Consider the following 54,676-nt stretch of genomic DNA (forward strand, 5'->3'; position numbering starts at 1 on the left):
GGGCGGTTCTCCTTCAACGTGACGGGCGGCCGCTGCGAGACCTGCCAGGGCGAGGGCTTCGTCTCCGTGGAGCTGCTGTTCCTGCCCAGCACGTACGCGCCGTGCCCGGACTGCGCGGGCGCGCGCTATCTGCCCGAGACTCTGGAGGTCACCTACCGGGGGCGTGACATCGCCCAGGTACTCGGCCTGACCGTGGAGGCCGCGGCGGAGTTCTTCGCGGACACCCCGGCCGCGGCCCGCAGCCTGCGGGCGCTGCTCGACGTGGGCCTCGGCTATCTGCGGCTCGGGCAGCCCGCCACCGAGCTGTCGGGCGGCGAGGCGCAGCGCATCAAGCTGGCCGGCGAGCTGCAACGGGTGCGCCGCGACCACACCCTGTACCTCCTGGACGAGCCGACGACGGGGCTGCACCCAGCCGATGTCGAGGTGCTGATGCGGCAGTTGCACGGCCTGGTGGACGCGGGCCACTCGGTGGTGGTCGTCGAGCACGACATGGACGTCGTGGCGGCGGCCGACTGGGTGATCGACCTCGGCCCCGGAGGCGGCGACGAGGGCGGCCGCGTCGTCGCCTGCGGTCCGCCGCCCGACGTGGCCCGGACGGCGGGCAGCCGCACCGCCCCGTATCTGGCGCGCGCCCTGCGCACAGCGGACTCGTAGGACGGCCGGGCCCCGCCGCTCGGCGGGCGGGCCGGGTCAGCTCACCGCGTCCACCAGGGCCAGGGTGTGCAGCCGGTCCGGCGGGCCCGGCCTGGCGTAGTACCAGCCCTGGGCCGTGTCGCAGCCGAGGCGGCGCAGCTGGTCCGCCTGCGCTCCGGTCTCCACGCCCTCCACCGTCACCGACAGGTCCAGGCTGTGCGCCAGGGACACGATCCCCTCGACGATCTTCAGGTCGACCTGGTCCGCGGGACAGTGCTGCATGCCCTGGGTGAACGAGCGGTCGAGCTTGAGCTGGCTGACCGGGAGCCGACGCAGGTTGGCCAGGTTCGAGTAGCCGGTCCCGAAGTCGTCGAGGGCGATGTTGACGCCCATCTCGGACAGCAGGCGCAGGGGCTTGAGCAGATCGTCGTCCGCGCCGATCAGGGCCGACTCGGTCACTTCGAGGCAGAGCGCGCCGGGCTCCAGGCCGACCCGCTCCAGGATCTCCACCGTGTCGGCCACCAGGCCGGGGTGGTGGAGCTGACAGGGCGACAGGTTGACGTTGATCCGCACCGGGCCGTCGGGCAGGTGCCGCTGGTGCCAGTCGTGGGCCTGGCGTACCGACTCGTCGAGCACCCAGCGCCCGAGCGGCACGATGAGCCCGGTGTCCTCGGCCAGCGGGATGAACCGGTCGGGACCCAGCACGCCGTGCTGGGGGTGCAGCCAGCGCACCAGGGCCTCGGCGCCGCGGACGTTCCCGTCGGCGAGGTGCACCAGCGGCTGGTACTCGATGAAGAACTCGCCCCGCTCCAGCGCGGCGGGCAGCGCCGTGGTGAGCGCGTGCCGGGTGATGGTGCGGGCGTCGACCTTGGGGTCGGCGACCTCGAAGCGGTTGCCGCCGGCCGACTTGGCGCGGTACATCGTGATGTCGGCGCTGCGCAGCACCTCGGCGGGGGTGCGTTCGCCCGCGGGTCCCTCGACGATGCCGATGGAGCCGCGGACGGTCAGTTCCCGGCCCTCGATGCGGACCGGGGTCGCCAGCACGCTGAGGATGCGCCCGGCGAGTTCGCCGGCCTCGCGCGCGGTGTCGGGTCCGGTGGTGAGGGCGACGAACTCGTCGCCGCCGAGCCGGGCCACCATCTCGCCCGGCGCGGTGGCGCAGGTCTGCAGCCGGTCGGCGACCTCCACCAGGAGCCGGTCGCCGGCCGCGTGGCCAAGGCTGTCGTTGATGGTCTTGAAGCCGTCCAGGTCCAGGTAGCACAGGCCGAAGCGCTGGCCGTCGGCCCCGGCGAGCGCCTTCTCCAGGCGCTCGAAGAACAGGGTGCGGTTGGGCAGTCCGGTGAGCGCGTCGTGCGTCGCCTCGTAACGCAGCCGCAGATTGAGCAGGCGGCGCTCGGTGGTGTCCTCCATCAGCGCCAGTTGGTACCGCGGCCTGCCGTCGGCGTCCCGCAGCAGCGAAACGGTCAGATTGGTCCACAGTACGGTGCCGTCCTGGCGGTAGTACGGCTTCTCCACCCGGTAGGAGTCGCGCTCGCCCCGCACCAGCTCCTCGTACAGGCGCCACACCTGCGGGGCGTCGTCCGGGTGCGTCCACTCGCTGACCTTGCGGCCGCGGAAGTACTTGTCCACACCGCCGCCGAACATCCGCAGCATGGCGTCATTGACCTGCAGAACCGTTCCGTCCAGATCGGCGATGCCGATGCCGATGGCGGCGCCTTCGAAGACCGCGCGGAAGCGTGCCTCGCTGGCGTGCAGCGCCTCGGCGACGGCGTGCCGGGCGTCCTGCGCGGCGCGGGAGATCGCCTCCTGCTCGGCCAGCGTACGCTCGCGCAGCGCCTGGGCGAAACCGGCGGCGACCGCGTGCTGCAGCCGGGAGCAGCGGGCCCGCAGCTCGTGCGGGGCGCCGTCGCCGCCGCAGTACAGCACCAGATAGGCGTCGACGACCTCAAGGGTGCGGCTCAGGGCCTCGGGGTCGGTGCAGTGCGTGTCGACCAGCGCGGCGCCCACCGCGTGCCCGGTGGCCGCGTCGAAGGCGCGGGCCGTCAGGGCGTCACGCAGCACACGGGCGTGCGGCAGGAGCTGCTCCTCGCACTCCTGCCGGGTCAGCGACGTCGCCGTGACGGGGAAGATCGCCCGGCTCCAGATCGTGGCGAACCGGCGCAGTCTCCCCTCCGCCCCGTCCTGCTCCTCGTTCACGCGGTGCGCCCCACACCGGCATAGCCGGAGAAGGCGAAGGGGTCCTCCTGATCGAGCGGTGCCTCCGGCCGCCAGCGCGCGATCGACACCAGTCCCGGTTCCACCATCTGGTACCCCTCGAAGAATCTCGCGATCGCGTCGCGCGAGCGCATGATCAGCGGATTGCGGATGTCCTTGTATACACCGACCGCCCCGGAGGCCTGTTCCTCGGGGAGCGGGATTCCGTCGAACGAGGCGTGGGTGAGGATCAGCAGGCTGCCGGGCGCCAGCGCGTCGCGCAGTGCGGTGACCGCCGCGTACGGGTCGTCCGCCTCCTCGACGAAGTGGAGCACGGCGACCAGCAGCAGCGCCACCGGCCGGTCCAGATCGAGCAGTTCGGTCACCGGCACGCTGCTCAGGATCTCCTGGGGCTTTCTGAGGTCACCGACGACGACCGAGGCGTCGGGGTTGCCGTCGAGGACCGCGCGGCTGTGGGCCACCGCGACCGGGTCGTGGTCGGCGTAGACGACGCGGGCGCCGGGGTGCGCGCCCTGGGCGACCTCGTGGACGTTTCCGAAGGTGGGGATGCCGGAGCCGATGTCCAGGAACTGGGTGACGCCCTCGCCTACCGCGTAGCGCACGGCCCGCCGCATGAAGGCGCGGTTCGCCTGCATGATCTTGGGGAGCCCCGGCATGAATTCCATGGCCTTGCGGGCCGCCTCGCGGTCCGCCTCGAAGTTGTGCGAACCGCCCAGGTAGTAGTCGTATACGCGGGCCACACTGGGTATCGATATGTCGATGCCCTGGGGGGCCCAGGCGGGTCGCTCCATGGTGTCTCCAACGAATAGGCGTGCCGGTGTTCGAGCCGAGGCTACTGATCGCTCGCCAACGGGTCGAGTAGAACCGGAAATTGGTCGTCCGTTCTCGGTCACGGCCTGCGCGAATGCATCTGCAGCTGCACGTGCACGCCTTCGACTCTCCGGGAATACCCAGAGGTAAGCCCCTCTTCCCCGTGGGCGGAAGAGGGGCTTACCTGGGATCACGCCTTTCTGAGCGAGATCACTCCTTTCTGTGCGGAGATCAGTTCCAGGGGTCGGTTCCAGGGGTCGGTTCCAGGGGTCAGTTCTCCGGGGCGCCGACCAGCTTTCCCTCGGGTGAGACGGCGTACCAGGCGCCGCCCGCCCCCTGGCCGTTGGTGTCGCCGGGCTTCTCGTCCCCGGCGAAGGTGTAGAGCGGCCAGCAGTCGACGGTCTGCTGCTTGACGCCGTCCGGACGGTCGAAGACGACGTAGCCGCGGCCGGCGCCGCTGCCTTCGAGGTCGATGCCCGCGGTGTCGTCGGCGTCGACGGGCGCGACGACCGGCCACTTGTCCAGGCACGCGCCGGTGCAGGCGGTCTTCATCGGCCAGGCGGAGTCCTCGGTGAAGCGGTAGACCGTCATACCGTTCCCGTCGACGACGATCTCGCCGAGCTTCGGGTCCTTACGGGTCGACAGGCCGGGCAGGTCGGCCGCGCCGCTTCCGGCCTCATCGCCTCCCGTGCCACTTCCGGATTCCTCGCTTCCGGATTCGCCGCTTCCAGTACCGCCGCTTCCGGATTCACCGCTTCCGGCTTTGTCGCCTCCAGTACCGTCGCTTCCGGTTTCGGGTGCGGCCTTCTCACCGTCGGGCGCCGCGGCGTACCAGCTGCCGCCCACCCCCTGGCCCTTGACGTCCCCCGCCTTCGCGTCCTTGGCGTAGCGGTACATGGGCCACCCGGCGATGGTCAGCTGCTCGGCCCCGTCGGCGCGTTTGACGGAGCCGAGCAGGGCGGCGTCCACGCCGGGCGGCGCCTTGGCGTCGTCCGCGGTCACGACCGGCCAGGCCTCGGCGCAGTCGCCCTCGCAGGCCGACCTGGGCGGCTTGGCCGTGTCCTCGTCGAAGCGGTAGAGGGTGAAGCCCGCGCTGTCCGTGACCACCTCGCCGAGCCGCTCGCTGTCCCACACCGCGAGCTGGCCCGCGGGCCCGGCGGCGGCCCGGCCGTCCGACTCGCCGCCCGCCTCGCCGCCCGCCCCGTCGCCGTATCCGCCGCCCGAGCCGTACCCGCCGCCCCGCGCGGGGGCGGCGTCGCCCACGGACCGCCCCCTGGGGGAGTCCGGTTCCTGGTCCTGACCGCACGCCGCCGTCAACGTCAACACGGCCGCGGCCGCCACCGCCATCGAGGCGCTGCGCCAGGTCTTCATCGTCCGTCAACTCCTGCCGTTGTCCGGGATGTCGCGGAGCTCGGATGCGCCGCGCACGGCCCTGGATACGGGAGCCGGGTGCGGATGCGTTCAACACCGGCGGCCGTCGTTTCGTCGGCGGCGCACCGCCGGGGTCCACCGACCGGAGGACGCCGATGCCCCATTCGCCCTACTGCGATCGCGGCCAACCGGGGTGTTCTCTAGCGTTTCGGTCATCGAGGTGCATTGACGGCATTTACGTGGAAGAGGTCCGCGGCTGCTCCTCGGGGACCTGGAGGACTCACCATGCGCACGATACGGACGGCGTCCGTCGCACTGCTCTCGGCCGGCGCCCTGGCGCTCGGCTCCCCCACCGCGAGTGCGGCCATAACCGGCGACACCAGCAACATCACGTCGTTCGGCTTCAGCGTCACGCCGTCGACCGTCGCGCCCGGTGGTCATGTCAGGCTCCAGGCGGACGGTTGCGACAAGCCGGTGATCGTCACGTCCGGGGTCTTCGACACCGTCAAGATCCCCAAGGGCGACACGGTCTCGGCCAAGGTCGACTGGGACGCCAAGCCCGGCGCGACGTACGAGGTCACCTTCAACTGCAAGGGCGAGACGGGAACCACCGACCTCACCATCAGGGCCGGAGGCAACCAGCAGAACACCGGCGGCAATATCCACCGGGGCGTGAAGGCGGGCATCGGCGGCAGTTTCGGCAACCTGGACATCGGCGAGATCGCCCTGGGCGCCGCGCTGATCGTCGGTGCGCTGGGCTCCGCCGTGTACTGGGCCCGGCGCCGCCCCGGCGAGGACGAGGCCTGAGCCACCGCTCGCTCACCAGCACTTCGCCCCTGGGATTCGCGGAAATCCCAGGGGCGAAGTGCTGGTGACGCGCTATACGGTCAGGCCGGTCAGGCCCTGGACTCGCCGCGGCGGCGCAGCCAGAACACGCCGCCGCCGATCGCGGCGGCCGCCACCAGGCCGCCGCCGATCGCCATGTCCGTCGGGGTCGCGCCGGTGCTGCTGCTGCCGCCGACACCGCCGCGTACGCCGCCGTGGATGACGGTGAAGGCGGAGTTCTTGGTGACCGAGCTGTTGCCGCAGTGGACCGTCACGTTCTTCGCGCCGATGGAGGCGTTGGTGTTGACCGTGGCGTGGGCCTTGAACACATTGCCCTGGTGATGCCGCAGCCTCGCGGTGGGGAACGCGTCCGAGAACACCCGCCCGCCCGAGCAGGCGTGCTCGTCGACCGTGATGGTCACCTTTCCGCCGCGCGGGACGGCATGGGGCGACACGCTGACCGCACTGGCGTCCCAGGCGCTCGCAGACGGCGCTGCGAGCCCGAGGAACGTACCGGCGACGGCCGCGACCGCCAGGGCACGAGTAGTACGCATGTGGACCTCCGCGGCAGGCGCCCCGGGGAACCGTCCCCGGTCGATTGGCGAGAGCGCCTCCCAGACAGACCCTCAGCCGCCTTGCCGGGGCCCGCACTTCGAGGTTCCGCCGTACCGGTGAGCCGACACGCCGGGCGGTATCCCTACAAAATGACGTACGCGCAGGTCACAGACCGTCAGAAATCTCCTGTCGCACGCAACTCGGATGGCGCACCGGCCGCCGCGTCGGCCGCCGCGCGGCGCGGTGGCCCGCCACCCGTTCGCCCGCGCGCTGTCGCAGGTCGCGCGTCGCGCGCTTAGCGTGCTGCCATGTGCAACGGACGCGGCGGCCCCGCCGAGTCGAGAGGGGAGAGCGATGCCTTCGTCCCACCCGGTCGAAGAGGAGGAGCCGCGGCGGAAGCGCGCGCCCTGGGGCGTGATAGCGCTGGTTCTGCTGACCGGCCTCGCTCTGATACGGAACGGGTCCGGCGAGTTCGCCGTAGGGCCGCCGCAGCCCGTCAGCGCTGCCGCCGCCGACAGCCGGGTGCCCGCAGCGCCGAAGAGCCTGGGACCCGAGCCGCTGCCCTTCTCGCTGGCGGACCGGATCAGGATTCCGGCGATCCAGGTGGACGCGCCGATCCAGCCCGTGGGCCTGGACCCCGACGGCTGGGTGGACGCCCCGCCCGCCCAGGAGCCGAACCTCGCGGGCTGGTTCACCGGGGCCGTGTCGCCGGGTGAGAAGGGAACCGCCGTCATCGACGGCCATGTGGACAACGACCAGGGCCCGGCCGTGTTCTACGGGCTCGGCTCGCTGAAGAAGGGCAACCGCGTCGAGGTCCTGCGCAAGGACGGACGTACGGCCGTCTTCGAGATCTACGGCGTCGAGGTGTTCGACAAGCAGAACTTCCCCGGCACCAAGGTCTACGGAAGCACCGGCGCCGCGGAGCTGCGGGTGATCACCTGCGGCGGCGGCTTCACCAAGAGCGAGGGGTACGCGGGAAACGTCGTGGTGTTCGCCCGCCTGGCCAGCACGCGCTGACCCGGCGGGCCAGGCCCTGTCGTCAAACTCCCGTCGTCCGCCCGGAGGGCGGCCTCGCGCCCGCTGCGAAGCAGCTGACGTCACCGAGGTGCGTGCTCTCGGCGTGCCGGGTGCGGGCCCTCGTACTGGACGTACTCGGGTCCGCGCCCGGTGCGGCGAGGCCCGGCCAGAGCCCCCCCCCGTGCGGCGGATCAGACCGTCATCGTCCTGGGCGCGGTGAAGCGGTAGCCCGCGTCCAGCAGGCGCGGCAGATACGTCCCGAGCGCCTGGACGCTCTGCGAGCGGTCGCCGCCCGCGTCGTGCGACAGCACCACCACGCCGGGACCCGCGCCGTCCAGCACCCGCCGCACGATCGTGCCGGTGCCCGGCTCGCGCCAGTCGAGGGTGTCCACGGTCCAGGCGAGCGGCTCCATGCCGAGCTCGGCGCCCAGCCGGAACGTCGCCCGGTTCCAGGCTCCGTACGGGGCACGGAACCAGCGTGGCGGCTCGCCCGTCAGGGCGTCGACGATGTCGCTGGTGCGCTCGATCTGGCGGCGGATCGCGGAGGCGGCCAGCCGGGTGAGCTCCGGGTGCGACCAGGTGTGGTTGCCGACGATGTGCCCCTCGTCGGCCATCCGCCGCACCAGGTCGCCGTTGGCGTCGGCCATCTCACCGCAGACGAAGAACATCGCCCGTACGTCGTACCGGCGCAGGATCTTCAGGATGCCGGGGGTGTAGCGGGGGTCGGGCCCGTCGTCGAACGTCAGGACCATACGGCGCCGGGTGTCCGCCAGCTTCAGGATCGGCGCGCTGCGTACGGCGGGCCTGGCGGGCAGCTCGCGCGGCGGGCCGTAGCCGGTCATGGGGCGCAGCCGGTAGGCGGCGGGATTCCGGGGCCGGGCGGCGAGCGGCCCCGGCGCGGGCGACGGCGAGGAGGCGGGCGTGGGTGAGGACGCGGGCGAGGAGGCGGGCGTTCTGGTCGCCGTGCCCGGCCGGTTCGCGTGCGAGCATCCGGCCGCGGCGGTGAGGGCGACGAGCGCGGTGCCGCGCAGCAGCGCCCGCCGAGCCGGGACCCACTCCGGGAGCCCCGCGAGCAGTTCATCCTTTTTCATGACTACTAACTCGCACGGCCGTGTTCGGCCGGGCCTCACCAACACGGCGGCGGGTGCGAAAGCACCTGATGGGACCGGCTCGGGATGCGGAATGCTCAGCGGCGGCGTACGGGCGCGGGCGCGGACGAGCCGCGCGCCGCGGGCAGCACGATTCCCCGGTCCCGCGCGGCCGTTCCCGGCCGGAGCGTCCATGGCACCGGGGAGGTGTCCGTCAGCCACCCGTCCGCCAGCAGGCCCCCTACGACGAGGCCGCTCAGCGGCGAGGGCTTCAGCTTCCACCCCAGGCCCCGGCACAGCTGGCGGTACGAGGGGCCGTGTCCGTGCTCGGCGCGGAAGGCCACGGTGAACTCGGCGGCCAGCGGGCCGCGGTCGGGGTGCGCGTCCTTCCACGCGCCGTAGGCGGCCTCGATGTCCGGGGAGATGACCTTGGGGCGGCTGCGCGTCATGAACGCCTCGGCGACCCGCTGCGGGGAGAAGGCGCACACGGCGCAGTACTCGACGGACTCGGCGTGCCGCCGCAGCGCGGGCGTGGCGGCGTCCTTCCACCGCGCCCACTCCTCGGCGCTGTAGCTGTACCGGAATCCCGGATTCGATGGGTGTGCGGGCTGGTTGTCCGCCTCCGACGGGTCCGCCGGCTCCTCCGGGGTGGGCGGACGCCTGCCCGACAGGTGGCGTACGGCGGGGGCGAGGCGGCACCTCTCCCCGGACAGCTCGGCGAGGAAGCCCTTGCGCAGGAGGTCGGGCAGGGCGTCCCGGCAGGCTTCGGGAAGGTCGGGCGGGAGCTGGCCGTGGAGCAGGGACGTGCTGTGCGCGGCGAGGAACAGCCCGGCCAGCCGTGCGGCGGGCGGAAGCTTCTTGACCGGCTTGGCGGTCAGGGTCCGCGCGGTCCATCCGGACACCCGCGAGCGGAGGATCTTCCCGAAGGGCAGGGGATGGTCGGTCCGCCGGGTCAGATCGGGGACGGTGACGGGGACCGGTGTGGCGGGATCGCCGCCGAGGAGCGCGTCGTCCACCTGCCAGCCGAGGCCGCGCAGCGCGTCGACGGCGGCGCGCGCGTCGCCCAGCCGCAGGGCGGACAGGTCCGCCCCGGTGACGTTGCCGACGCCGCCGCGTGCGGCCCGGATGGCCACGACCACGGCGAGGAGCTGCGCGTCGGGTCCGGGCAGCGGCATGGCGGCCACGTAGCTCAGCAGCGTGCGCGCCGCTTCGCCTTGGCGACTCGTCAGGAGGTAGGGCAGCGGATCGGGGCTCGCGGCCGGGGCGGCGGCGCTGGGGGCGGTGCTGGCGGTGCTGGAGCTGGATGCGGTCTTCGGCATGACGTGTTCAACGCGCGCCGGAGCCCTCCGGTCACTGCCCGCCCGCGACCGCCCGCCCGCCGTGCCCCGCTACTCGCCCATCACCAGGCCTGACTTGGCCGCGCCACGGCTCAGGACGACGCGCTGGATGCGGTCGCGTACGGCGCGGTGGTCGGCGCCGTCGTCGATGGCGGTGTTGAGGTTGACGACCCGCCCGGCGTCGAGGTCGAACCACTGCGGGATGAACTCGGCCTTGGCGACCTTCCAGCGGCCGCCGGGCTTCGCCGGGGGCGTGAAGGTGAACCGGCCGATGGTGCCCTGGTTGCCGCGCGGGTCGAACGCGCCGGAGTGGTTGTACATGGCCCCGGCGATCTGGTCGCCCAGGCCGTACGCCACCCAGGTGCCGTTGACCTTCTCGTACGCCTGCGGGACATGCGCGTGAGTGCCGACGATCAGGTCGATGTCGGGGCGGCCGTCGGAGGTGGCCGCGGTGAGCGCCTTGGCCAGCCTGAGCTGCTGGTCGTTCGGCTCGTCCTGCCACTCCTGGCCCCAGTGCGGGCTGACCACCACGACGTCGGCGCCCGCTCGGCGGGCGGCGCGGGCGTCGGAGATGATCTTCTGCTCGCTGATCAGGTTGACCGCCCACGGGCGGCCGGTGGGCAGCGGGAAGCCGTTGGTGCCGTAGGTGTACGCGAGATGGGCGACCTTGGCCCCGCCCGCCCGCAGCAGGGTGACCTGCCGGGACTCGGCGGCCGAGCGGGCGGACCCGGCGTGTTTGACGCCCGCCTCGTCGAGCGCGTCCAGGGTGCGGCGCAGCCCGTCGGCGCCGTCGTCCAGGGTGTGGTTGGAGGCGGTGGAGCAGGAGTCGTAGCCGGTGGCGGCGAGGGCCGCGGCCACCTCGGGCGGTGACTTGAAGGTGGGGTAGCCGGTGTAGTGGCCGTCCGCGCCGTAGACCGTCTCCATGTGGCAGATCGCCAGATCCGCCTGGGAGATCACCGGTCTCACCCCGGCGAGCATCGGGCGGAAGTCGTAGCCTTCGCCGTCCGCGTCCGCGCGGGCCCGTTCGATGATCGAGGAGTGCGGCAGCACATCGCCGGTGGCGACCAGGGTGAACGCCCGCTGCCCGGCCCCCGCGCCGCCGGCCGCCGAGTGCCCGCCGGGCGCGGCGGCCTTGGGCGCCGGAGCCTCGGCCGCCGGGGCACGCGTGGGTTCCTGCGGGGCCGCGCATCCCGCGGCGGCGGTGAGCAGTACGGCGGCCAGGGCGGTCGCCGCCCCTCGCGCGGGCGGGGTGTGCGAGAGGGGCGAGGTGCGGTGGGTCATCGGCCGGGCTCCGTCGGTCAGTCAATCGGCTAGTCGGACATACACCCCCATGGGCCATATCAAGAGATAATGTGAGAAAAGGTGCGTCAAGGATCAAGGCCGCTCTGGTCCCTGAATCGGACTCACGCGCGGTGGGTCGCCCGTCCGGCGGCCCGCTCACCGCACCGCTCGTCGACGTCTTCGACCGCCCGTCGCACACCGCCGCACGCCGTATGTCCGTACGCGGCGCGCTGCGCTGCCATACCGCCATGACGACGGCGACCCGCACGGACGAACGCACCCTGGCCGAGCTCCAGCGCGAGCACGGACAGGCCCTGCTCTGCTTTCTGCACCGGCTCACCCTGGGGGACCGGCAGCGCGCCGAGGACCTCGCGCAGGAGACGCTGGTGCGCGCCTGGCAGCACCCCGAGGCGTTGCGCACCGAGCACGCGTCCGTCCGGCCCTGGCTGTTCACGGTGGCCCGCCGGCTGGCGATCGACGCGCGTCGACAGCGCCAGGCCAGGCCCCTGGAGGTGAGCGGCGCGGTCGTCGACCGCGCGCCGGTCTGCGCGGACCACGCGGAGCGCGCCACGGCGGTGCTCGACGTCCGGCGGGCCGTGGGAACACTCAGCCCCGAACACCGCGCGGTGCTCGATCAGGTGTACTTTCGCGGTGCGAGCATGGCGGAGGCGGCGCGCGAGCTCGGCATCCCTACCGGTACCGTGAAGTCCCGCGCGTACTACGCTCTGCGCGCGCTGCGGCGAGTTCTTCCGGGCTACTCGGGCGACCTGCGGTGAAACGAACGGCTGGGTCAAACCTCCGTAAAGCCCCTTGCCCGTCGGCCGATTGAGTAATCGGCTACTCCCATCTTCCGTGTTGCGGGTACGAGAGCCGGGGCCTCGCCGCGTTCACCGACACGGGCCGGAGACACCGGAGGAAGGCGGAAGAGGATGCCACACGGACACCGCGACGACAGTATCGGCGGCGGTGCCGAACTGTCCGTCCCCATGGCGTGGTTGTACGCCGAGTACATCGCGGACGAGTTGTTACGCACCGGCGACCTGATGCCCCCCACGTCCTTCGAGTACCGGGCGGGGCGGGACGCGCTGGCGCTGACGATCTTCCTGGCCGACTCCGGCGGCGAACTCTCCGGCATCCGCGTCATCACCCAGCTGGAGACCTGGCTCTCGCTGACCGCTTATGACCAGCCGTGGCAGGACTGGGTCCGGGAGCGGCTGGCCGCCGAGGCGTTCGGCCCCAGACGCGACGGGCCCGATCTGCACTTGGCGCGGCTGGCCTGGCAGTGGCTGGAGGAGACCGAGCTGCTCGCGCCCGACCTGGACGCGGTGGCGCCGGACGGCGGAGCGCCGTCCGGCGAGGAGGACGGTCCGCAGGTGTGGACGCCCGCCTGGCAGCTGGGACTGCCGCTCGGGCATCTGGCGATCCACCTGTTCTGACTCCGCTCAGTCCCCAGGGGGCTGAGCGGGCGAGGAGTGCACGCCCGCGCGGTACTTGGGGATCCGTACGGTGATCTTCATGCCCGCGCCCACCCCGGTCTCGATGACCAGGCCGTAGCCGTCGCCGAACACCTGCCGCAGCCGGTCGTCCACGTTCGACAGGCCGATCCCGGCCGACGGGTCGCACTCGCCGCGCAGAATCCGCCGCAGCCGCTCGGGGTCCATGCCGACCCCGTCGTCCTCGATGACGACCTCCGCGTCGGCGCCCGCGTCCCGCGCGCCGATGCTGATCCGGCTGCGGGCGACCGCGCCCTCCAGGCCGTGCTTGACGGCGTTCTCCACCAGCGGCTGCAGACACAGGAACGGCAGCGCCACCGGCAGCACTTCCGGCGCGATCTGCAGGGTCACCGCGAGCCGGTCGCCGAACCGGGCCCGGACCAGGGCCAGATACTGGTCGATGGAGTGCAGCTCGTCGGCGAGCGTGGTGAAGTCGCCGTGCCTGCGGAACGAATAGCGCGTGAAGTCCGCGAACTCCAGCAGGAGTTCACGGGCCCGCTCGGGGTCGGTCCGGACGAACGACGCGATCGCGGCGAGCGAGTTGAACACGAAGTGCGGGGAGATCTGGGCCCGCAGCGCCTTGATCTCCGCCTCGATCACCCGCGTGCGGGAGCGGTCCAGCTCGGCGAGCTCCAGCTGTACGGAGACCCAGCGGGCCACCTCGTCGGCGGCCCTGGCCAGTACCGCCGACTCCCGAGGCGCGTACGCCACCAGCGCGCCGAGCACCCGCTGGTCGACGACGATCGGGGCGGCCACCGCCCAGCGCTGCGGGCAGTCCGGGTCCCCGCAGGCGCAGTCGAAGGCGGCGCCGCGCCCGGAGTCCAGGAGCCCGCCGAGCGCCCCCATGACCTGCCCGCCGTGCTGCTCCCCCGCGCCGTCCCAGGCGAGCACCGCACTGCGGTTGGTGAGGCAGAGCGCGTCGGTGCCGAGCAGCGAGCGCAGCCGCCCGGCGGCCTTGCGCGCGGTGTCGGCGGTGAGCCCGGCGCGCAGCGGCGGCGCGGCCAGCGAGGCGGTGTGCAGGGTCTCGAAGGTGGCCCGCTCGACGGGGGTGCCGACATCGCTGCGGCCCAGCGGGTGGGCGGTGCGGCGGCCGAGCAGGAAGCCGCCCGCGAGCAGCAGCGGGCACAGCGCGAGCAGCACGGCGACGGTCACGGCCGCTCCCTGGGCGGCCTGGCCCGGCTGTGGTCTCGCGCCGGTCTGGCGCGGCTCCGCTCTCCTGCCGGTCTGGCGCGGCTCATCCGCGGTCTCCTTCCGCCGCGGCGGCGGTCTGCCGCACGGTCAGCGACTCCGGCAGATGCAGCCGGGTCATGGTGGCGCTGGTGTGCGGCGGCACACTGCCGGGCGTGGCCAGCGAGCCGATCACCATGGCCAGGAACCCGACCGGCACCGACCACACGGCGGGCCAGGCCAGCAGGGTGTGCGCCCAGCCCTGGCCGACCGCCCCGCCCACGGTGAGGCCCACCGCGACCGTCGCCGACCCCCCGCCGAGCAGCAGTCCGGCGACCACGCCCGGCGGGGTGAGCCGCCGCCACCAGATGCCGAGCACCAGCAGCGGGCAGAACGAGGACGCCGACACCGCGAAGGCCATCCCCACCGCGTCCGCCACCGGGACCCCGGTGACCAGCAGCGCACCGGCCAGCGGCACCAGGGTGGCCAGCACGGTGGCGAGCCGGAAGTGCCGTACCCCGCGCGCGGGCAGCACATCCTGGCTGAGCACTCCGGCGACGGCCATGGTCAGCCCGGACGCGGTGGACAGGAAGGCGGCGAACGCGCCGCCCGCGACCAGCGCGCCCAGCAGGTCGCCGCCGAGCCCGCCGAGCGCCCGTTCGGGCAGCAGCAGCACGGCGGCGTCGGCGTGCCCGCTGAGGGTGAGCTCGGGCGCGTACAGCCTGCCGAGTACCCCGTACAGCGGGGGCAGCAGATAGAAGGCGCCGACCAGGGCGAGCACCACGACGGTGCTGCGGCGGGCGGCGCGGCCGTTGGGGCTGGTGTAGAAGCGCACCACCACGTGCGGCAGCCCCATGGTGCCCAGGAAGGTGGCGACGATCAGACCGTAGGTGGCGTACAACGGGTGGTCCGCGCGGCTCGCGGCGAGCGGGCGGCTGGTGCTGGAGCCGGGCTCGGCGCCGGGGACGCGGGAGCCTTCCGGGAGCGTCAGGCGGGTGCCGCCGTCGATGCGGTGGGCGCCGTCGGTGAGCGTCACGCGCGCGTCGTCGTAGGCACGGCCGTCGACCGTGCCGTCGACGGTGACGGTGAGCGGGGCGCGCAGCCGGATGTCGACCCGCTCGGCGACGCGTACCGACTGCTGCTGGCGGAGCTGGGCGGGCTCGTCGAGCTCGGCCCGCGGACGGCCGTCGCCCTGCCAGGCCAGGACCAGGAACAGGGCGGGCACCAGCAGCGCGGTGAGCTTCAGCCAGTACTGGAAGGCCTGGACGAAGGTGATGCTGCGCATCCCGCCCGCCGCGACGGCGAGCACCACCACGGCCGCGACCAGGGTGCCGCCGAGCCAGCGGGGCGCGCCGGTGAGGACCTCCAGGGTCAGCCCGGCGCCCTGGAGCTGGGGCACCAGGTACAGCCAGCCAGCCCCGACCACGAAGACGCTGACCAGCCTGCGCACCTGCCGTGACTCCAGGCGTCCTTCGGCGAAGTCCGGCAGCGTGTACGCGCCCGAGCGGCGCAGCGGGGCCGCGACGAACAGCAGCAGCACCAGATACCCGGCCGTGTAGCCCACCGGGTACCAGAGCATGTCGGAGCCGTGCAGGAGCAGCAGTCCGGCGATGCCGAGGAAGGAGGCGGCCGACAGGTATTCGCCGCTGATCGCGGCGGCGTTCAGGGACGGGCCCACGGTGCGCGAGGCGACGTAGAAGTCCGATGTGGTGCGGGAGATGCGCAGGCCGAAGCCGCCGATCAGGACGGTGGCGAGGACGACCACGGCGACGGCGGGTATCGCGTACGACTGGTGCACGGCCTCGTCAGCGGCCTTCCGCGCCGTCGGCCGGCCGGGGGGCGTCGGGGCCGCCCTGGGCGGTGCCTTCGGCGCCGTGGACCAGGCGCGCGAAGTCGCGTTCGTTGCGCTCGGCGCGGCGTACGTACCACCAGGCGACGAGGACGAGCACGGGATAGCAGCCGAAGCCGAGCACGGCCCAGACCACGGCGGGCTCGCCGAGCGCGTTGAAGAACAGCGGCAGCGTGGCGGCGGCGAGGGCCAGTGCTCCGAAGGCGGACAGACCGGCCCGCAGCTGACCGCGCATCAGGGAGCGGACGTAGGCGGCGCCGAGTGTGGTCTGCTCGTCGATCTCCGACTGGGTGCGGTGCCGGGGCGGCGGGTGCGGCCGCCGGGGCTCCCCGGTCACGACTTCGCGGCGGGGTGCGGGCTCTGCGGACACGGCGTGGAGTGTACGGGGGCCCGCCGCCCTAGCGGAAGGCCCTGCTCAGCGGCGGTCGGGGCGCATCAGCAGCTCGCGCAGCCGACTGGCGTGCCGCCGTGAGACGGCCAGTTCGGCGCCGCCGACGCGTACGCTCATGCTGCCCGCGTCGAGCCGGAGTTCGTCGATGCGGTGCAGGGCGACCAGGTGGCGGCGGTGGATGCGCACGAACCCGTGCGGCTGCCAGCGCTCTTCGAGCGTGCTGAGCGGTATCCGGACCAGATGGCTCTCCGCGCCGGTGTACAGCCGTGCGTAGTCCCCGTGCGCCTCGGCGTAGACGATGTCGGCGACCGGCACCAGCCGGGTCACTCCGCCCAGCTCGACGGGGATGTGCCCGGCCGTGGTCTCGGGCACCTGACGCGGCCGGTTCTCCTGCGCGGACAGCTGCTCGGCGGCGCGGCGCACGGCCTGGGCGAGGCGCTCGGTGCGTACGGGTTTGAGTACGTAGTCCACGGCCTTGAGGTCGAAGGCCTGGACGGCGAAGCCCTCGTGCGCGGTGACGAAGACGATCAGCGGGGGTCTGGCGAACCCCGCGAGCAGCCGGGCGACGTCGAGTCCGGTGAGCCCGGCCATCTGGATGTCCAGGAAGAGGACGTCGATCGCGTCCGGGCCGTCCGGATCCGCGTCGACGGCCTGGGAGATCCGGCGCAGCGCGGCGGTGGCGTCGGTGACGCCCTCCGCGCCGCGCACATGGGGGTCGGCCCGCAGCAGATAGAGCAGCTCGGCGAGCGCGGGTTCCTCGTCGTCCACAGCCAGTATGCGCAGCATGCGGGTGGAGTGTATGGGCTCACCCGACAGCGGCCAATCCGCGAGCCGCCCGCGCCCCGAACCTCCGGACGCCGCGCCGCCTAGGGCCTGTCGCGGGCCGGGACGGTGAACTCGCACCACACGCACTTGCCGTTGCCGCGTGACTCCACGCCCCAGACGTCGGTCAGGCGGTCCACCAGCAGCAGGCCGCGCCCGGACACGCCCGAGTCGCCCGCCTCGCGGCGGCGCGGCAGGGCGCTGGAGGTGTCCTCGACCTCGACCCGCAGCCGCCGCACGGCGCCGGTCAGCACGCGTACGGTGACGACGGCGGCGCCCTCGGTGTGCAGCAGCGCGTTGGTCATCAGCTCGTCGGCGGCCAGTTCGATCTCGTCGGCGCGCTCCCCGGCGCCCCAGGCCTGTACGGCGGCCCGCACCATGTGCCGGGCGTCCCGCAGCCCGCCGGGGTCGTTCGGGGCCACATGCTGCTGGAGGCGGCCGCCCGCCCGTGCCGCGCCGGTGCTGGCGCGGCGCAGCAGGAGCAGCGCCGCGTCGTCGTCGCCGCCGCGCTCGTCCACCGCCTCGCACAGCCGGTCGGCCAGCGCGTCCAGGTCGTCGGGGCCTGAGCCGACGAGCGCGATGAGGTCCCGCAGCCCGTCGTCCAGGTCGGCGCCCGGCACTTCGACCATGCCGTCGGTGCAGAGCAGCAGCGTGTGCCCGGCGTCGAGTTCCACGGTCGACACCGGGTACTCCAGGTGTCCGAACTCGGCGGACAGGCCGAGCGGCAGCCCGCCCGCCACGGGCAGCCTGCGGCAGCCGCCGTCGGGCCGTCGCAGCAGCGGATCGAGGTGCCCGGCCCGTACGCACTGGACGACTCCGGTGCTCAGGTCGACCTGCGCGTACAGGCAGGTGGCGAAGCGGTCCGTGTCCAGTTCGCGCAGAAAGGCGGAGGCCCGTGCCATGACCGTGGCGGGTGTGTGGCCCTCGGCCGCGTACGCGCGCAGCACGATCCGCAGCTGCCCCATCACCGCGGCGGCGTGGGTGTCATGGCCCTGGACGTCCCCGATGACCGCGCCGACCCGCCCGCCGGGCAGCGGGATCACGTCGTACCAGTCGCCCCCGATGTCCCGGCCCAGCCTGCCCGAGCGGTAGCGCACCGCGGTCTCGGCGCCGGGGATGCCGGGGATGCTGCGCGGCAGCATGGCCGTCTGCAGCCCCTGGGCCAGGTCCTTCTCCTGCTCGAAGAGCATCGCCCGCTGGAGGCTCTGCGCGATGCTGCTGCCGAGCGCCACCAGCACATCGCGTTCCTCCGCGGTGAAGCCGTGTCTGTCCCGGTAGAGCAGGCCGAGCGCCCCGATCGGCCGGGCCTGCGCGATCAGCGGCAGATACGCGGCGGAGGTGATCTCCAGGCCGGTGATGTGCGGCCACAGCAGCGGGTACGAGGACGCGAACTCCTCCGGTGACTCGATGTAGCGCGGCGTCAGAGTGCGGACCACCTCGCTCATCGGGTACGGCTCGTCGATCCGCGTGAACCGGGTGCCGGGGACGAAGCTGCCCACCGGCCCCTCGGCGACCAGCTGGATGCGTCCGGCCTCGACCAGGCCCATCACCAGGCTGGCGGCCCCGAGGCGGTCCAGGGCGGCGCTGTCGCCCAGCACATCGATGACGTCCTGCACGGTCATGGCGTGCGCGAGCGCCGCCGCGGTGCTCTGCACCATGCTGGTCTGGCGGTTCCGCGCCGTGCGCGGACCGGTCCGCTCGCGACGCTGGGCTAGCTCTTCCATCTCCTGGTGCGCGTCCCGGACGATGCCGATGATCCGGCGCGGGCGGCCGGTCTCGTCGCGCCGGATATAGCCCTGGGTGCGGGTCCACCGCAGGGTGCCGTCGCGGCGGCGGACGCGGAAGTAGGCGCCGTAGTTCTCGCTGCCGTCCTTCAGGGCCCGCGCGACCAGGGCGTCCAGGCGGTGGCCCTCGGCTCGGGGCACCCGGATCGCCAGGCTCTCCGGGCGTCCGTCGTACTCGTCGGGCCGCAGGTCGAAGAGCTCGTGGGCCTGGGCGTCCATGTGCATCAGGCCGCTGTCCAGGTCCCAGTCGAAGGTGCCCATGCGGTTGAGCGCCAGGATCGGGTCCGGGTGGGCGGGCCAGTCGTCCGGCAGGGGCAGGGCGCTCGCTCCCCGGTCAACCATGCGGCCACCTTGCCACCTTTTGCCCCCTTTCTCGACCGCACGCTTGTCGACCTCGCGCCGCCCTTCGGCGCGGCCGGTGGTCAGCGGGTTGCCGCACGCGCAGCGGACCCGTGGCGGCCCCCGGTCGGCGGGCCAGCGGGCGAGCCGGCCGGTGACGGCTGCGGCGTTCGGGTGACGGGCGGGGGCCCGCGGCGGTCGCAGGGCCGTGGAGGCCGCGGAAGCCGAATCGCTCACCCAGCGCCACAATGACGGATGTGGAGTGGTTCACCGGACCCGACTACTGGCTGGCCCGGCTGGTCTTCCAGCGGGCGCTGGCCGCGGTGTACCTCGTCGCCTTCGTGAGCGCGGCCCTGCAGTTCCGGGCGCTGATCGGCGAGCGCGGGATGCTGCCCGTGCCGCGGTATCTGGCACGGGTGCCGATGCGCGCGGCGCCCGGCCTGTTCCAGCTGCGTTACTCGGACCGGCTGTTCGCGCTCTGCACGTGGACGGGCGCGCTGCTGTCCGCCGCGCTGCTCGCGGGCGCCGATCAGCTGGCGCCGCTGTGGGCGGCGATGCTGATGTGGGCGCTGCCGTGGGTGCTGTATCTGTCGATCGTCAACGTGGGGCAGACCTGGTACAGCTTCGGCTGGGAGTCGCTGCTGCTGGAGGTCGGGTTCCTCGCCGTCTTCCTGGGCAACGACCGTACCGCGCCGCCGGTCCTGGTGCTGTGGCTGCTGCGCTGGGTGCTGTTCCGGGTGGAGTTCGGCGCCGGGCTGATCAAGATGCGGGGCGACGCCTGCTGGCGGAAGCTGACCTGCCTCTACTACCACCATGAGACCCAGCCGATGCCGGGCCCGCTGAGCTGGTTCTTCCACCGGCTGCCCAGGCCCCTGCACCGGGTGGAGGCCGCCGCCAACCATGTCACCCAACTCCTGGTGCCCTTCCTCCTCTTCACGCCGCAGCCCGTCGCGTCGGTCGCGGCCGGTGTGATGGTCGCGACCCAGCTGTGGCTGGTGCTCTCCGGGAACTTCTCCTGGCTGAACTGGCTGACCATCGCGCTCGCCCTGTCCGCGGTCGACTTCACACCGGTCGCGGGCGCGCCGCCCGCGCTCGCGGCTCCCCCGCTCTGGTACGAGGTCACGGTGATCGCCGTCACGGCCCTGGTGGCGGGTCTGAGTTACCGCCCCGCCCGCAATCTGCTCTCCCGGCGGCAGCTCATGAACTACTCCTTCGACCCGCTCCATCTCGTCAACGCCTACGGCGCGTTCGGCACCGTCGGCCGGGTCCGCTACGAGGTGGTGGTGGAAGGCACGGCGGAGCCGGTGCCGCCGCCGGACGCGTCGGGGTGGCGGGCGTACGAGTTCCGGGGCAAGCCGGGCGATCCACGGCGGCTGCCGCGCCAGTTCGCGCCGTACCATCTGCGGCTCGACTGGCTGATGTGGTTCGCGGCGCTCAACCCCGGCTATGCCAGGCCCTGGTTCGGGGCGTTCGTCGAGCGGCTGCTGCTGAACGACCGCGACACCCTGCGCCTGCTGCGTACTCATCCCTTCCCCGACGCCCCGCCGACGTATGTCCGTGCCGTGCTGTACCGCTACCGCTTCACCACCTGGCGCGAGCTGCGCGCCACGGGCGCGTGGTGGCACCGGACGTACGCGGGAGAGTTCCTGCCGCCGACCCGCCTGGAGCGTCCGTCCGACGCACCGCGCGGCCGGTAGCGCCGCGGTGGAGCCCCGCACTCGGGGCCGGGACGGTCACCGCCGCAGCACGCGTCGGAACGGCCCGCCGGTCGCGGCCAGTTCGGCCCAGCCGCCTTGCTGGACGATCCGGCCGCGCTCCAGTACGGCGATCCGGTCGGCGCGCCTGATGGTCGCCGGGCGGTGCGCGATGACCAGCGTGGTGCGCCCGCGCGCCGCGCCGCGCAGGGCCGCGGCGAGTTCCGCGTCACCCTCGGTGTCCAGGTGCGCGGTCGTCTCGTCCAGCACCAGGATCCGGGGGGCGGCGAGCAGCGCACGAGCCAGCGCGACACGGGCCCGCTGGCCGCCGGAGAGGGTCGCGCCACGCTCCCCCACCAGGGTGTCGTAGCCGTCCGGCAGCGTGTCGGCGACCCGGTCGACGCCGCAGACGCGGGCCGCGTCGCGCAGTTGGGCGTCGCTCGCGTCGGGTGCGGCCAGGCGCAGGTTCTCGGCCAGGGTGCCGTGGAACAGCGGCGCCTCCTGGCCGACGACGGCGAGGGCCCGGCGCAGGTCGCGGTCGGCGAGTTCGCGTACGTCGACGGGGGCGCCGTTCTCCGGGAGCAGCTCCACCGCGCCGGACACCGGGTCCCAGAAGCGGGCCAGCAGGTGAGCGCAGGTCGACTTGCCCGCCCCGGAGGCCCCGACGAGGGCGACGGTGGCGCCGGGCTCGACCGTCAGGTCGACGCCGTCCAGGACCGTGTCCCCTCCGTAGTCGAACCGGACACCCCGCAGCCGTACCCCCAACGGGCCGTCGGGCAGCGGCCTGGGGGCGGCGGGTTCGGGCGCTCCGGCCGGGGCGCGCAGGGCCGCGCCGACTCTGGACGCCGCGGCGCGCAGCCCCGCCGCCTGGCCGAGCGCGGCGGCCGCGTCGGCGACCGGGGCCAGGATGCCGAGCGCGAGGGCGACCGCGGCCGGGGCCCAGGCGCCGTCCAGCCGCCCGCCCGCCACCGCGTGCGCGACGGCCACGACGACCCCGAGTACGGCCGCGACCACGACGACGTCCCGGATGGCGGCGGCCGTCGCCTCCCAGTCCTGCTCCGCGCGCTGCGCCCGCCCCAGATGGTCGCCCTGCGCGGCCAGTTCGCCGCGGCGTCGGTCGAGCGCGCCGAACGCGAGCAGTTCGCGCAGCCCGTCCACGCTCTCCACGGCGTCCGCGGACAGCTTGGCGGCCGCCGCCCTGGTTTCGGCCCCGCGCCGGGCGCGCTCCCGCGCGGCGACGAACGGGGCGAGCGCGAGGAGTACGGCAGCGGGCAGCACGGCGGCGAGCAGCCAGGGCTCGACCCCGCCGAGGACGACGCCGCCCGCGCCGAAGACGAGTCCGCTGGCGAGGAGTTGAGCGGTGGTGTGGGCGTAGAAGAACTCCAGGGCCTCCACGTCGGCCAGCGCGGTCGCCGCCAGGTCGCCGCTGCGTCGCCCGCCGATCCTGGCGGGCGCGCTGCGCGCGAGCCCGTCGAAGACGCGCACCCGCAGCTCGGCCAGGACTCGGTAGGCGAGGTCGTGCGACAGGTCCATCTCCCGCCAGGTGGCCACCGCGCGCACCAGCACCAGGCCGACGAGCGCGCCGACGGCGCCGGGCGACGGCGCCCGCTGGTCCACCACCGCGGCGCCGACGGTGTGCGCGAGGAGCGTCACCAGGGCGACCAGCGCCGCTTGGTCGACGAAGGCCGCGACGCAGGTCCGTACGACCATCACGCGATGCCGCGCCAGCGCGGGCAGCAGCCCCCGCAGCGCCCCGGCGCTCGCCCCGGTGGTCGCCTCGGCGCTCGCCCCGGTGCGGGCCGCCGCGCCTCCCGCGCCCACCGGTCCGCCCTCGGCGTCCCCACCGCCTCCCGCACCGGACGCCGCACCCGCACACGCCTCGTCGCCCCCAACGGCCGTGACACCCCCGACGGCCTCAGCCACCTCGGCAGCCTCAGCCGACCCGGCTACCCCGGCTGCCCCGGTGGTCCCAGTCCCCCCAACAGCCCTAGCCGCCTCAGCCACCCCGGCGGCACTAGTCGCCCTGGTGCCCCCAGTCGCCCCGGTGGCCCCAGTCGCCCCGGTGGCCCCAGTCGCCCCGGTGGCCCCAGTCACCCCGGTGGCCCCAGTCGCCTTGGCGGGTTCGGTGGTTGGCATGTGCCTGCCGCCGTCCGGCGGCCGAGGCGCGGGCGATGCCCCGGTCCCGGTCCTGGGCCCGGTCACGGTTTCGGCCTCGGTTTCGGCCTCGGCGGCCGCCTTTTCGCGTGCCGCGGCGTGCGCGGTGCGTCCGGTCTCGTTCATGCGGCCCGCTCCTCCTGTGTCTGCTGTCCGGCCCGTACCAGGCGTGCGTACAGCCCCCCGGCCGCGAGCAGGCTGGTGTGGTCGCCGACGGCGTCGACCCGGCCGCCGTCGAGTACGACGATCCGGTCCGCGTGTCGTACGGACTCCAGGCGGTGCGCCACGACGACGCACGTGCGCCCCGCGGCGGCCCGCAGCAGTTCCCGGCCGATGTGGGCCTCGCGGCGCTCGTCGACCGCGCTGGTCGCCTCGTCCAGTACGAGGACCGGCGCGTCGGCGAGCAACGCCCGAGCCAGGGCGAGACGTTGCCGCTGACCGCCGGAGAGAGTCGCCCCGCGTTCGCCCAGCAGCGTGGCGTAGCCGTCCGGGAGCGCGGCGATCTCGTCGTGTACGCCCGCCGCGCGGGCGGCGGCCGTCAGCTCCGCGTCGCTCGCGCCGGGCCGGGCGAGCCGCAGGTTCGCGGCGATGGTGTCGTGGAAGAGGTAGGTCTCCTGCGAGACCACGGCGATGCCGCGGCGCAGCGCGTCCAGGCGGTAGTCGGCGACCGGCGCCCCGTCGACCGTCACTTCGCCGTGCTGCGGCTCACGCGCGCGCAGCAACAGCGCGAGCAGCGTGGACTTTCCGGCGCCCGATGGCCCGACGATCGCGGTCGTACGGCCGCCTTCGGCGGTGAGGCTCACGCCGTCGAGCGCGGGCCGTACGGTGCCCGGATAGCCGAACCGTACGTCGCGGAAGCGGAGTTCGGGAGCCTTCCAGTCCTCGGCCGTACGCCGTCCGGTGTCGGCGACGTCGGGTTCCGCGGTGCGCAGCGCGGCGATGCCGTCGGCCGCCGAGACGCCGAGGTATCCGGCGTGCCATTCGCGGGACAGGTCGCGGATCGGGCGGAAGCATTCGGATGCGAGCATCAGCAGCAGATACGTCCCGGTGGGCGCGGTGTGCCCGCCCGCCGCGGACACGGCGGCCAGCGTCGCGGCGGCCACGGTGCCGCCCTGTACGGCGAGGTCGGTGAGCCCGGTGTCGACGAGGGAGACCCGGAGTTTGGCCACGGTGGCGCGGTGCAGAGCGGCCGAGCGCCGCTCCAGGCGCTCCCGAGTACGGCCGACGGCGCCCGCCGCGCGCAGCGCGGGCATGCCCTGGAGCGCCTCCAGATAGTCGGCGGCCAGGTCCTCGTACGAGTCCCAGTGCTCCTGGCCGCGGCGGGCGAGCAGCCGGTCCCACCAGCGGGGCGCCAGCAGCGCGAGTGCCAGCGCGGGTATCAGCGCGAGCAGCGCGTAGGGCTGGAGCACACCGAGGGGGACGAGCAGCAGCGGCGGCGCCGCGCAAGTGACGGCCAACTGCGGGAGATAGCGGGAGAGATACGCGTCGACGCCTTCCACGCCGTCGACCAGGGTGGCCCGTACCGCGCCTGCTCTGGAGGTCGTCAGGAAGGCGGGGCCCAGCCGTCCGAGCCGCTCCAGGAGGGCGTCCCGCAGCCGCACGCGGGCCAGCGCCCCGGCGCGTACGGCGACCCGGCGCTGCAGCCGCCCGAGCCAGAACCGCAGCACGACCACGGCCAGCACCGCGCCGAGCAGGGCGGGCAGTTCGCCGGTGGCGCCTCGGGCGAGTGCGGCGAGCGCCAGGGCCAGGAGCACGGCCTGGGCGATATGGGTCGCGGTCACGGCGGCGAGCAGCGCGGTGGCGGTGGCGAGCGGGCGGCGTACGGTGCGGGCCGCGGTGAGCAGTTCGCGGTGCAGCATCATGGGGTGCGGCCTCTTCCGACAGCGAGTCCATGGATGATCCAGTCCTGGGCGGCGGGTCCGCCGAGCGCGGCGCCGATGTCGGCGCCCTGCCAGGACCCGACGGGGCGTGAGCGCAGCCCCAGCGCGGTCGCGGTGACCTGGGCGAGTCCGACGCCGATACCGGCCGCGAGATGCTCGCGGCGTATCCGCGCGGCCGGGGCGTCGCTCGGGCAGCCGTACGCCAGCAGCACGGCGCCGCACTCGGCCAGCCAGCCCTGCCGGGCGGCCCACACGGCGAGCGTGGCGCGGGCGTCACCGCGGGCGAGGGTGACCAGCTCACGCCCGTCGGGGGCCAGCCGCAACAGCCCGGCGCGGCGCCCGCCGACGGCCAGACACCACCGCGTCGCGCCCTGCCCGGACGCGGTCGCGGCTACCAGCAAGGCCGCCAGTTCCCCAGGCTCGGGGACTCCAGGCAGCGGCGGCTCGGCGCTGCGGCGGGCGACGGCGGCTTCCAGGGTGCGCGGCCGGGGCAGGCCGCCCCGCGTCCACGCGGCGGCACGGGTGTCGCCGCTGTCCGCGACCGGTCCCAGCGGCGGCGGCAGGTCCGGGGGGCGCTCCCAGGTGCCGCCGCCTCCTGCCCCCGCGCCAAGCAGGTCGAGTACGCGTTCCCCCTCGTCCCTCGCCGCGTCCGCGACGAGAGCGTCGGACTCACACGCGCGCGATGCGCCTTGAGCGTGCACCGGCACGGCGTCGTTCGCGGAATCGGCGTTCGCGGAATCGGCGTTCGCGTCAGCCGCCGCCCAGGCACACAGCAGCGCCTCGCCAGGATCGCCCGCCGCGCCCGGAGGCGCGAAATGCACAGCGGCGAAGGGGTGTTCGACGGCGGCGTCCGGCCACTCGTCACGTGGCCCCCCTGGCGTGGGCAGCCGTGCCGCGGCGGACAGCGGTGCCGCGGCGGCGTCGATGCTGTAGCGGTTCGCTCCGGCGAGCAGGAGTGCGGCCACCGCGTGGCCCGTGTCCAGCAGGACCATCGGCCAGGCGCGGTGCGCGTAGTGGGAGGCCGTCCGCCGCACGGTGACGGTGAGGACGACCAGCGCTCCGGCGGGCACGTCGCCGGGGGCCGGGCCGCGCCCGCGCAGGCAGTGCGCGATGGGGTCGTACGCGTACCGGCCGGGTGGTACGCGGCAACCGGGTCCGGCCAGAACGTGAGCGTTCACCGGGTGCAGAGCCCCAGCGGACGGCGCCGGGCGCAGCCGCCCGGCCTCGTCGACGGCGGCCAACGACCGGGTCAGCACCTGTCCCAGATCCAGGTCCGGGTCCGGGTCCGCGGTGGGCAGCGGCACTACGGGGCCGCTCCAGCGGCTGACCGCCGGCCCCGCTGAGGTGTCGGGGCCCGGCCGCTCGGTGGACCTCGCGCGGGCGAGCGCGGCCCGGAGCGACTCGGCCCGCGACGCGCCGCAGGCGGTCGGGCGGGGTCCCGCGGCGCGCGAGTCACTCGCGGTGCGGGGGCCAGGGTCGGACATCGGCGGACCTTCGTTCGTCGGCATCAGGCGGCCGCTCACATATGCGGCGGCGGAGCGAGCGTGAAATCACCCGGCGCAACGGGGACTTCGGCACGCCAGCCGCGCGCGAGCGCCGCGTCGCCGAACCGTGGGCTGCCCAGGTAGGCGAAGGCCGCCGGAGCGTTGGGTATGAGGTCGGAGACCAGGACGCGCGCGACCCGCAGCGGGGTCTCGGCGACGTCCTCGGTCGTCAGGTCGAAGGTCAGTACGCGGTGGCCGCCGTCCGCGAGGGCCGCGTCCAGGGACGCGCGGCTGCCGGACACGACCGCGTCGACGCCCACCACGCCCCCGGCCGGGTCGGTGAAGCGCCGGGCGAGCGGGGCCAGCCGCTGGTCGAGCCAGACCTGGACATGCGCGCCCAGGTCCCGTACCGCCGCGAAGTCCTTGCCGCAGTCGTCGAGGTAGCGCAGGTCGTCGCGATGGTCGAGATAGAGGCCACGGGCCAGCATCCCGGCTTCGACGGCCCGGAACACCCATCCGTCGGGGCCGGTGAGCCCTTGCGTGAACACCCAGGTGTGGACGGCCTCGAGCACCGCCTTACGGGCCGCTTCGGCGGGGTCGTACCGGCAGGCGAACCCGGCGGCGTACAGCCCCCGTACCGGATCGCGGACCAGCGCCGCCATGCACGGCGCGAACTCGGACGGCATCTCGACGATCCACACGTCGAGGCCGCACCCGGCGAGGTCGGCCGTCAGTCCGGGCACGCTCGCCGGGTCGATCCCGCGGGTCGGTCCGTCGAGATGCCACCACAGTTCGAGGGCGTCCCGTTCGACGACTTCGAGCAGCCCGCGTTCGACCGCGTCGTCCAGCCCCTGTCCGGTCGCGATACCGGCATAGTTCAGGTGGTGGGTGCGCGGCAGCGAACGCAGCGGTCCCTGCCGCCAGTTGAGGTGGGTGAGCGCGACCGGCGCCCAGCACTCCTCCCCCGCGCCGCCCTTGGTCAGCTCGCGGCCGCGCGCCCACAGCGCCGGAGTGTCCGCGGCGAGTCGGCGATACGGGAAGCGCTGCCTGTCGTACTGCCAGTCGGCATAGCGCGGAAGCTCGTCGGGTCCGTACAACCGCAGCCCTCTCTCGGCGAGTTCGGCGGCCGTGGCGCGCAGCGGCGCGTCCGGGTGGCCGGGTGGCGGCACCCGGTTGCCGCAGTAGCGTTCGACGGCCTCGGCGATCGCGGCGATCCGAGCGCCCTCGGGGTCACCGAAGGTGGTGCCGAGCGCGACCCGGTCGGCGGGCCACAGACCGAGCCGCCGCGCGTCGGCCACGTCGGCGGTCATCGCGGTGTAGCGGGCCGGGGCGCCGCTGGGGTGCTCGACCGGGGCGACTCGGCGGACGATTCCACAGACGGGGTCCACGAGCGCGTCGAGCGGCAGCGTGGTCATCGGCATATCTCCTGGTGGGGGTGGACGGCGTGGGTGAGGTTGCGGGGTGGCGCGACGGGGAGCCGCAGGACGCTGGCCGTGAGGTCGACGGATCGCTCGGAGGCGAGCAGCCGGGTGGCGGTCAGCGGGTCGGCGCCGGTGTGCGGGTTGCGGGCGTGGGCGGGGAAGTGATGCCCGGCGATCTCCAGGCGCAGCCGGGCGCCCGCGGGCAGCCGCCGGGCGATGTGGCCGAGCGGGACGACGACGTCGTCCGCGCCGCGCCGCGTGCGGCGTACGACTCCGGTGGCCAGTGGCTCCGCCCTGCCGTCGGCGGCGAGCACGACGAGTCGTACGACCCAGTCGGCGCAGGCCGCGTCGGCCGTGGCCCGCAGGCCCGCCTCGGCCGGGCCGAGCAGGTCGAGCGGGCGGGGCAGCGGTGCGGTGACCAGCAGGCAGCGGTCGGCGGGGCCGTCCCTGGGGACCTCCAGGCCGTCGGAGCGCACCGGACGCTCGGGGTCGGCCCGGAAGGCGGGCCCGCGCAGCAGCCGCATCCCGTCGAGCGGATACGCGGCGGCTGCGCCCGACTCGGCCCACGCGGCAGAGGCTGTCGTGACTGCGACGGCTTCGGCGTCTGCGGCGTCTGCGGCGTCTGCGGCGTCTGCGGCGTCCGCGGAGACTTTCGACAACTCGTCTGCGGAGAGCCAGAGTTCACTTCCGCCGAGTGCGACCGCTCCCCCGCGCCCGGTAGCCAGCGCCCCGTCCAGCGCGGCGCGCGCCCAGGCCGCGTACAGCTCACCGAGACGCAGCCGGTGCGCCGCCCCCGCGTCGCCGCCGGGTTGCGCGGTGAGGCCGTGCCCCCAGGGCCCGAGCAGCAGCCGGGCCGATCCTGGCCAGTCGCGCCAGAGCCGCAGGGTGTCGTCGGTGAACGGGTCGTGGGCGCCGCCGACGGCGAGCAGGGGAACGCCGTGCGCCGCGGCGGGCGGCGTGTAGCGCTGCCGGTGGCTCCACAGGCCTGCCCAGGAGGGGAGTTCGCGGCCCAGCCGGCTGGGCAGGTCGCGTACGGGAAGGTGTTCGAGGAGTGTGGGGTCGTCGACCAGCGCCTTGGTGAACGCGGCCTCGTCGGATGTGCGCCGGTCGCCGTGCGCGGCCCACCATCCGGCCCGCGCGAACAGCCGCTCGGGGCCGGTCTCCTCGCGCGCGGTCTCGGCGGGCCCGAGCGCGGGCACGGCGGCGATGACGGCGTCGGGAGGCGGCCCGCCGCCCGGCACGGTCGCGAGGGCGCAGTGCGCCGCGTACGAGGCGCCGTACGCCACCACCCGCCCGTCCGACCAGGGCTGCCGACGGATCCACGCCAGCGCGGCGGCCCCGTCACCGCCCTCGCTCTGGTAGGGGCGCCAGCTCCCGTGTGAGGCGTGCCGTCCGCGTACGTCCTGGGCGAGTGCGGCGAAGCCGCGGGCGGCCCAGCCGCGCAACTCGGCCCGGTGGCGCAGCCGGTCGTACGGGGTGCGGATCAGCACGGCGGGGAAGGGGCCCGCGCCGTCGGGCAGCAGGAGGTCGGTCGCGAGCCGGGTTCCGTCCGGAGCGGTCAGGCAACTGGTGTTCATGAGAGGGTCATTCGCAAGGTGGGTGTTCACGAGGCGGGCGGCGCGGGCAGGGGCGCGACGTCGGGCACGGGCAGCACAGGGTGGTCGCTGACGGTCACCTGGCGCAGGTCGATACGACGCAGCCGACGCCTGGCGGGGTCGCCGTGCGCCCATGCGGCGAGGTCGGCCGCGAGGTGGGCGGCAACCAGCTGGCGATGCACGGCTGTTGGCTGGAACGCGCCATCGGTGCGGCGCCCCCGCTCCCAGTACGCGGCGAGCTGCCGGTGCGCCGGGGTCGCGGCCAGACGGCGGGCCCGGACGTGGGCGGCGGTCACGTCGCCGGGTGCGGCGGCGAGAGGTTCGAGCCACACCTGAAACCCCTCGCGGTGGCAGCGCAGCCACCCCACGCCCCGTTCGGGCAGCCGGTCGGCGGCGTCCCACAGACCGGGCGGAACCGGCTCGTCGAGACACCAGACGACGGCCGCGACATCGGCGTCCGTCGCCGCGGCGGCCTCTTCGGGGGCGCCGGTGCGCGGCTCGGCTCCGCTCGCGGTGAGCAGGGCCGCGAGGGGTTCGGTAAGGGCGGGCGCACCGGTCAGCAGGACCGGGCGCCGGTCGAGCGGCCAGCGGGGCATGGTGCCGCCTCGGCCCGACGGGTCGGCCACCAGATAGCCAGCGCCCTCGAACGCCCCGATTAGTGCGGCGAGTTCGGCATCGTCCTGCTCCTGGGTGGCACCCGTGAGCCGGTTCCGAAGCCGTTCCTCCGGCACCGCGCCGGTGTCGACCCGCAGAAACTCACCCTCCGGCGTGCGTACCGCGAACCCGCCGTCCGGCACGTCGACGAGGCTCACTCCGGGGGCGAGGTGACTGCGCGTCATGTCAGGTGTCTCCAAGGCGTTGCGGGCTGAACAGGGACAAGGACAGGGGCAGGGACGAGGACGAGGACGGGGACGAGGCGGGCCCGCCCGAAAGAAGCGTTCCGGGCGGGCCCTGGGTCGGACTTACTCCTCGCCGTCGTCGAAGGGGTTCTCGACGAGGGCGTTGGAGTGGGTCGCGGAGAGGTGCGCCAGCTGACCCTGCTCAGCGATCGGGGTGAACACCTTTTCCTGGTCCATGAGTTGAACCTTTCTGTTGATGTTGCGACGGGTGTGGCGGTTCCGGCCGGGCCACACCGCAGACACTAACTGAAAATGATTATCATGTGTCAATCGATAGAGGGTGATCTGGGTAACACACCGGCCAGCCGCCCTCCGGGTCACGCCCAACTCGCCCCGCCACGCCGAGCACTTCGGCCAGCAGCCCCGGCGTCACCACCTCGTCGGGCGGCCCGTCCGCGGCCACCCGCCCCCCGCGCAGCGCCACGATCCGCTCGGCGAACCGGGCCGCGTGCGCGAGGTCGTGCAGCACCATCACCACGGTCAGCGCCCGCTCCTGACGCAGCCGCACCACGGTTTGCAGGACCTCCAGTTGGTGTCGCAGGTCCAGGTACGTGGTCGGCTCGTCCAGGAGCAGTACGGGCGTGTCCTGGGCCAGCGCCATCGCCAGCCGCACCCGCTGGCGTTCGCCGCCGGACAGCGTGTCGACGCCGCGCGCCGCCCAGTCGGCGACTCCCGCGTCCGTGAGGGCGCGGCGGCAGGTCGCGTCGTCGCCCTCGCGGAGCATGCCGAGCGGGCCACGGGCCGCGTATCTGCCCTGCCGCACCAGTTGACGTACGGTCATGCCGGGCACCGGCGGCGCGGACTGGTGCAGCAGGGCGACGCGCCGGGCGGCGGCGCGCCGAGAGAGGCGGGCGAGGTCGTCGCCGCCGAGCAGGACGCGCCCTTCGCCGGGGCGCAGCAGTCCGGCCGCGAGCCTGAGCAGGGTGCTCTTGCCGCAGCCGTTCAGTCCGACCAGAGCCACCAACTCGCCCTGGGCGACCCGTAGATCGACTCCGTCGAGCACGGATCGCCCCGGATAGCCGAAGCGCACCCCTTCGACGGTGATGGCGTCCTTGATGTGCGCTGGCTCGGGCGGGGGCGCGGGAGCCGTCCGCGGTTCCTGGCTCTCCCGCGTACGGGGTCCGGCGGATCGCGTCATAACTGTGTCCTCATCGGCTGGTAGGAATCGGCTGGTCGCTGACCGGGCTTCAGGAGCGCGACAGGGGCACCCGGCGTACCACCACCAGCAGCAGCACCGCCCCCGCGAAGGTCGTCACGGCCCCGGTGGGCAGGGTCAGCCGGTCCGTGTCCCACGCCACGGCGAGCAGCCGCGACGCGCTCTGCGCCACGGCGTCGGCGCCGCACACCACGGTCGCGCCGAGCAGCGCGGCGCCCGGCAGCCCGAGCCGCAGGTCAGCGCCGAACAGCGCGAGCGCGATATGCGGCACGAGCAGCCCTACGAAGCCGAGCGCGCCGACCACGGACACCGCGCCCGCGGTCAGCGCGACCGCGCACACCAGCGCGAGCGCGCGGGCCCTGCCGGTCACGAGCCCGGCCGCCGTGGCCTGTTCGTCCCCGCAGCGCAGCAGGGTCAGCGGCGCGGCGAGCGCGCAGGCCGCCACGGTCCAGCACAGGGCCCAGGGCCAGAGCAGGTGCCAGTGCTCCCAGACCCGGCCCTCGACGGAGCCGACCAACCACTGCACGACGCTGCCCAGTTCGCCGGGGGCCACCAGGAGCACCATCGCGGTCAGCCCGGCGAGCACCGCGGAGACCAGGACGCCGTGCACGGCGGTCTGTTCCGGGTCACCGCGGTCCCGTCCGGCCAGCGCCCACAGCAGCCCGGCCCCGGCGAACCCGCCCGCGCAGGCGGCCGCGACGACGGCGGCGGGCGACTCCCACCCGGCGAGCCCGAGCCCGGTGGCCGCGACGGCTCCCAGGACGGCGCCCGGTGTGACCCCGGTGACCTCGGGTCCGGCCAGCGGGTTGCGCAGCGCGGACTGCAACACGAGCCCGGCGAGTCCCAGACAGGCCCCGGCGACCGACGCCACCAGCATGCGGGGCAGCCGCAGCCGCAGCACGATGTGCCGCGCGGTGTCATCCCCGCCGCCGAGTACCACCTGCCACACCTCGCCGGGCGACACGGCCCGCCCAGCCAGCAGCTCGGCCACCATGGCGACCAGCAACAACCCCGCGACGGCCGCCATGCGCCGCGTGACGCTCACGCCAGCGGCGCCCCGCGCGGATCGCTCGGCCCCCCGGACCTCACGGTCGCCGCGCCCGCGGTCAGCGCCCCGCCCCCGGCGCTCGGCCCGCTCGCCGTCAGCACCAGGCGCCCCGCCGTCCGCACCGGGCACCCCGCCGTCCGCCCGCCCGCGCCCCGCGGGCTCCGCCTGATCAGAGCCCCGCGGGCCTCCGGCCGCGGGGAGCTGACCGGTGTCCCGCGGGCCCCGCGCCGACGGGGACCCGGCGGCGCTCCGCGCACCGTGCGGGCCCCCCGCCCCGTCGCCGCTCGACGCATCGCTGTCGACCCGCGCGTCACCCGCGGGTTCCGCCTGATCGGCGACGGGCGGGCCGCCGACCGCCCGCGCCGAACAGCCGGAGCTCTGCGCCGAGGGGCCGGACAGCGCCGTACCCCCGGCACGCGGACCGCCAGGCATCCGCGCGCCGCCGTCGGCGGCGCGCACCCTTCTCGTCGACCCCGCCTCCTCGGCACCCGGCACCGCACGATCCGCTGGCACCGTTCCCCGGGCGTTCGCGCCGCCGACCGCACCGGGCGACCGCGCGTCGCCGTCCGGCCCCGCCTCGCCGCCAGTCCCCCTCACGACACTCCCCCCTCGACCAGTTCCTCCGTACGGCGTGCCGCCGTCCGGCCCCGCTCGCGCGACGGCTTCCGTACCGGCGCGCGGGTACGGGTCCGCAGCAGCACCACCCCGGCCGGTACGCCGAGCAGCGCCGTCCACGCCCCGACCGGTGTCTCGGTCGGGGCCAGGGCCAGCCGGGCGGGGAGGTCGGCGAGCGCCACCACCGTCGCGCCGCACGCCGCCGACCACGGCAGCCAGCCCACCGCGTTCGCGTCGGGTCTCAGCCGCCGCGCCAGGTGCGGCGCGAGGAAGCCGACCCAGGCGACCGGGCCGCACACCGCGACGACCGGCGCGATCAGCACCACGGCGACCGCGAGCGCCGCGGTCCGGGCGCGGTGCACCCGCACGCCCAACGCCTGTGCGTCGTCGTCGCCGAGCCGCAGGACGGCGAGTACCGGCGCGCACAGCACGAGCGCGGGCAGCGCGATCAGCAGCCAGGGCCACAGGCCCGTGACGTCCTCCCAGGTCCGGGCGGACAGGCTGCCCAGCAGATAGCGGTAGATGAGCTGAAGGTCGAGCTGATCGGCCATCACCATCAGGACCAGCAGGGCGGCTTGGAGCGCCGCCGCCACCGCCGCCCCGGTCAGCAGCACGGCGGACGGGCTCCGCCCGAATCCGGCGGCCAGCAGCGTGAGCCCCCCGCCGAGCGCCGCTCCCCCGATCGCGAGGAGCGGCTGCACGGCGGCCGGGATCGCCAGCGCGAGCACCAGCGGCGCGGCGACCCCCAGTGCGGCGCCCGAGGACACGCCCAGCATCTCCGGCACCGCGAGCGGATTGCGCAGCGCCTCCTGGAGCACCAGCCCCGCGGCCCCCAGACAGGCCCCGGCGACCAGGGCCAACACCAGCCGGGGCAGCCGGAGTTCCGCGACGATCACGCCCTGCACACCCCCGTCGAGCAGCCGGTGCGGCGGCACCGCGGGCGTGCCCAGGCACAGCGCGCAGAGCGCTATCCCCAGCACCAGCGTGCCCAGTGACAGGGTCAGGGCATGGGGCCGGCGGCTCACTTGAGCGCGGCCGTCGCCTCGTCGAGGACGATCGACAGCGAGCGCGTACCGCGCCCCTTCGCCCAGACATCCGGGTCGACCTCAATCACCCGATCGTTCTGGACCGCGGGAATCCGCTTCCACAGCGGGTTCTTGGCGAGCTTGTCGGACAGCTGCCCGTCGGGCTCGCCGAAGGAGAGCGTCTCGACGAAGAGGACGTCGACGTCACGCGCGATGATCTCCTCAAGGCTGTACGTACCGTCGATGCCGCGGCTCTTCCACGGGTAGTCGGCGATCTTCGGGAAGAGCCCCGCGGCGACGTCCGTGCCGGGCGTCGCGACGCCGAAGTTCTCGTCGCTGCCGAAGATGACGAGCGCGGTCTTGTCGCTCTTGTCCGCCTCGGCGGCCGCGAGTTTCGTACGGAACTTCTTCTCTGCGGCGACGGCCTGCTCGCCGCGCCCGGTCAGCGCGGCCAGGTCGCGCTGGTAGGCGACGCTGTCCTCCCAGGACTCCGGCTGCACGGGCCAGAAGACCGTGGCGCCCTTGAGCGCCGGGGCCAGCTTGCCGTGGGTGTCCCCCAGTCCGATGACCAGGTCCGGCTTGTGGGAGAGGATCGCCTCCACCTCGGGGCTGAGGAAACCGCCGGGGATCACCGGGATCTTCGCCGCCTCCTTCTCCCCGAGGAAGGCGTCATGGGCGAGCAGCGCGGAGTTGGTGGCGACCGGCTTCAGGCCGAGCTCGGTCAGCATGTCGTCGCAGAGGGCCACCAGGCAGACGATCCGCCGCGGCTCCTTGTCGGTGCTGACCTTGAAGCCCTTGACATCGGTGATGGCGCGCGCGGGCTTCACCGGCTGGACGCTCGCGGGCGACGTCGCACCAGCGGCGCCTGCCTTGTCGGCGTCGCCGCCGCTGTCGGTGGACTGACCGGTGGTTCCACAGCCTGTCAGAAGTGCTCCCAGGACGGCGGCTGCGGCCCAGCGGCGTACGCGCTTGATCGAGGTGCGCGGCATCGGCGGCTCTTTCGTTCTCGTGTCCCGGAGCGCGGGCGGAAGTGCGGGCACCGGTACGCGCGGACGCGCAGGGCGCGGAGGGGCGCTCCGGCGGTCCCCCCGAGGAGCCTCATTTAGACATGATAATCATTACCAAATCAAGTCCGCCGTCCACGCAGCCGCAAGGAGCACCCGCCGTGAACGCACCGACCAGCCCCTCCGCTCCCCCGCCCTGCCGCCTCCTGGTAGCCGACCAAGTCGCGGGAGCCGTCCATCTGCTGAGCCTGCCGAACGGGCGTACGACGGCTCGCCTAGAGGGCCGCCACCTCGCCGAGCACGCGGGCTTCCTCGCGCTGCCCGGAGACCGCGCCGCATTCGTGGACGACCGGGCGGGCGAGCTGGTGGTGCTCGCGCCGTTCGCCGATGAGCCAGAGGAGCCAGTGGAGTCAGTCACCGCGGTGGCCGTGCCCGCGGAGCATCTGGCGGGCGACCCCGGCGGACGGCGGCTCGCCGTGAGCACCGGACTCGGCCGCAACTGGGAGGCCTGGAGCGATCTGCTGACGGTCGTCGACCTGGCCGCGTCCGGCGGACCGAGCGCCGTCCGGGTACGCACCAGGACGGGCGAGCCGGGCGTCACCGTGCTCGGCGCCGACGACCCGCGCGTGGTCCTGCGCCACCGCGAGCCGGGTGCGCTGGCGGCCTACCGGCACAGCGAGCTGCTGGCGGCCGCGCCCGCCTGCCCGCCGGTAGCGCCGTACGCCACGCTGCCGCTGCCCGGCGACGGGCACGGCGACGCCCAGGACCCGCTGCACGGACGGCTGTTCGCGGCGACCGGCGACGGCGTGCACCGGGCCCGGATCACGCCGGACGGCGCTCTGGTCGCGGAGGAGCCGCTGGGTTGGGGCGGGCCGGGGCGCGGCTACTATCTGCGGCTCGACCCGGTGCGGCGCACCCTGTGGTCCTGCGTACGCGGCGGCCCCCCGGCGCCGGACGCGTGGCCCGACTGGACCAACCACGCCTGGTGGCACCGCCTGGACAGCGGCCGCACCGGTCGCCTAGACCTCGGTCCGGGACTGGTGTTCCGGCTGGCGGTCGCCGCGCGGCGGGTGGCGTACGCGCGCGTGCACCCCGACGGCGACGAACTGATCCTGCTCGACGCCGCCGACCCGGCCGTGACGGCCCGGATACCGCTGCCCGCGATGGACGGCGCGCCGAAGCCGGGCGGCACGCCGTGGGACGGGGTACAGCGGAGGGCGATCGCCGCGTCGCCCGGCGGACCGCTGGTCGCGGTCACCCGAGGCGGACACGGCGAGATCTGCCTCGTGAACAGCGAACACCTGGACGAACAGGAGGTGCTGACAGTGCCGACGCCTTTGGACGAGGGCGGTCATCTGGCCCTCATGGTGCGCGGCGACGGCGCGCACGGCGATCCGGTAGGCCGCTGAACCGCGCCAGGGCCGACTGACTCACGACTACGCACGCGCGGCCGACAGCCATGCGGGGGCCTACGACTGCGCGAGGCCCACGGCTGTCCGAGCCGCACAGCTCACCGAGCCGCGAGGGGGTGCCGCACCCCCTCGCGCTACGCGTGTACGACATGCCCCGCCGCGCTTCTGCGGCGGGGCGCTCCCCTTTCCCCGTGTTTCAGTCCACACTCGGCAGGATGTGCGGCTCCGCGAGGTCGTCCTCGTAGCCCGCCAGCCGGATCGGCGCCGACCGGGACCACACCTCCAGGCTGCCCACGCGCTCGGCCCCGCGGCCGCCGCGCTCCCCGTGTTCCTTCGGACGCTGCTCGCTCTTCGTCTTCTCTGGTGTCACCGCGCACTCCTTAGGTGTCGTGTAACCCCCGGACGCACCGACACGGCCTGCCGCTACCGGTCCAGCGCCCCGAGGGGTGAATCACATGCAGTTCGGACACTGTGGCTCCGGTAACTTGCGCGGGACTTCACCGTGGTGGCCGGCTTGCCCCAGAACGGACCGTGGGTATGGGTGGGACCCGAATTCGGCTGTCCGTCCGCTACAGAGTAACCAAATGAGCGGCCCCGCGCTCGATAGGGCCGAAAACTCACCCGCCCCGTCCTCGTCGCCTCGCGTTCACTCGCCCATGGTGGGCTGCCGTGCACCGGCATGGGGACGCGGAGGGAGTGACGCGTGGAGCTGCGCGACGTCGACGAACTGATGGATCTGCTGCACGCCTGCCGAGGCGCGTGGGGCACCCCGAACGACGAGCACCACCCGGTCGACCTGCATGAGCACGCCCTCCAGACCGCGGCGCTGCTGCGCCGCTCACACCCCAGCGACAAGGAACTACAGCTCGCCGGTCTGCTCCAGGCCATCGGCCAGGTGCTGCCGTCACCCGACCCGCCCGGCCACGCCGAGCGCGCCGCGGACGCGGTCCGCCCTCTGCTCGGCGCACGCGTGGCGGCCCTGATCCGCCTGCACGCCCAGCCGCCCGGCACGGGCTTCGCCGACTCCCCGGCCGCCGAGGACGCGGCGACCCTGCGCCAGGCCGTCGCCGGGGCCAGGGTGGCCGGACTCAACGCGGGGATCATGGAGGACTGGCGCCCCGTACTGGAGCTGGTGGCCGACGCCGCACACGGCGGCACGGCTCCCGGCCCGGCCCGCGCCTCGCTCACTGATCGCGTCGGTGCACGCCGGTGACGGCCAGCGCGGTCGCGCCGAGCGCCCACAGCGCGTAGACCGTCCAGGCTCCGCCGGTGGTCCACGGGAAGGGGCCCGGCGGAGTGGAGTCGACCGCGACGAGGCGCGCCCAGGCGTGGTACGGCAGGGCGTGCGTGACGACCGCCGACCAGTGGCGGTCGTCGCCGAGCACCGCGGGCAGGACGAGGATCACGACCACGGTGGCGATCATCGTGGCCGCGGTCCGCCGGATGAGGACCCCGATGGCCAGGCCGGTCAGCGCGCACACCGGCGCCAAGAGCGCGGACGCCACGACGACGCGCAGGGCGCCGGGGTGGTCCGGGGACACCCCAAGGCCCCGGCCGTCGAGGATCGTCTGGGTCAGCGCGAACGAGGTCACCGCGACGCACGCGCCGCAGACGGTGGTGACCGCCGCGACGACGACCGCCTTGGCCGCCAGCACCGAGCGGCGGGCCGGGACCGCCGCGAACGTCGTGCGCATGGTGCCCGTGCTGTACTCCCCGACGATCGTGAGCGCGCCGATGACGCCGAGCGCGAGCATCATGACCATGGCGGCGTTCGCGGTGAAGGCCTCCTGGAGCGGGATGCCGTCCCGGATGAACTCGGCCCGGTCCGCCGCGTCCCGCCCCGTCCAGTACTTGTACGTGTCGTACGCGGTGCCTGCGTTGAACGCGACGACGGCCACGGCGGCAGCCCCGAACGCGATGGGGGTCGAGCGCAGGGACCGGAGTTTGATCCACTCGGCGGCGACCAAGTCGCCGAAGCGGGCACGGGGTTCGGCGATCCGCGGGACGTGCGGCGGGGTCGTGGTCATCGGGATTCTCCTGCGAGGTACTGGACGCTGTCGGCCGTGAGCTCCATGAACGCCTCTTCCAGGGACGCGGATCGGGCACTGAGGTGATGCAGCGGAACCCGGTGCGCCAGGGCGATCTCGCCGACGCGGGCCGCGGTCAGGCCGGTCACGGTGAGCCGGTCGCCCTCCGCGTGGACCGCCGCGCCCTCGGCTGTCAGCAGGTCCCCGAAGGCGGTGGCCGCGGGCGTGCCCACCGTGACGCTCTGCCGGGCGCCACGGGCCGAGAAGTCGGCCAGGCTCTGTGCCGCGATCAGTTCGCCGCGGCCGATGACCACCAACTCGTCGGCGGTGTGCTCCATCTCGGACATCAGATGGCTGGAGACGAACACTGTGCGGCCCTCGGCGGCCAGCCGTCTGAACAGGCCCCGCACCCACCTCACGCCCTCCGGGTCGAGGCCGTTGAGCGGTTCGTCGAAGAGCAGCACCGGCGGGTCGCCGAGCAGCGCGGACGCGATGCCGAGCCGCTGCTTCATGCCGAGGGAGAACCCGCCGACGCGGCGCCCGGCGGCCTCGGCGAGGCCGACCTCCCGCAGCACCTCATCGACCCTGCGGCGCGGGATGCGGTTGCCGCGGGCCAGGGCGAACAGGTGGGCGGCCGCGCCGCGCCCGCCGTGCACCTCGTGCGCGTCGAGCAGGGAGCCGACGTGGCGCAGACCGCGCGGACGGTCACGGAAGGGGCGGCCGTCGACGGTGACCGTGCCGCTGGTGGGCGTGTGCAGCCCGAGGATCATCCGCAGGGTGGTGCTCTTCCCGGCCCCGTTGGGTCCGAGGAACCCGGTAACCCGGCCGGGCCGCACGGTGAAGGTCAGGTCCTTGACGGCCGTCGTACTGCCGTATCGCTTGGTGAGTTCGTTGACTTCGATCACGGGAACCACCGTGCCGCCGCACGGCCCGCCCGTCGTCGGACCGGTGCTGACAATCTCCGGCCCGCGGGGCGACCCTGGTTGTACAGCCACGGGCCGATGACCGGATACGCGCGCGCGGTTACGATCACCGCATGTCCGCCTCACCGCCGCCGCCCCTGCTCAAGCGCATACCGCCAGGCCTGTGGACCGCGCTGGTGTGGTACGCGGCGGCGGTGCATCCCATCGTCGAGTACGTCCTGATGCCGCCGCAGCGGGAGCGCTCGTACAACTACCCGCGGGACGGGCTGGACTCGGTCGGCGCCCAACTGCTGCTCGCCATCGCCTTCGCGCTGGTCCTGGCGGGCACTCGGCGGCTGCGCCGCAGCCCCTCAGCGGCGTACGGCCTGGTGCTCGTCGGGACGGTCGTCTCGACGCTGGCCTGGCGTCAGAACGAGATTCCGCCCACGCAGTTCCTGGGCGCCGACGTCGCCCTGTGCTACATCGCGGCCACCCGGTCGCGGCGGAGTTCGCTCGCTTCGGCCGCCGTGGCACTCGGCACGCTCCTCGGGTACTTCGTCGTCCGGATGATCGTGGGGGACGACGGCTCCGGCATCGCCCCCGAGCCGTTCGTGGCCCTCACCGTGATCATCGCCTGGCTCGTCGGCAACTCGGTGCACCAGGCCCGCGCCCACACCGAAGAGCTGCACGCACGGGTCGCGGCCCAGGCCGTCACCGCCGAACGGCTGCGGATCGCCCGCGAGATGCACGACACCGTGGCCCACTGCATCGGCATCATCGCGCTGCAGGCCGGAGCCGCGGCCCGGATCGCCGAGACCCGACCGGCCAAGGCCCGCGAGGCGATGCTCACCGTGGAGAAGACAGGGCGCGAGACGCTCTCGGGGCTGCGTCGGATGCTCGGCGCGCTGCGCCAGGCCGACCAGGAACAGGGACGATCAGACCCGGACCAGGATCAAGGCCAGGTCCAGGTCCAGGGCCAGGAGTTGGTGCGGGCCGGGGCGCCGCTGCGTCCGGCCGCCGGACTGGCGGACGTCGAGCGGCTCGCCGCGACTACCACGGCCGCCGGGGTCCGCGTGGAGGTGGACTGGCAGGGCGAGCGCCGCCCGTTGCCCGCGGACATCGACCTCGCGGCATTCCGGATCGTGCAGGAGTCGGTGACCAACGTCGTACGGCACTCGGGGACCAGCGCCTGCCGGGTGAGCATCGAGTACCGGGACGACGAACTCGTCCTGGCGGTCTCCGACCGGGGGCGGGGCGGCGGCACCCGCACGGACACCGGGTACGGCCTTGTCGGCATGCGCGAGCGAGTCGCCCTGCTGCACGGCGCGTTCACCGCCGGTTCGCTGCCGCAGGGCGGCTTCCTGGTGACGGCCACACTGCCCGTGCCGACGGCGGATACCGGGACGGAAGCGGGCGCGGAAGTCGGCACGGGAGCGGGGGCGGGAGCCGGATGACCATCCGTGTCGTACTCGCCGACGACCAGCCCCTGGTACGCGCCGCCCTGCAGATGGTCATCGCCGAGACCACGGACGTGGAGGTGGCGGGTGAGGCGGCCGACGGCGCGGAGGCGGTCCGGCTGACCGGTGAGCTCTCCCCCGACGTGGTGGTGATGGACATCCGGATGCCCGGCATGGACGGCATCGAGGCCACCCGCCTGATCACCACCGGCACGGGCGACACCCGCGTCGTCGTCCTCACCACCTTCGACGACGACGATTACGTCTACGGGGCGCTGCACGCGGGCGCGTCCGGGTTCCTCGTCAAGGACATGGCCCTGGACGACATCCTGGGCGCGGTGCGGATCGTCGCCGCCGGGGACGCCCTCATCGCACCGAGCGTCACCCGCAGGCTGATCAAGGAGTTCACCAGTCGCCCCACGGCGACTCCCCCGCCCCCGGCGCGACTTGACGGCATCACCGACCGGGAACGTGAGGTGCTGACCCTGGTCGGCAGCGGCCTGTCCAACACCGAGATCGCCGAGCGGCTCAGCATCAGCGTCGCCACCGCCAAGACCTATCTGACCCGCTTGCTCGCCAAGCTCGACGCCCGCGACCGGGTGCACCTGGTCATCCTGGCGTACGAGGCGGGGCTGGTGGCGCCGTCCCGGTGAACCGCCAGGGCCGGGGGCTACCAGTCGGCGGGTACTACCAGTCGGCGGGCGCGTAGTCCTTGAGGAAGACGCCGTAGAGGTCCTCGCCCGCCTCGCCGCGCACCACCGGGTCGTAGACGCGGGCCGCGCCGTCGATGAGGTCGAGTGGGGCGTGGAAGCCCTCTTCGGCGAGGCGCAGCTTGTCGTAGTGCGGGCGCTCGTCGGTGATCCAGCCGGTGTCGACCGAGGTCATGAGGATGCCGTCGGTCTGGAACATCTCCTGGCCGCTGGTCCGCGTCACCATGTTCATGGCGGCCTTCGCGGCATTGGTGTTCGGGTGTCCCGCGCCCTTGTAGCCGCGGCTGAACACGCCTTCCATCGCCGAGACGTTGACGATGTACGCCCGCCCGCTCGACGCCTTCCCGGCGGCGGCGGCCATGGCCGATCGCAGCTTGCTGATCAGGATGAACGGCGCTGTGTAGTTGCACAGCTGGGTTTCGAGGAGTTCCACCGGGGAGATCTGCTCGATGGACTGTACCCAGGTGTTGGTGTCGACGACGTCCGGAACCAGGCCGCCCGCGTCGATGGCGGTGCCGTCGCGGTGCCGGGCGACGCTGGCGTGGCCCGCGACCAGCGCGAGGTCGGCCACCTTCTGCGCGTCGAGGCCCGTGACGCCAGCGGGGAGGGCCGCGAGGCCGTCGACCGCGCCGGAGTTGAAGGCGCCGATGACGTGGTGGGCGGGGAGTTCACCGGCGGGCAGCGGGGCGCTCTCGCCCTCGACCAGGGCGGCGTAGGCGGACGGCAGTCGGCGTACGGTCTGTGTCGCGTTGTTGATCAGGATGTCGAGCGGCCCCTGCTCGGCGACCTGCTCGGCCAGTGCCACGGCCTGGGCGGGATCGCGCAGGTCGATGCCGACGACCTCCAGACGGTGGAGCCAGTCGGCCGAGTCCTCCATGGCCTTGAAGCGGCGGATCGCGTCACTCGGGAAGCGGGTGGTGATGGTGGTGTGCGCGCCGTCGCGGAGCAGCCGGAGCGCGATGTACATGCCGATCTTGGCGCGGCCGCCGGTGAGCAGGGCGCGCTTGCCGGTGAGGTCGGTGCGCGCGTCGCGGCGGGCCCGGTTCTCGGCGGCGCACTTCTGGCAGAGCTGGTGGTAGAAGGCGTCCACCTCCACGTACCGGGTCTTGCAGATGTAGCAGGACCGCGGGCGCTGGAGTATCCCGGCGATCTCCCCCACTGCGGACGAGGACGGCAGCAGGCCCTGCGTCTCGTCGTCGATGCGGTCGGCGGAGCCGGTGGCCGTGGCGTGGGTCACCGCGCGGTCGTGCGCGGTCTTGGCGGCCCGGCGCTCCTGGCGGCGGCGCTGCTTGACCGTGCGGTAGATGCCCGCGGTGGCCCGGCGCACGGTGATCGCGTCGGGGTGGTCGATCTCCAGCTTGTCGAGCTCCTCGAGTACGCCGAGGCAGACGGCCAGGCGCTCCGGGTCGATTCCGGGACCGAACTCCTGGCTGTCGTCTGCCACGGTCATCGCTGTGTTCCTCGTACTCGATCGTGCGCGCCCGCGCGCGGTGAAGTCTCCAAAGAGGGAACTTTACGTAGCCGGGCGTGTCGACGCCAAACCGCTCAGGTCCCGGCCGCATCGGCGGCTCACCACGGCGACTACGGCGAATACGGCCAGGCAGGAAGCGAACGCGTAGCGTTATGTGCGGGTCAAGGCTGGCTGAAGCAGCAGTCGCCGCACAGGCCGCCGCCGGGGACGCGGTAGTACAGGCAGCAGCTGCGCCGCCGGAAGGCCGTGCCGGTCAAGGTGCCGGTGGTGTGGAGCTCGGGGCGGCTCAGCAGTTCGGCGGCCAGCGCGAGCGCGCGTTCGGCGACGTCCGGGCGGCCGCGCGGGTGCGCCCACCGGAACACCTCGCGCGCTGCCCCGGCCAGGGCGGAACCGGCGTTGCCCCACAGCAGCCGCTCCGAGACGCGGTACTCGCGGCGCAGGGCCTCGCTGAGCGGGGCGAGATGGGCGTCCAGGACGACCGACGCGAGGTGCCGGGCGGGCAGCGTCCGCACCGCGTACGTCTCGTGCGCCGTGTCGAGCCACAGGTCGTCCGGGCTGCTGCCGTCCGGGTCCCAGCACAGACGCGCCGGATCGAGGTCGGGGAGCAGGCCGTACAGCGCGGCCGACCCCAGCGCCACCGACCAGACCCTGGCGGCGAACCCCAACTGGGCCACCGACACCGCGACTCGGACCTCGGGCGCCCGCAGGCCCGCCCGCACCTTGGCCACCCGCACCGAGAGCGGCGCGCTGTCCCCGGCGTACACCCGCGCCAGGGGCACGGCGCCGGGCGACGGCACTCCCGTACGCAGGGCGAAGAACCCGCCCACAGACCCGAGTTCAGCGAAGTCCACCGCCACCGTCTCACCGTCTCCTCTCACTGCATCGCACCGCACCACACCCGAAATGTCCGGCCTTCAGGGCCGGTCCCTGACTTCGGCGCTGCCGCGAGGGTCGACCTGGGGACGACACGGGCCGCCGGGTACTCCATCGGCAGTAGGAGCCAATGCCGCCTGGAGGACGACGACGCGCGGTGATCCAGGCGTCATCGTAGAGATATGACAGCCGACCGTACGCGGCAGGACCCGGCGGGTGCCCGATGAGCGCACTCGCCGTCTCCGTGTTGCTCTCCCTCGTCTCCGCCGTGGCCTACGCGGGCGGGGCGATCCTGCAGGAACGTGTCGCCGAGACCTCGCCGGACCAGCCGTACGCGCCGCTGCGCCGGCCGGTCTGGTGGGTCGCGATCGTGCTCAACGGCGTGGGGGCCGTGCTGCACGTGGCCGCGCTGGCCCTCGGGCCGCTGAGCCTGGTCCAGCCGCTGGGCGCGCTGACCATCGTCTTCGCCTTGCCCATGGCGGCCCTGCTCGTGGGCCGCCGGGCGCGGGCCACCGCCTGGCGCGGCGCGGTGATGGCGACCGCGGGGCTCGCGGGCCTGCTCGCACTCGTCGGCGACGCCGGGTCGAGTTCGCTCGACGGGGCGCAGCGGGTCATGGTGGCGGCCGTCACCTTCGGCGCGCTGGCGGCGCTCGTGGTGGCCGCCCGTACGGTCCACCGGCACCCCGTGGTGCGCAGCGTCCTGCTGGCCGGTGGGGCCGGTGCCGCCTTCGGCATCGCCTCGGTGTTCACCAAGACGGTCGCGGTCGACTGGAGCACCGGCGGGCTGCTCGGGCAGCTGCCCAGCCTCGTGGTGATCGGCGTGCTGGCGATCGCGGGAGTGCTGCTGTCGCAGGCCTCGTACCGCGGCGCGGGCCTCGCGGCGCCGCTGGCGACGGTGACCGTGGTGAACCCGGCGATCGCCGCCGTGGTCGGCCTCACGCTGTTCCAGGAGTCCCTGCGGTACGGCACCGCGGGCCTGGTGCTCGCGCTGGGCTGCGCGACAGTGGCGGCGGGCGGCCTGATCCTGTTGACGACGGAGCGCATCGGGACCACCGAGCCCCGCCAGGAGGGCCGGCCGGTGGGCGCGGATCACCCGGCTCCCCCGACGCCCCCGGCCACCGCGCCCGCGGTACCGAGGCCGCGGCGGGCCGACGCTCCGGCGGCGGCTCCGGGAGACTCTCCCTGGGGCACGGAGTCCTGGGGTACAGAGCCTTGGAGCGCGGAGCCTTGGCGCACGGAGCCCTGGAGTGCGGACCTGCTGGACCGGCCCGCCTTCGAGACCGCTATGACCGCGCCCACGGCTACCCCCGCCGCCACGGCCGTGGCGCTGCGGTCTCCGCGCGCGGAGCCGCGCCACCTCGATGACCCACCGGACTGGGTCGTGCTGCGCGCGCCCTGCACGCGGTTCAGATCCTGACGCCACCCGCGCGCAGATAGGCCAGTGGATCGACGTCGGAGCCGTAACCGGGCCCTGTCCGCACCTCGAAATGCAGATGGGGCCCGGTGCTGTTGCCCGTGGAGCCGGAGCGGGCGATGCGCTGGCCCGCGCCGATGTGCTGGCCCGCCTTCACGGTGAGCGCCGACAGGTGCGCGTACTGGCTGTACTTGCCGTCGTCGTGCCGGATCACCACCTGATAGCCGTACGCGCCCGCCCAACCCGCCGAGACCACACGGCCCTTAGCGACCGACTTCACGGATGTCCCGGTGGGCACGGCGAAGTCGACGCCGGTGTGGTAGCCGCTGGCCCAGGAGCCGCCCGCGGCGCGGTACGGGGTGCTGGGGCTCGCGGCGACCGGGGCTGACAGCCCGGAAGCGGCGGGCTTGGCCTTGACGGACTCGGTCCGGGGCGCCGTCTGCCGTTCTTTCTGCTCCCGCCGCTGCTCGGGCTTCTGTTCCTGTTCCTGTTCCTGTTCCTGTTTCTGTTCCGGCTTCGGGTCCCGCTTCCGCTCCGGCTTCTGCTCTGGCTTCTGGTCCCGCTGCCGCTCGGGCTCTTGGTCCTGCCGTGGCTTCGGCTGCGGCTTCTGCCGTTCCTGCTTCGGGGCGGGCTTCGGCTGCCGCTTCGGTGGGGCGGGGGACGCGGCCGGTGGCGCGCCATTCGCACGCAGGGCGAGCCGCTGTCCCGGAATGATCAGGTCCGGGTCGCTGCCGACGACCTCGCGATTGGCCGCGTACAGGCGCTGCCAGCCGCCCCTGACATGCTCGGCGGCGGCGATGCCGGAGAGGCTGTCGCCCCGGACGACGGTATACGTCTCGGCCAGGCCCGCGCGGGACTGCGGCGTCACCTCGGGCCTGGTCTGGGCCTTGGCCTCCGACTTGGTCTTGGCCTCCGACTTGGTCTCGGACGCGGCCTGCCGGGCTCCCCCGCCGGGGCTGATGTCGGGCGCGTCGCCGTCCTGGGCGAGTCCGGCGCGTACCGAGCACACCGGCCAGGCGCCGGGTCCCTGCCCCTCGAGCACCTTCTCGGCGACGGCTATCTGCTGGTCCCTGGTGGCCAGGTCGGCGCGCGGCGCATAGCTCCGGCCGCCGTACTCCTCCCACGTGGACTGCTTGAACTGGAGTCCGCCGTAGTAGCCGTTGCCGGTGTTGATCGACCAGTCGTTCGTCGACTCGCAGGCGGCGACCTTGTTCCAGGTGTCCACGTCGGCCGCCTGGGCGGAGCCGCCGCCTATCAGCGGAAGCGCCATTCCGGCCCCGCCCGCTGTGACGGTGAGCGAAGCGCGGTTGATCCTGCTCGGTTGGTAGCGGCGGTGGCGACCGCGTACGGCCATGGGAGCCCCCTACAGACACACCTGTCGGAAGCGGCAAAAGTAGCCGCTGCGAACAGGCGATGACAAGGGCCCGCCACCGCCAACTACCCTGCGAAGAAGATCAGTTGCCTCTCGCATCCAGCAAACGTCCCGGCAGCCAGGCAAGTTGGGCTCGCTGCTGATACACTCCGCCGCCCTCGTGGTCGTTGAAGGAGTACACCTCGATGGACTTGTCGGGGGCGGCATAGGAGTTGAAGGCCGCAAAGACGGTGGACGGCGGGCAGGTCTGGTCCTCGAGCGCGACGGAGAACAGCGCGGGGGCGCGGCCACGCGCCGCGAAGTGCACGCCGTCGAAGTAGGAGAGCGTACGGAACACCTGCTCTTCGCCGGTCCTGCGGGTCTTCAGATACGCGCCGATCTCGCGGTACGGATAGCGGTCCGTGAGGGTCGCGGCGCGCGGGAAGCCGCAGAGGAACGGCACGTCGGGGGCGACGGCCGCCAGGTCGGGGACGAGCCCGCCGACGGCGATCGCCAGCCCGCCGCCCTGGCTGACCCCGGCGACGGCGACCCGCCCGGCGTCCACCAGCGGGTGCGCGCGGGCGGCCGCGACGGCCCGTACGGCGTCGGTGTACAGGCGGCGGTAGTAGTGGTCGTGCGGGTCCTCGATGCCGCGGGTCAGGAAGCCCGGCTGGGCGGGGCCGCTGCCGACCGGGTCCGGGGTCTCGCCCGTGGCCCAGCCGGCGGCGCCCTGGCCGCGGTTGTCCATGACGAAGTGCGCGAACCCGGCCGCCGCCCACAGCAGATGCATATGGGGCAGCCCGCGCCCGCTGCCGTATCCGATGTACTCGACGACGGCGGGCAGCGGCTCGCGGGCCCCCGCGGGCAGGATCAGCCAGCCCTTGACCGGGTGGCCGCCGTACCCGGCGAAGGTCACGTCGAACACCTCGACCCCCGACAGGGGTACGCCGAAGGGCTCGAAGCGCGGATCGAGGTCGTGCTGGGAGGCTTCGGCGAGCGTCTTCGCCCAGAACTGGTCGAAGTCGGCGGGCTCCGGGAACTCGGGCCGGTAGTCGCGCAGTTGCTCCAGAGGAAGATCGAAAAGGGCCATGAAAGCCCTTTCCCCACACCGGCCCCCCAGGAAACGCCGGACGCGGTGACGACATACTTGCGGCACCGCGACAGCGGCACCGCACCAGCCGTCACCAGCCATCCCGATCCCAAGTCATCCCGAAGTCATCCCGATCCCAGGAGCCACAGGCATGAGCACATCAGCGCAGATCGGCGTCACCGGCCTCGCGGTCATGGGGCGCAACCTCGCCCGCAACTTCGCCCGCAACGGCTACACCGTCGCGGTGCACAACCGCACCGCGGCCAGGACCCACGCACTCGTCGAGGAGTTCGGACAGGAGGGCGATTTCGTGGCCACCGAGACGGCCGCGGAGTTCGTCGCCGCGCTGGAGCGCCCGCGCCGACTCGTGATCATGGTGAAGGCGGGTGAGCCGACGGACGCGGTGATCCGTGAGTTCGCCCCGCTCCTGGAGCCGGGGGACATGATCATCGACGGCGGCAACGCGCACTTCGCGGACACCAGGCGGCGCGAGCGCGAACTGCGCGAGCGGGGCCTGCACTTCGTGGGCGCCGGGGTGTCCGGCGGCGAGGAGGGCGCGCTGCACGGGCCGAGCGTCATGCCGGGCGGCTCGGCCGAGTCGTACGCCACGCTCGGGCCGATGCTGGAGAAGATCTCCGCGAAGGCCGCCGACGGCACGCCATGCGTGACGCACTGCGGCCCGGACGGCGCGGGGCACTTCGTGAAGATGGTGCACAACGGCATCGAGTACGCGGACATGCAGCTGATCGCCGAGGCGTATCACCTGCTGCGCGAGGTGGCGGGCTACTCGCCCGCGCGGATCGCCGACATCTTCCGCACCTGGAACACCGGCCGCCTCGACTCCTACCTGATCGAGATCACCGCCGAGGTGCTGTCCCATGTGGACGCCGCGACGGGCAGGCCGTTCGTGGACGTGGTGCAGGACCAGGCGGAGCAGAAGGGCACCGGCCGCTGGACCGTGCAGATCGCCCTCGACCTCGGGGTTCCGGTCTCCGGCATCGCGGAGGCGGTGTTCGCACGCTCGCTGTCGGGGCACACCGCGCTGCGCGAGGCGTCGACGGGTCTGGCGGGGCCGTCCGCGTCGCCGCTGGGCGAGACCGAGGCGGCCGCGTTCGCCGACCAGGTGGAGCAGGCGCTGTACGCGTCCAAGATCGTGTCGTACACGCAGGGGTTCCACGAGATCCAGGCGGGCAGCGACACGTACGGCTGGGACATCGACCTGGGCGCGGTGGCCGCGATCTGGCGGGGCGGGTGCATCATCCGGGCCGCGTTCCTCGACCGTATCCGCGCGGCCTACGACACGCGGGCCGACCTGCCGAGTCTGCTCTCTGACAAGGGCTTCGCCGAGGAGATCGGCGCGGCGCAGGACGACTGGCGCGCGGTGCTGGTCGCGGCCACCGAGCAGGGCGTGCCGACGCCGGGCTTCTCGGCGGCGCTGGCGTACTACGACGCGCTGCGCGCCGCGCGCCTCCCGGCGGCGCTCACGCAGGGGCAGCGGGACTTCTTCGGCGCGCACACCTACCGGCGCACCGACCGCGCGGGCTCGTTCCACACCCTGTGGGGCGGCGACCGGTCCGAGGTCACCGCCTAGGTCCGCCGCCCCGGCGGGCTCCAGGGACCGGCGGGCCTTAGAGGCCGGCAGGCCTCAGGGCCCCGCGGGCCCCGGCTCGGGCTCGGGCGCCGGACCGGGGCCCGGCGGCTCCGGGATCGGTGACGGTGGCGGCTCCGGCGCGGGCCTGGGCTCGGGCGAGGGCACGGGCGACGGGAACGGGCCGGGGTCGGGACGGTCCGGGCCCGGCCCCGGCCCTGGTGTCGGCCCTGGCGGGACCGGGTCGGGGAACGGGTGAGTCATGGGAACTCCTCCAGCGAAACGGAGGGCGACGGGTCGAGGGCCGCGGCACGCGAGCCGGGAACGGCCCCGCCGTCCACTCTCTCCCGTCACGCGTTCCCGCGCCTGGCGAACCCACGCGTTCGGGGGTGTACTACGGCGGAACGGGAGCATGTCCGTCAGGGCTTCGCCCTGGTCAGGCGCACCACGGGGATGTCCCGTGCCGTCCGGCTCTGGTAGCCCTCGTACGGGGCGAAGAGGCCGACCAGAGCGGGCCAGACCCGAGCCTTCTCCTCGGCCGACAGGGTCTCGGCGTACGCGGTGAACCGCTCGGGGCCGACGCGCAGCCTGACCTCGGGCTCGGCCCGTAGGTTGAGGTACCACTGGGGGTGGCGGTCGGAGCCGCCGTAGGACGCGACGATCAGGTAGTCGTCGCCGTCCCGCCCGTAGATCAGCACAGTGCGGCGCCACTGCCCGGTACGCCGCCCCCGGTAGTCGAGGAGCAGGCAGGGCGCGCCCTGCATCGTGGTCCCCTTCGTGCCGCCGGACTCCTCGTACTGGCGCGCCTGCCGTGCCACCCAGCCCTCGGGGCTGAGCACGACCTCGTCGTCCTGTGCCATGCGAACTCCCTCCTAGGTGCGTGCGCCCTACGAGTCACGGGTTACGGATTCCGGGTTACGGGTTACAGATTCCGGACGGCCGCACTGCCGCGCGGCCGCGGCGAGACCCGGCCGGGGGCTGGACAGGACCGGCAGGCCGGTCGCGGCCCGGTCGGCGGCGGCCGCCATGGACGCCTGGGCCAGCACCACCACGTCGGCGTCCCGCACAGCGGCGACCGCGTCGGCGATCAGCGCGGCGCACCCTTCCCGGTCCCCGGCGTCGAAACGCTCCCAGGCGCCCTCGACGACCCATGTCCGGACGTCGACGGGACGGTCCGCGCGGCGGGCCTCGTCCTCGACGAGGGCGACCGTCGGGCCCAGCGTGCTGTGCACCGTGGCGAGGACCATGACCCGCGGCCCCGCGGCGACCGCGGCGGCCGCCATCGGCCGGTCGACCCGCAGCACCGGCACGCCCACAGCGGCGGCCTGCGCCTCGGCGACGCCGCCGATCGTGGAGCAGGTACAGAGCACGGCGGCCGCCTCCTGGGCGGCCGCTTCGGCGAGCGCCGCGCGCACGTCGTCGGCGACGGCCTCCGGCCCGTCGGTCCTGGCCCGTGCCAGCAGCTCCGCACGCACCAGATGGCGCAGTTCGAGGCCGGGGTGATCCTGATCCCGCAGCCCGTCGAAGACCGGAATGTGAACGGGCGATGTGTGCAGCAGCGCGAGCATGGCCCGAGCCTAGGCGCTCGGCCCGGCACGCTCGGGCTGTTTCCCCTTCCCCGAGCCGGGACGCCTACCGCGCCGGGACGCGCGCGTGCGGGCTGCGCCGGGTGTCGCCGCCCGGCACGGGCTCGGAGGCGTCGTCGCCGAGGGCCACGATCCGGTTCTCGGCGTCCACATGGACGACGCTGGGCCGCAGGGACCGGGCCTCGGCGTCGTCGACCTGGGCGTAGCTGATCAGGATGACCAGGTCGCCCGGATGCACGAGATGCGCCGCCGCGCCGTTGATGCCGATCACGCCGGAGCCGCGCTCGCCCTCGATGACGTACGTCTCCAGCCGGGCGCCGTTGGTGATGTCGACGATGTGGACGAGCTCACCGGGCAGCAGGTCGGCGGCGTCCATCAGATCCGCGTCGATGGTGACCGAGCCCACGTAGTGCAGGTCGGCCTGGGTCACCGTGGCACGGTGGATCTTGGACTTGAACATGGTTCGCAGCATCGAGGTACTCCTGGACATAGGCTCCCTGCCTGCGTTCTTGCAGGTCAAGGGCGGTTTCCTACCCTACAACGAGTCGCATGTTCGGGCAGCGTCCCGTCACCGCGACGACGGCACAAGGGTACGCAACACCCTCCGCGGGATCGACTCCAGGTGGGTTGTCAGGTTGCCAGGACTCCGGGCAGCCGTCAGGCCGTCGCCCTGCCGCCTCAGCCGTCAGGGCGGGTGCCGCGCCGTCGTCTGCCGCGGTATATCGCTCCGCAGCCCGCCGCGAGGAGGAGGGCGGCGGTCACGGCCATACCGGTCGCCGTCCGCTCGGCGAACAGCTTCGCCAGGATCTCGAACACCTCGAGTCCGACGGTCGCGTAGACCAGCGCCCAGGCCGCGCCGCCCACGAACAGCGCGGGGAGGTAGCGCGACAGCGGCATGCGCATGCTGCCCGCGAGGAAGTTGGCGGCGGTCTGGAAACCGACGGTCAGGAAGGAGACGGCCACCACCGGCGCGCCCCACCGCTGGATCGCCCGTTCCACGCGCTGGAACTTGGCCGAGGAGATCCGCCCGGCGAGCCTGCTGCGTCGGGCGCCGGCGCCCGCGAGCCATCCGACGGCGAACGTCCCTCCGGCGCGCAGGAGGACGATGGCGTACAGGACGGCGGCCGTGAGCACGACCCTATCCACGACGCCTCGCTCTGGACGTCGGGCGGCCGCCCGCCCTCCCGGTCACCCGTCGCGCGTGGACGCCCGCGGCGGGCCCGCTGCGGGCACCAGCCCGGTCTCCGTCTGTCACCTGTGGCCTGCCTCTGCCCGTTCCGTCCCCTGTGTGTCGACCGTGGCGGCACCGGAACCCGCGTCTGACGCCGAGCCAGGCGCACCCGGCACAGCCAGGCTATCCGAACACCCACACCCCGCCCGCACGGCTATCGCCTACTGCGCACGAGCAGGTAGAGGAAGTACGGGGTGCCGATCACCGCGGTCATGAGGCCCGCACCGAGCTGGGCGGGGGCGATGACCGTACGGCCCGCCAGGTCGGCGACGCAGACGAGGACGGCGCCGATGAGCACCGCCACCGGCACCACGCGGGCGTGCTGGCGGCCGACGAGGGCGCGGGCCGCGTGCGGGGCTACGAGGCCGACGAAGCCGACGGTGCCGGCGGCCGCCACGGCCGTGGCGGCGGGGGCGTCCGGTCGCGGTCTCTTCACCTACATGCACGCCAGGGAGGTTAGCCTAACCTAAATTCACCCCTGGAGGGGGGTCATCCGGTTCGCCGGGCCAGCAGTACGTACCAGCGGTGCGTACCACCAGCGGTGCGTATCATCGGATGCCCCTGGCCCAGGTCGCGTGCCTGGGCGGCGGTCGCCTCCCGGAACAGGACCCGTCCATGGCGAACACGGCGAACTACGACGTGAAGAAGCATCTGCGGAGCCTGTACACGGCGAAGCAGCGGTTCGAGGTCGTCGACGTGCCCGCCCTGCGGTTCCTCATGGCCGACGGCGCGGGCAGCCCGAACACCTCGCAGACGTACCGGGACGTCGTGCACGCGTTGTACGCGACCGCATACGCCGTCCGCGCCCTCGCGATCGACGAACTCGGCGAGAAGCACACCGTAGGCCCGCTGGAGGGGCTCTGGTGGGCCGACGACCTGGGTGCCTTCGCCTCGCGCGACGAAGACGCGTGGAAGTGGCGGCTCATGATCGTCCAGCCCGACTGGATCACCGACGAGCTGTTCCGCGAAGGGCTGCGCCGGGCCGTCGAGAAGAAGGACCTGGCCGCCGGTGACCGCGTCCGCTTCGACCGCTTCCACGAGGGGAAGTCGGTCCAGATCCTGCACATCGGCCCCTACGACGCCGAGGGCCCCACGATCGCGCGACTGCACGACGCGTACCTGCCGCAGCGAGGACTCAAGCCCCGCGGACGTCACCACGAGATCTACCTCTCCGACGCGCGACGCGTCGACCCGTCACAGCTGCGCACCATCCTGCGGCAGCCCGTGGAATCCGCCGAGAGCTGACGGGAGTCGACGAGAGCCGAGCGGGGTCGGGTCAGTCAGGGGGCCGGTGCGGTGACTGGCACTCTCGCAGAATCGTCACACCGTCTGCGTCATCTCTCTTCCCGGCCGGGCTACGTTACTGATCGCTCGATGCCACGAGCGTCTGCGTCCGGGCCGTCGGCCGGGAAGGTCAGCGACACCGTCAACTTGGGGAAAGACTGCGGATGGACTACTGCTCCACATGCCAGCGGCATCTCAACGGCGCCCTGGTGTGTCCCGGATGTGGCGGCTACGCCCCGGACATCGCCCTGCCCGGCGTCGCGGGCCGTGACGCCGCTGGCCGGGCCACGCCGACGGGCAAGCCGACCGCGTACGCGGCAGGCGCGAAGGACGAGGCTGACCGCACCGCGACTGACCGCACCGCGGCAGAACGCACCGCGGCAGAACGCACCGCGGCTGAGCCGGAGATACCCGAGGCCGCGCAGCCCCTCCCGGAGGGTCGGGCGGCACGGCGCCGCCAGCGGGCCCGCTGGCGCAAGAGCCAGCGCCGGGCCATGGTCGCGACGACCTTCGCCCTCGTCGGCGGCGGTATGGCGATCGGCGCCGTGGGCCACTCCGGCGGCGACCAGACCCTGGCGTCCACCGCGCCGCCGACGCCGGGCATGGACGGCGAACAGGAAGGCGACGAGCAGCAACTGGTGGCACACGTCCGCTCCTCGGCGGCGAATCCGCACGGCGGACAACAGGGCACATTCCAGGGCGCGGCGGGGCAGTCGACACCCGAGGTCCCGCGCCAGCGGCACGCCGTGGACCCGTCCCACGCCACGCCGCCCGGCGCCCCGACGGCCGCACCGGCTCGCACCACGGCGACGGACGGCGCCCAGCAGCTCGCCGCCGCGGTTCAGGCACCCGCCGACACGATGCCCGCGCACAGCGCGCCCCAGACGGCACAGACAGCGCAAACGACACAGCCGCCCCCGTCCGCGCCCGCTCCTGAGGCCGAGTCCACCGGCGGCGGCCTGCTCAGCACCACCACCGACGCTGTCGTCGGCACCCTCACCGACACCACGGCGACCGTCACCGGGACTCTCACCGACACCACCGAGGCCGTCACGTCCGCCGTGGTGTCGACGGACCCGGAGCAGGGCACGACGGCAACGGACGAGACCTGCTTGCTCGTGCTGTGCGTCGGCGACTGATCTGACAGCAGGTGACAGCAGGTGAAAGCAGGAGACAGCAAGTGAAAGGGGCGCCCCGGGGGCCGGGGGGGGGGGGGGGCGGGGGGGCCGGGGGGGGGGGGGGGGGGGGGCCGGGGGGCGCCGGGTGCGGGGTACTTCGCCGCCCAGCCGTTCAGGAGCCGCTGGTACGCCTCCAGACGCGGCGGCTTGG

At 73.8% G+C, this 54,676-nt stretch carries 48 protein-coding genes and 1 pseudogene (1 of these 49 running past the window's edge); 14 read left to right on the forward strand and 35 right to left on the reverse strand.

The genetic code is table 11. The features are described 5' to 3' along the window. Positions 1-654, forward strand: the final stretch of a protein-coding gene (locus tag ACX6XY_RS09060) for an excinuclease ABC subunit UvrA (RefSeq protein ID WP_460328091.1). 1,812 nt of this gene lie to the left of the window's left edge; 654 of the gene's 2,466 nt are visible here — the last part of the coding sequence; the start codon falls outside the window, past its left edge; the stop codon is at positions 652-654. Between the two features lie 36 nt (positions 655-690). On the opposite strand, the gene ACX6XY_RS09065 is transcribed toward ACX6XY_RS09060, so the two are convergent. From ACX6XY_RS09065 to ACX6XY_RS09075, 3 genes are all read right to left on the reverse strand, one after another. Next, the gene (locus ACX6XY_RS09065) at positions 691-2,829 is read right to left on the reverse strand and encodes a putative bifunctional diguanylate cyclase/phosphodiesterase (RefSeq protein ID WP_460328092.1); all 2,139 of its coding nucleotides are present in this window, start codon (positions 2,827-2,829) and stop codon (positions 691-693) included. Next, positions 2,826-3,638: an SAM-dependent methyltransferase gene (locus tag ACX6XY_RS09070; protein ID WP_460328093.1), complete on the reverse strand. Its 813-nt coding sequence runs from the start codon at positions 3,636-3,638 to the stop codon at positions 2,826-2,828. The genes ACX6XY_RS09065 and ACX6XY_RS09070 overlap by 4 nt, the downstream gene beginning before the upstream one ends. Positions 3,639-3,927: 289 nt before the next feature. Continuing rightward, positions 3,928-5,028 (reverse strand): SCO0930 family lipoprotein, encoded by a 1,101-nt coding sequence (locus ACX6XY_RS09075; RefSeq protein WP_460328094.1) that lies wholly within the window; start codon positions 5,026-5,028, stop codon positions 3,928-3,930. Between the two features lie 285 nt (positions 5,029-5,313). Here ACX6XY_RS09075 and ACX6XY_RS09080 point away from each other — a divergent pair, with 285 nt between their 5' ends. After that, positions 5,314-5,835: a hypothetical protein gene (locus tag ACX6XY_RS09080; protein ID WP_460328095.1), complete on the forward strand. Its 522-nt coding sequence runs from the start codon at positions 5,314-5,316 to the stop codon at positions 5,833-5,835. Between the two features lie 89 nt (positions 5,836-5,924). Here ACX6XY_RS09080 and ACX6XY_RS09085 read toward each other — a convergent pair whose 3' ends face one another. Beyond that, positions 5,925-6,407 carry a hypothetical protein gene (locus tag ACX6XY_RS09085; RefSeq protein WP_460328096.1) on the reverse strand — a complete coding sequence of 161 codons (483 nt, stop codon included), beginning with the start codon at positions 6,405-6,407 and terminating at the stop codon, positions 5,925-5,927. Positions 6,408-6,762: 355 nt separating this feature from the next. Between ACX6XY_RS09085 and ACX6XY_RS09090 the strand changes: the two genes are divergently transcribed. Further along, entirely contained in the window at positions 6,763-7,425 is a 663-nt protein-coding gene (locus ACX6XY_RS09090) for a class F sortase (RefSeq protein WP_460328098.1), read from the forward strand. A gap of 191 nt (positions 7,426-7,616) precedes the next feature. Here the strand turns inward: ACX6XY_RS09090 and ACX6XY_RS09095 are convergent, their stop codons facing one another. From ACX6XY_RS09095 to ACX6XY_RS09105, 3 genes are all read right to left on the reverse strand, one after another. Continuing rightward, complete coding sequence (locus ACX6XY_RS09095; protein ID WP_460328099.1) at positions 7,617-8,516, reverse strand: polysaccharide deacetylase family protein; 900 nt, start codon at positions 8,514-8,516, stop codon at positions 7,617-7,619. Positions 8,517-8,611: 95 nt separating this feature from the next. Continuing rightward, positions 8,612-9,832: a hypothetical protein gene (locus ACX6XY_RS09100; RefSeq protein ID WP_460328100.1), complete on the reverse strand. Its 1,221-nt coding sequence runs from the start codon at positions 9,830-9,832 to the stop codon at positions 8,612-8,614. A 69-nt stretch (positions 9,833-9,901) separates the two neighbouring features. Then, positions 9,902-11,131 (reverse strand): CapA family protein, encoded by a 1,230-nt coding sequence (locus ACX6XY_RS09105; RefSeq protein ID WP_460328101.1) that lies wholly within the window; start codon positions 11,129-11,131, stop codon positions 9,902-9,904. Between the two features lie 212 nt (positions 11,132-11,343). On the opposite strand from ACX6XY_RS09105, the gene ACX6XY_RS09110 reads away from it, so the two are divergent. Next, positions 11,344-11,907 (forward strand): sigma-70 family RNA polymerase sigma factor, encoded by a 564-nt coding sequence (locus ACX6XY_RS09110; protein ID WP_460328143.1) that lies wholly within the window; start codon positions 11,344-11,346, stop codon positions 11,905-11,907. A gap of 153 nt (positions 11,908-12,060) precedes the next feature. Next, entirely contained in the window at positions 12,061-12,567 is a 507-nt protein-coding gene (locus ACX6XY_RS09115) for a hypothetical protein (protein ID WP_460328102.1), read from the forward strand. 6 nt (positions 12,568-12,573) lie between these two features. Here the strand turns inward: ACX6XY_RS09115 and ACX6XY_RS09120 are convergent, their stop codons facing one another. The 5 genes from ACX6XY_RS09120 to ACX6XY_RS09140 form a co-directional block, all read right to left on the reverse strand. Then, a complete protein-coding gene (locus ACX6XY_RS09120) occupies positions 12,574-13,776 on the reverse strand; it encodes a sensor histidine kinase (RefSeq protein WP_460328103.1) in 1,203 nt (400 codons plus the stop codon). Positions 13,777-13,858: 82 nt separating this feature from the next. Next, the gene (locus ACX6XY_RS09125; RefSeq protein WP_460328104.1) at positions 13,859-15,589 is read right to left on the reverse strand and encodes a sodium/solute symporter; all 1,731 of its coding nucleotides are present in this window, start codon (positions 15,587-15,589) and stop codon (positions 13,859-13,861) included. A 7-nt stretch (positions 15,590-15,596) separates the two neighbouring features. Then, entirely contained in the window at positions 15,597-16,010 is a 414-nt protein-coding gene (locus ACX6XY_RS09130) for a hypothetical protein (protein WP_460328105.1), read from the reverse strand. A gap of 45 nt (positions 16,011-16,055) precedes the next feature. Continuing rightward, the gene (locus tag ACX6XY_RS09135; RefSeq protein ID WP_460328106.1) at positions 16,056-16,817 is read right to left on the reverse strand and encodes a LytR/AlgR family response regulator transcription factor; all 762 of its coding nucleotides are present in this window, start codon (positions 16,815-16,817) and stop codon (positions 16,056-16,058) included. Between the two features lie 80 nt (positions 16,818-16,897). Continuing rightward, positions 16,898-18,979 (reverse strand): SpoIIE family protein phosphatase, encoded by a 2,082-nt coding sequence (locus ACX6XY_RS09140; protein ID WP_460328107.1) that lies wholly within the window; start codon positions 18,977-18,979, stop codon positions 16,898-16,900. A 254-nt stretch (positions 18,980-19,233) separates the two neighbouring features. Between ACX6XY_RS09140 and ACX6XY_RS09145 the strand changes: the two genes are divergently transcribed. Further along, positions 19,234-20,673 (forward strand): lipase maturation factor family protein, encoded by a 1,440-nt coding sequence (locus ACX6XY_RS09145; RefSeq protein ID WP_460328144.1) that lies wholly within the window; start codon positions 19,234-19,236, stop codon positions 20,671-20,673. A 36-nt stretch (positions 20,674-20,709) separates the two neighbouring features. On the opposite strand, the gene ACX6XY_RS09150 is transcribed toward ACX6XY_RS09145, so the two are convergent. The 11 genes from ACX6XY_RS09150 to ACX6XY_RS09200 form a co-directional block, all read right to left on the reverse strand. Continuing rightward, a complete protein-coding gene (locus tag ACX6XY_RS09150; RefSeq protein ID WP_460328145.1) occupies positions 20,710-22,419 on the reverse strand; it encodes an ABC transporter ATP-binding protein in 1,710 nt (569 codons plus the stop codon). 527 nt (positions 22,420-22,946) lie between these two features. Further along, a complete protein-coding gene (locus ACX6XY_RS09155; protein ID WP_460328108.1) occupies positions 22,947-24,686 on the reverse strand; it encodes an ABC transporter ATP-binding protein/permease in 1,740 nt (579 codons plus the stop codon). Next, positions 24,683-26,188: a nitroreductase family protein gene (locus ACX6XY_RS09160; protein ID WP_460328109.1), complete on the reverse strand. Its 1,506-nt coding sequence runs from the start codon at positions 26,186-26,188 to the stop codon at positions 24,683-24,685. The genes ACX6XY_RS09155 and ACX6XY_RS09160 overlap by 4 nt, the downstream gene beginning before the upstream one ends. A gap of 35 nt (positions 26,189-26,223) precedes the next feature. Continuing rightward, positions 26,224-27,603 carry a YcaO-like family protein gene (locus ACX6XY_RS09165; RefSeq protein ID WP_460328110.1) on the reverse strand — a complete coding sequence of 460 codons (1,380 nt, stop codon included), beginning with the start codon at positions 27,601-27,603 and terminating at the stop codon, positions 26,224-26,226. Next, the gene (locus tag ACX6XY_RS09170; RefSeq protein WP_460328111.1) at positions 27,600-29,186 is read right to left on the reverse strand and encodes a CocE/NonD family hydrolase; all 1,587 of its coding nucleotides are present in this window, start codon (positions 29,184-29,186) and stop codon (positions 27,600-27,602) included. Before ACX6XY_RS09170 ends, ACX6XY_RS09165 begins: the two co-directional genes overlap by 4 nt. A gap of 26 nt (positions 29,187-29,212) precedes the next feature. Further along, positions 29,213-30,043 (reverse strand): hypothetical protein, encoded by an 831-nt coding sequence (locus ACX6XY_RS09175; protein WP_460328112.1) that lies wholly within the window; start codon positions 30,041-30,043, stop codon positions 29,213-29,215. Positions 30,044-30,166: 123 nt separating this feature from the next. Further along, the gene (amiA, locus tag ACX6XY_RS09180) at positions 30,167-30,280 is read right to left on the reverse strand and encodes a streptamidine family RiPP (protein ID WP_267904559.1); all 114 of its coding nucleotides are present in this window, start codon (positions 30,278-30,280) and stop codon (positions 30,167-30,169) included. 82 nt (positions 30,281-30,362) lie between these two features. Further along, the gene (locus tag ACX6XY_RS09185; protein WP_460328113.1) at positions 30,363-31,241 is read right to left on the reverse strand and encodes an ABC transporter ATP-binding protein; all 879 of its coding nucleotides are present in this window, start codon (positions 31,239-31,241) and stop codon (positions 30,363-30,365) included. A gap of 49 nt (positions 31,242-31,290) precedes the next feature. Further along, positions 31,291-32,286, reverse strand: coding sequence for a FecCD family ABC transporter permease (locus ACX6XY_RS09190; protein ID WP_460328146.1), 996 nt, complete (start codon positions 32,284-32,286; stop codon positions 31,291-31,293). Positions 32,287-32,900: 614 nt separating this feature from the next. Beyond that, the gene (locus tag ACX6XY_RS09195) at positions 32,901-33,947 is read right to left on the reverse strand and encodes a FecCD family ABC transporter permease (protein WP_460328114.1); all 1,047 of its coding nucleotides are present in this window, start codon (positions 33,945-33,947) and stop codon (positions 32,901-32,903) included. Continuing rightward, positions 33,944-34,936, reverse strand: a complete 993-nt coding sequence (locus tag ACX6XY_RS09200) for an ABC transporter substrate-binding protein (RefSeq protein ID WP_460328115.1) — start codon at positions 34,934-34,936, stop codon at positions 33,944-33,946. Before ACX6XY_RS09200 ends, ACX6XY_RS09195 begins: the two co-directional genes overlap by 4 nt. A gap of 176 nt (positions 34,937-35,112) precedes the next feature. On the opposite strand from ACX6XY_RS09200, the gene ACX6XY_RS09205 reads away from it, so the two are divergent. Further along, positions 35,113-36,360, forward strand: coding sequence for a hypothetical protein (locus ACX6XY_RS09205; RefSeq protein ID WP_460328116.1), 1,248 nt, complete (start codon positions 35,113-35,115; stop codon positions 36,358-36,360). 199 nt (positions 36,361-36,559) lie between these two features. Here ACX6XY_RS09205 and ACX6XY_RS09210 read toward each other — a convergent pair whose 3' ends face one another. Continuing rightward, positions 36,560-36,733: a hypothetical protein gene (locus ACX6XY_RS09210; protein ID WP_460328117.1), complete on the reverse strand. Its 174-nt coding sequence runs from the start codon at positions 36,731-36,733 to the stop codon at positions 36,560-36,562. Positions 36,734-37,066: 333 nt separating this feature from the next. Here ACX6XY_RS09210 and ACX6XY_RS09215 point away from each other — a divergent pair, with 333 nt between their 5' ends. After that, positions 37,067-37,576, forward strand: coding sequence for an HD domain-containing protein (locus ACX6XY_RS09215; RefSeq protein ID WP_460328118.1), 510 nt, complete (start codon positions 37,067-37,069; stop codon positions 37,574-37,576). Here the strand turns inward: ACX6XY_RS09215 and ACX6XY_RS09220 are convergent. Both ACX6XY_RS09220 and ACX6XY_RS09225 read right to left on the reverse strand, forming a co-directional pair. After that, the gene (locus tag ACX6XY_RS09220; protein ID WP_460328120.1) at positions 37,548-38,390 is read right to left on the reverse strand and encodes an ABC transporter permease; all 843 of its coding nucleotides are present in this window, start codon (positions 38,388-38,390) and stop codon (positions 37,548-37,550) included. The genes ACX6XY_RS09215 and ACX6XY_RS09220 overlap by 29 nt on opposite strands. Next, positions 38,387-39,295 carry an ABC transporter ATP-binding protein gene (locus ACX6XY_RS09225; protein ID WP_460328121.1) on the reverse strand — a complete coding sequence of 303 codons (909 nt, stop codon included), beginning with the start codon at positions 39,293-39,295 and terminating at the stop codon, positions 38,387-38,389. The genes ACX6XY_RS09220 and ACX6XY_RS09225 overlap by 4 nt, the downstream gene beginning before the upstream one ends. A 131-nt stretch (positions 39,296-39,426) precedes the next feature. Between ACX6XY_RS09225 and ACX6XY_RS09230 the strand changes: the two genes are divergently transcribed. Beyond that, entirely contained in the window at positions 39,427-40,746 is a 1,320-nt protein-coding gene (locus ACX6XY_RS09230; RefSeq protein ID WP_460328122.1) for a sensor histidine kinase, read from the forward strand. Next, on the forward strand, positions 40,743-41,402 hold the full coding sequence (locus tag ACX6XY_RS09235; protein ID WP_460328124.1) for a response regulator: 660 nt from the start codon (positions 40,743-40,745) through the stop codon (positions 41,400-41,402). Before ACX6XY_RS09230 ends, ACX6XY_RS09235 begins: the two co-directional genes overlap by 4 nt. 34 nt (positions 41,403-41,436) lie before the next feature. Here the strand turns inward: ACX6XY_RS09235 and ACX6XY_RS09240 are convergent, their stop codons facing one another. Continuing rightward, positions 41,437-42,909, reverse strand: coding sequence for an SDR family NAD(P)-dependent oxidoreductase (locus ACX6XY_RS09240; protein ID WP_460328125.1), 1,473 nt, complete (start codon positions 42,907-42,909; stop codon positions 41,437-41,439). Positions 42,910-43,091: 182 nt separating this feature from the next. Then, complete coding sequence (locus tag ACX6XY_RS09245) at positions 43,092-43,781, reverse strand: IucA/IucC family C-terminal-domain containing protein (RefSeq protein ID WP_460328147.1); 690 nt, start codon at positions 43,779-43,781, stop codon at positions 43,092-43,094. A 245-nt stretch (positions 43,782-44,026) separates the two neighbouring features. Here ACX6XY_RS09245 and ACX6XY_RS09250 point away from each other — a divergent pair, with 245 nt between their 5' ends. Next, positions 44,027-45,220, forward strand: a complete 1,194-nt coding sequence (locus ACX6XY_RS09250) for a DMT family transporter (RefSeq protein ID WP_460328126.1) — start codon at positions 44,027-44,029, stop codon at positions 45,218-45,220. On the opposite strand, the gene ACX6XY_RS09255 is transcribed toward ACX6XY_RS09250, so the two are convergent. Both ACX6XY_RS09255 and ACX6XY_RS09260 read right to left on the reverse strand, forming a co-directional pair. Then, a complete protein-coding gene (locus tag ACX6XY_RS09255) occupies positions 45,210-46,571 on the reverse strand; it encodes a transglycosylase family protein (RefSeq protein WP_460328127.1) in 1,362 nt (453 codons plus the stop codon). The two genes, ACX6XY_RS09250 and ACX6XY_RS09255, sit on opposite strands and share 11 nt — an antisense overlap. A gap of 100 nt (positions 46,572-46,671) precedes the next feature. Further along, positions 46,672-47,658, reverse strand: coding sequence for an acetylxylan esterase (locus ACX6XY_RS09260; protein WP_460328129.1), 987 nt, complete (start codon positions 47,656-47,658; stop codon positions 46,672-46,674). Positions 47,659-47,809: 151 nt separating this feature from the next. Between ACX6XY_RS09260 and gndA the strand changes: the two genes are divergently transcribed. Then, on the forward strand, positions 47,810-49,249 hold the full coding sequence (gene gndA, locus ACX6XY_RS09265) for an NADP-dependent phosphogluconate dehydrogenase (RefSeq protein ID WP_460328130.1): 1,440 nt from the start codon (positions 47,810-47,812) through the stop codon (positions 49,247-49,249). 416 nt (positions 49,250-49,665) lie between these two features. On the opposite strand, the gene ACX6XY_RS09270 is transcribed toward gndA, so the two are convergent. The 5 genes and pseudogenes from ACX6XY_RS09270 to ACX6XY_RS09290 all read right to left on the reverse strand — a co-directional run. Continuing rightward, entirely contained in the window at positions 49,666-50,106 is a 441-nt protein-coding gene (locus tag ACX6XY_RS09270; RefSeq protein ID WP_460328131.1) for a nitroreductase family deazaflavin-dependent oxidoreductase, read from the reverse strand. A 27-nt stretch (positions 50,107-50,133) separates the two neighbouring features. After that, positions 50,134-50,814: an aspartate/glutamate racemase family protein gene (locus ACX6XY_RS09275; protein WP_460328132.1), complete on the reverse strand. Its 681-nt coding sequence runs from the start codon at positions 50,812-50,814 to the stop codon at positions 50,134-50,136. A gap of 64 nt (positions 50,815-50,878) precedes the next feature. Continuing rightward, entirely contained in the window at positions 50,879-51,304 is a 426-nt protein-coding gene (gene panD, locus ACX6XY_RS09280) for an aspartate 1-decarboxylase (protein WP_460328133.1), read from the reverse strand. Positions 51,305-51,510: 206 nt separating this feature from the next. Beyond that, the gene (locus tag ACX6XY_RS09285) at positions 51,511-51,978 is read right to left on the reverse strand and encodes a DedA family protein (RefSeq protein WP_460328134.1); all 468 of its coding nucleotides are present in this window, start codon (positions 51,976-51,978) and stop codon (positions 51,511-51,513) included. A gap of 239 nt (positions 51,979-52,217) precedes the next feature. Further along, positions 52,218-52,472: pseudogene (locus ACX6XY_RS09290) on the reverse strand (iron chelate uptake ABC transporter family permease subunit); the annotation flags it as partial. Positions 52,473-52,618: 146 nt separating this feature from the next. On the opposite strand from ACX6XY_RS09290, the gene ACX6XY_RS09295 reads away from it, so the two are divergent. Continuing rightward, a complete protein-coding gene (locus ACX6XY_RS09295; RefSeq protein WP_460328135.1) occupies positions 52,619-53,308 on the forward strand; it encodes a GyrI-like domain-containing protein in 690 nt (229 codons plus the stop codon). A 203-nt stretch (positions 53,309-53,511) separates the two neighbouring features. Then, positions 53,512-54,486 (forward strand): SCO2400 family protein, encoded by a 975-nt coding sequence (locus ACX6XY_RS09300; RefSeq protein WP_460328136.1) that lies wholly within the window; start codon positions 53,512-53,514, stop codon positions 54,484-54,486. Positions 54,487-54,676 lie beyond the last annotated feature (190 nt).

It is taken from the genome of Streptomyces sp. O3 (genome assembly GCF_054788135.1).

Coding starts and splice junctions, on each gene's coding strand:
- ACX6XY_RS09070 (WP_460328093.1), bottom strand. CDS start 3,638: ATGGAGCGACCCGCCTGGGCCCCCCAGGGCATCGACATATCGATACCC.
- ACX6XY_RS09075 (WP_460328094.1), bottom strand. CDS start 5,028: ATGAAGACCTGGCGCAGCGCCTCGATGGCGGTGGCGGCCGCGGCCGTG.
- ACX6XY_RS09080 (WP_460328095.1), top strand. CDS start 5,314: ATGCGCACGATACGGACGGCGTCCGTCGCACTGCTCTCGGCCGGCGCC.
- ACX6XY_RS09085 (WP_460328096.1), bottom strand. CDS start 6,407: ATGCGTACTACTCGTGCCCTGGCGGTCGCGGCCGTCGCCGGTACGTTC.
- ACX6XY_RS09090 (WP_460328098.1), top strand. CDS start 6,763: ATGCCTTCGTCCCACCCGGTCGAAGAGGAGGAGCCGCGGCGGAAGCGC.
- ACX6XY_RS09095 (WP_460328099.1), bottom strand. CDS start 8,516: ATGAAAAAGGATGAACTGCTCGCGGGGCTCCCGGAGTGGGTCCCGGCT.
- ACX6XY_RS09100 (WP_460328100.1), bottom strand. CDS start 9,832: ATGCCGAAGACCGCATCCAGCTCCAGCACCGCCAGCACCGCCCCCAGC.
- ACX6XY_RS09105 (WP_460328101.1), bottom strand. CDS start 11,131: ATGACCCACCGCACCTCGCCCCTCTCGCACACCCCGCCCGCGCGAGGG.
- ACX6XY_RS09110 (WP_460328143.1), top strand. CDS start 11,344: ATGTCCGTACGCGGCGCGCTGCGCTGCCATACCGCCATGACGACGGCG.
- ACX6XY_RS09115 (WP_460328102.1), top strand. CDS start 12,061: ATGCCACACGGACACCGCGACGACAGTATCGGCGGCGGTGCCGAACTG.
- ACX6XY_RS09135 (WP_460328106.1), bottom strand. CDS start 16,817: ATGCTGCGCATACTGGCTGTGGACGACGAGGAACCCGCGCTCGCCGAG.
- ACX6XY_RS09140 (WP_460328107.1), bottom strand. CDS start 18,979: ATGGTTGACCGGGGAGCGAGCGCCCTGCCCCTGCCGGACGACTGGCCC.
- ACX6XY_RS09155 (WP_460328108.1), bottom strand. CDS start 24,686: ATGATGCTGCACCGCGAACTGCTCACCGCGGCCCGCACCGTACGCCGC.
- ACX6XY_RS09160 (WP_460328109.1), bottom strand. CDS start 26,188: ATGTCCGACCCTGGCCCCCGCACCGCGAGTGACTCGCGCGCCGCGGGA.
- ACX6XY_RS09165 (WP_460328110.1), bottom strand. CDS start 27,603: ATGACCACGCTGCCGCTCGACGCGCTCGTGGACCCCGTCTGTGGAATC.
- ACX6XY_RS09170 (WP_460328111.1), bottom strand. CDS start 29,186: ATGAACACCAGTTGCCTGACCGCTCCGGACGGAACCCGGCTCGCGACC.
- ACX6XY_RS09175 (WP_460328112.1), bottom strand. CDS start 30,043: ATGACGCGCAGTCACCTCGCCCCCGGAGTGAGCCTCGTCGACGTGCCG.
- amiA (WP_267904559.1), bottom strand. CDS start 30,280: ATGGACCAGGAAAAGGTGTTCACCCCGATCGCTGAGCAGGGTCAGCTG.
- ACX6XY_RS09185 (WP_460328113.1), bottom strand. CDS start 31,241: ATGACGCGATCCGCCGGACCCCGTACGCGGGAGAGCCAGGAACCGCGG.
- ACX6XY_RS09190 (WP_460328146.1), bottom strand. CDS start 32,286: ATGGCGGCCGTCGCGGGGTTGTTGCTGGTCGCCATGGTGGCCGAGCTG.
- ACX6XY_RS09200 (WP_460328115.1), bottom strand. CDS start 34,936: ATGCCGCGCACCTCGATCAAGCGCGTACGCCGCTGGGCCGCAGCCGCC.
- ACX6XY_RS09220 (WP_460328120.1), bottom strand. CDS start 38,390: ATGACCACGACCCCGCCGCACGTCCCGCGGATCGCCGAACCCCGTGCC.
- ACX6XY_RS09230 (WP_460328122.1), top strand. CDS start 39,427: ATGTCCGCCTCACCGCCGCCGCCCCTGCTCAAGCGCATACCGCCAGGC.
- ACX6XY_RS09235 (WP_460328124.1), top strand. CDS start 40,743: ATGACCATCCGTGTCGTACTCGCCGACGACCAGCCCCTGGTACGCGCC.
- ACX6XY_RS09240 (WP_460328125.1), bottom strand. CDS start 42,909: ATGACCGTGGCAGACGACAGCCAGGAGTTCGGTCCCGGAATCGACCCG.
- ACX6XY_RS09250 (WP_460328126.1), top strand. CDS start 44,027: ATGAGCGCACTCGCCGTCTCCGTGTTGCTCTCCCTCGTCTCCGCCGTG.
- ACX6XY_RS09255 (WP_460328127.1), bottom strand. CDS start 46,571: ATGGCCGTACGCGGTCGCCACCGCCGCTACCAACCGAGCAGGATCAAC.
- ACX6XY_RS09260 (WP_460328129.1), bottom strand. CDS start 47,658: ATGGCCCTTTTCGATCTTCCTCTGGAGCAACTGCGCGACTACCGGCCC.
- gndA (WP_460328130.1), top strand. CDS start 47,810: ATGAGCACATCAGCGCAGATCGGCGTCACCGGCCTCGCGGTCATGGGG.
- ACX6XY_RS09270 (WP_460328131.1), bottom strand. CDS start 50,106: ATGGCACAGGACGACGAGGTCGTGCTCAGCCCCGAGGGCTGGGTGGCA.
- ACX6XY_RS09275 (WP_460328132.1), bottom strand. CDS start 50,814: ATGCTCGCGCTGCTGCACACATCGCCCGTTCACATTCCGGTCTTCGAC.
- panD (WP_460328133.1), bottom strand. CDS start 51,304: ATGCTGCGAACCATGTTCAAGTCCAAGATCCACCGTGCCACGGTGACC.
- ACX6XY_RS09295 (WP_460328135.1), top strand. CDS start 52,619: ATGCCCCTGGCCCAGGTCGCGTGCCTGGGCGGCGGTCGCCTCCCGGAA.
- ACX6XY_RS09300 (WP_460328136.1), top strand. CDS start 53,512: ATGGACTACTGCTCCACATGCCAGCGGCATCTCAACGGCGCCCTGGTG.